The organism is Kastovskya adunca (assembly GCF_059505785.1).
The window spans coordinates 56,729-112,653 of the sequence record NZ_JCACLG010000002.1 but is presented as its reverse complement, the minus strand read 5'-3'; the positions used below and the strand labels follow the sequence as shown (position 1 = coordinate 112,653).

The window sequence follows — 55,925 nt, the reverse complement described above, 5'->3', positions numbered from 1 at the left end:
ATACTTCATACTTCATACTTGATACTTCATACTTCATACTTGATACTTCATACTTGATACTTCATACTTCATTACCCCCTTGCTCCTATCCTCTTGCAGCCATTGATAAAGTTTCTCGACGCCTTGGCGAATACCAACTTTGGGCGTCCAACCCGTTGCGGCTGCAAACTTACTGAAGTCGGAGACGTAGTAACGCTGGTCTTTTGGACGCCAGTTGTCGAAATGAACGGTTGGCGTTTTGCCCTGTATCTTGGCGATCGCTTCAATCAATTCCAGTAAGCTAGTGGTGTTTTCTTTGCCGCCGCCAATGTTAAATGCTTGACCGGAGATTGCCTCTATATTTTCCTGTGCTAGCTCAAAGGCATCAAGCAGGTCTTCAACATAGAGGATGTCTCGGATTTGCATTCCGTCGCCGTATAAAGTGATTGGCTGCTCTTTGAGGGCGCGAATCAGGAAATGGGCAACCCAACCTTGGTCTTCGGTGCCGAACTGATGGGAACCGTAGATGCAACTCATCCGGAAGACGACAGCCGATAAACCAAAGGTATGGGCGTAGTCGAGGACGTACTGATCGGCGGCTCCTTTGGAACAGCCGTAGGGACTTTGGAAGTTCAAGGGACGATCTTCGCTGATGCCGCAATGACGGATTAGGTCGTCTTCTGGCTCGTAGCGATCGCTTCTCAATCGCAGATGCAGGTTCTCTAAGCCACCGTAGACTTTGTTGGTGGAGGTGAAAACTAGAGGCGGGGGATTTTTTAGCGATCGCATTTCCTCCAACACGTTCAGCGTCCCTTTGGCATTGACCTCAAAGTCATGAATTGGGTTGCTCAAACTGGTGGTAACTGCCACTTGCGCGGCAAAATGAAACACCATACCAGCATTTTGAATTGCCCGACGCACCGCAAAGCGATCGCGCACATCTGCCACTTCAATTTGCACCAAGTCCCCGTGCATCTCCCGCAGCCAGTGCAGATTTTGTTCTACTCCCGGTCGCGAGAGGTTATCCAAAAGCCGCACAGGTTGCCCCTTACAAGCCAGTCGATGTGCCCGGTTAGTGCCGATAAATCCCGCCCCACCTGTGATCAAAGCGGGGGGAGGAAGGATGAAGGATGAAGGGTGAAGGATGAAGGATGAAGTATGAATTTGGTTATTGTTGCTCCCCTGCTCCCCTGCTCCTCTGCTCCCCTGCTCCTCTGCTCCCCCGCACCCCTGCTCTTCTCTCCTAACGCCTAATTCTCCGATGTCTCGAACTGCCTCTAGTCCTCCTGTATGCCACAAGCGGAACAGCAGTTTTTCTGTGCCATCTTGCCGCTTGAGTCCCATGTGGTAATGCCGCTCGTCTACATGAAATCCTTCTTGGGAGGGGAGAGCGGCATGGAGGTCGTAGAGGGAGTACCAGTACACTCGTTCTACAGGGGCAGCGATCGCTTTAACAAATGCCCGCAACTGTCCGTGTTCGTCGTGGCTCCAAGTGGAAAACCCGGTTTCGGTAATCCACAATTGTGCTTTTAACTCGTACTGCTTTAATACGGCTTGCACTGGCTCTATTTGGGTTGCCCAATGCTGCCAGTCAAATTCCCAGGTGCCGGGGAAGCCATGAATCCCTACGGCATCAATGTAGGCTAAGACGCCGCGATCGCATATTAAGCGCAGCCAGTTGGGATCGCTGGGAGCCATTCCTGCCAACGCTGTCTTTTTACCGCGATAATCAAGGGAGGATTGTTGTTCAGCAAGCGGGATGCAAAGATTGCCAATACACCTGTGTAGGGATTAGAAAGGGCTTGCCGCGTGCCGTAGGTGTTAAAAAACCTCAATCCTACCGTGGGAATATCATAGGATTGTCCAATCATCAGGCACATCCGCTCTTGGTCATACTTAGAGAGGGCATACACGGAAGCCAGAGAGGGCTGCTTGCTCTCCGGTGTCGGAACGGGGGTAAGTACCTCCCCTTTGGCATTGCGAATTTCCCAGTCGCCTGCTTTCAGTTGTGCTGGAGTGCGATCGAGTCCCGTACACAAGCTGCCATCCGGTGCCTGATAAAGACCTTCGCCATAAATGCTCATGCTAGAGGCAACAACCAATCGCTCTACAGGTTGTTCAAACTGAATCATTCCGAAAAAATGACAAAACTCGCATCATCCCTACGGCATACTGGGTTTTCTGCCAGATTAAACTCTGCTGTTCTCTTGCTTGAGCAGGTGTAGGCAAGCTTACAGAGGTGGGAGAGCGGCTTTTTTGCAGAAGTCCTGCTCTCCTCTTTGCGTCCTACGGTGTACACACATCTCCTACCAAGCTGTAAAAGGTTGTCTGATCCCCCTAAATCCCCCTTAAAAAGGGGGACTAAGATTTCTGTCCCCCCCTTTTGAAGGGGGGTTAGGGGGGATCTCCATGAGGTGAAGCCGTCTCGTCAGACTTATTGTGTACACCGTAGTCTCCGCGTCGGGGAAGGGTCAATCTGTACCTCAGAGTAAAATCGCTATATACAATACAAAGCAAAAATTACTTATTTTGAATAAACAACTCTAGTAAACGGCGATCTATCTTCTGATTGATGCTAATTTGATGAATTTACTTTAATTAAGAATAGTTTGTAGTGAAATAGAATACTTTTTGAAGCTGTAAGGTAGAAAATTACATGGATAAACCACCCTTTCATGACGAAGCCTCTCTCATCGAAGAAGCTGTAAAACTTGGTAAAAAAGCAATGGAATCAAAACAGATTCCCAGCTTTGTGGTGCGTTATTTTCCCGATAGCAGCCAGTTTTATATTCCTAATGAAGAGGAAGGGGAGCCTCTAACTCCTGAACAGGCATATATGCAGTTAAAAAAACTTACTCAGTAGCAATAAAAGAGAAAGCTTTTAAGGATTCAGGCGATCGCTAGTAGCTTAAAACGAGCGAACGGTATAGCTACATTGGTGTTGAGAGGTTCTGCCAAATACAAAGTAGTGCCATAGGAAGGGCAAACCAACCCGCTCGGAGTGCGCGATCGCTCCTACAACGGCTTCAACTCAGCAGCTATTTGCATCGGGTTTTACTTGGTTTCCTGCCAATCTTCAATCATTGCGATCACCACGTTGAAGCAGGCATTATCTAGAAACTCCTTCATCGCTTCCTTACCACCCGCTTGCAACGCACTGAAAACCCTTTGTCGCCGATCGAGAGGAATCGAAGCGGTGACATAGGCTTTTTGTTCAGCTTCGGTTGCGGTGGGGTTCTTTTCTTCTAGTTGTTTTAGCAGTCGCTGGATCTCTGCGGCTGCTTCAGCGAGAGTTTGTTTTTGTTCAGGAGCATAATTGTACTGGTGATTGATCGCTTGCTGGCGACTGCCACTCTGAGCAGTATCAACGAAGTTGCCTATTTGGGGTTTATCAAAGTAATACTTAGAGTTTTCTTTTTCAGCCATTGTTTCAATAAATTTCAATAACTTTGTATTTTCTTTGCGCTCACTTTTTAGCTTTCTGCGATAAAACTTTACTTTCTCATCACGGAATTTTAGAAGTTCATCTTTAGCTTGAAGTTCAAGTTTATACTCTCGTTTTAGGTACTTCTCCATTTCTACCTTATCAGCATCAGGAGGAACGTTTACTCGGATAACGAAAGCACCATCGTTTTTGTTTTCAATCGCTTGGATCGACAACTCCTCGCCGCCGCACTCGACTTGCAGCTTTTGATAGGAAGTGAGAAAGGCTCCCCAGTCAATGCCGTTGTGGAAAATTAGGTCAACGGTTTCTAAAGCTTTTTGGAATAGCTTGGTGAACTCTCCCGGTGCAAAGTTTCCACTATGGGGACGGCGTTCTTGGTCAAAAGGCTTCAGATAAACATAGTCGCAAATTACTCCATCAAGCCGTGTAGCGCTGTTAATGTTCCAATCTTTCAGACAGGAGCCAGTGAAAACTGCTTTTTCAAAATTAGCATCCAGTGCTTGAGCTAATGAAAGAGATGCCCCAATCAGGTTTGCACCAATCAGGTTTGCACCAATCAGGTTTGCATTAATCACGTCTGCCCGACTGAGGTCTGCCCGACTGAGGTCTGCCTCAATCAGGTTTGCCACAGATAGATCTGCACCACGGAGCTTTGCACCACGGAGCTTTATCTCGCAGAGGTATGCCCGCCTGAGGTCTGCCCGACTGAGGTCTGCCCGACTGAGGTCTGCCTCACCGAAGTCTGCCTTAAATAGGTTTGCCCTAGATAGATCTGCATTGACAAGGTCTGCCCCAGATAGATCTGCATTGACAAGGTCTGCCCCAGATAGATCTGCATTGACAAGGTTTGCCCCAGATAGATCTGCATTGACAAGGTCTGCCCCAGATAGGTCTGGTCTTACTTCAGGGTTGTTTTCCCTCCACTGATTCCAAACCTCTACCCCTTGCTTGAGTAAAGCGAGATGTTCCTTATTTGCCACTTAGCGCCAGCCTGTCAGCTTCACTGTTTGCCGCAGCATAGCCTAACGCCTTGTTTACCGACAACAAAGGTTACAGCGTTTTCAGATCCCCGACTTCTTAGAGGATGTCTGAAAAGTCATAATCGAGACGCTTAGAGGGTGGAGATCCCCCTAAATCCACCTTTTGAGGGGGACTAAGACTTGATTCTTTCCCTTTTTCAACCCTGGCTGGGGGGGATCAAACTAACTATCGGCTTATAGCCTGTGGCGTTATTGCAGCAAATTAGCGGGGGGATTTTCCGGGACAACCCAGTAGTAAATGGTATGCTGACGCGCGGGCCCTTGTACTTGCACCACCTGCTCAGGTTCCCACTCTCCCATATCGAAGTCGTGGGAGACGATGCGGGTGCCGGGTTTGAGTTCTTGCAGGAGTTTCGGTCGGAGCTTTAAGTTGATATTAGGTAATAGGTAGAGCGTCACTACGGTGGCATCGCTGAGGTCAGTTTCAAACAAGTCTTGTTGTAAAAACTCAGTGCGATCGCTAACGCCTGCTTGTTGAGCATTTTCTCGACTACGCTGCACGAGTTCGGGATTAATATCTACCCCAGTCCCACGGGTGCCGAATTGTTGGGCGGCGGTAATGACTATTCGCCCGTCCCCACTGCCGAGATCGTAGAGCCGATCATCACCGGACACATTGGCGATTTGAAGCATCCGCTCTACAACTTCATTCGGCGTTGGTACATAGGGTACATCAGGCGTCCGTGCTGGGGATGGTTGAGTGACCGTGGGCGCGGGTTGTTCAGTGACCGTAGGCGAGGGTTGTTGAGCTTGGGTTGTTGGTTCAACTTCATTAAACTGTCGTTGCTGGGTGCATCCCGCAACTAAGATGCTACTAACACTCACGCTGGTAATCAGCAATCCCATCAAGCGGTGCAACTGCATAGCTAGTTTCTCCAAATTTAAGTAAGTTAAGTAACTGACGTTGTGATTAAGACTGCCGACGACGAGTCAAAAACAACAGCGGTACGCCAGCAATTACCACTGCCACACCAACAAGTGCCCCCACCCCCGTGTAGGCAAGGCTGGAATAGAGGAGGTAAACACAGATGGCACAAAAGAGAATCGGGGTGAAGGGATAGAAGGGAACTCGGAACGATCGCGTTACTTCTGGCTCCTTGATCCGCAACACGAACAGCGACACTCCTGTCAGCAAGAAAAAGAACCAAAACACCGGGGCGGTATAGTCCACCATCGTCTCAAAGCCTTTGCGCGTCAGCGTTCCCATCAATACCAGGGCTAAGGCGATCGCTCCTTGAACTAGTAAGGCATTACTGGGTGTACTGACACGAGGGTGCCAGCGTCCGAGGAAGGAAAAGAGGGAAAAGTCTCTTCCCAAGGCGTAGTTAGTTCTCGCCCCAGTTAAAATCGTGGCGTTCATCGCCCCTAAGGTAGACACCGCAATCAACAGGCTAATGAACCAAGCACCCGGTTCCCCCAGCAGATTCCGCATCAAGTCAGCAGCAACGGCTTCTGAGTCTGCCATGTTCGCCAGCCCCAATCCCTGGATGTAAGCGAGGTTGATCAGCAAGTAAATCGCTGTGATTATGCCCAGTCCCCAAAGTAGCGATCGCGCCATATTACGCCTGACGTTGCGTAACTCGGCAGAGATATAAGCCGCTTCATTCCAGCCACCATAGGACAACAGCACGAAAACCAGGGCTAACCCCAAACTATTCCCTGGGGCTGTTGGTTCTGCAGGGGCGACAGGGACATCAGGAGTAGCAAAAGCTAAACCCGCGATAATCACCAACAGCAAGCCGAGGACTTTCGCCGCCGTTAGCCAATTTTGCGTCCACTTCCCCTGCTGAACACCCACTAAGTTTAGTGCCGTCAAAGCGATAACCGCGATCGCCGCATACAGCGAGGAGGAATAAATCCCCAAGCGAAACAACTGCGATAGATAGTCCCCGAATACAAATGCCAGCAACACAATCGAACCTGTTTGAATCACTGTCATTCGCGCCCAAGCAAACAGAAAAGCAACACCATCACCATAAGCACGGAGGAAATAAAAATAATTGCCCCCGGCGTGGGGATAGGCTGTCGCCAATTCTGCGTAGCAAAGAGCGCCGATAAATGACATTCCACCACCCAACAGCCAAGTCAACAGTGCAATTTCAGCACTCGCGGCATTGTTCGCAACTAACGCTGGTGTCTCGAAAATGCCTGCACCGATGACAATCCCCACAATGATGGCAACGGCATCTACAAATGCCAAAGTTTGTTTCGGGGCTACTTCTTTGGAAGCAACTAAATCACCGTTTGGTAAGCTGTAGTTTCCACGTTTGCTCACTATGACTCCATCACTGTTAAATTAATTTCCTCAAATTGTGAAGCAATAAAGTTAAGAAAACTACCTTAAAATCCTGCAAACGTGTAACCAATCCCGATTAACAACCCTACCTCTGTTTCATCAATAAAACCAACATTCACGCCAGCCGTTGCTGTTAATTGAGGCGATATAGGAACATCTACGCCACCAGAAATTAGTGCGCCAACGGTGTTATCTCTACCTGTTGAAATTGCCACGCCTCCGCCAATATAGGGCGCGATACCAAAGGGAACTTCTTCCACTCCTTGACTGGGAAAATCGACAGTCAGGGGAATTAAAAACAATGCATCATCACCAATTAAAGCCGCAGGTCGCACGGATAGATTATTAGTGAGTCCAATTTTACTAATGACAGTAAAGGCACCTTCGCTTAAGGTTGTATCGCCCCCCAAACCGATATTACCTGCAACTCCGATATAGCTAGGGCCAGAGCGGGTTGTCCTACCCGGCGTTACATCAACTTGAGCCACTACCGGATTGGTATCGGTATCCAAGGTAGTTTCTTGGACTTCATCCTCTGTTGGTTGAGGCATCAAAGGCGACGCAGATGTTAAAACTTCCGACTCTACAATTGGTGCCGTAACTGGGGTAAACTCAGCCGTTTCCGCTTGAGCTGACTGCCCGCTAAATACTATAGCCAAAGCAGCAACACTGAGTATAGAAGCAGCGCTCCTAAAAAAAATCGCATTCATAGTTGCTCCGGAAGAAATAGTGGTTTAAAAACTAACGCGATCGCCAAGTAGGATCAGTGAGTTCTCGATCGAATTATCTCTAGTGTTGGTCGTAAATGTGACGAGAAAGTGACAGCAAAGATTTGGTAACTTACACCACATATCAGCGGAGTGTAAGTAGGACTTGTAAATAATCAAAAGTTTGATTTATTCTCGCCTACTGACTTAATACAAGCTCATTGGCTATAAAACTAGAGGCGAACAGCCCTATGCGCTTCCCGCAGGCTCCGCCAACGCCCCTACCCATTGGGTCTAAAATAATACAGCGTAGGAGACTAGATTGATGAGCATCAAAAACATTTGGAGGCTTCTGAAAACCACATTTTCTGAGTGGAGCTTGGATCAAGCCTCGCTGATGGCAGCCGCATTAGCTTATTACACTGTGTTCTCCCTAGCGCCGCTGTTGATTATTGCGATCGCGATCGCTGGGGCGGTATTTGGAACAAAAGCAGCAGAAGGGGAACTGGTGAGGCAAATTCAAAGCATCGTCGGCTTTGATGCGGCTCAATTAATCCAGACAGCCGTTGCTAATGCCGGTCGGCTAGATTCCTCTCAAGATGCCTTTCCTGCGGTGATCAATATCGTTCTCCTGCTGTTCGGCGCAACTGTCGTTTTTGCTCAACTACAAAATGCCCTCAACAAAATCTGGGAAGTGAAGGCGCAGCCAGAGGGCGCTGTTAAACACTTCCTTCGCAAACGCCTTTTATCGTTCTCGATGGTGCTGGTAATCGCGTTTTTACTGCTCGTGTCCCTGGTTATCAGCACGGTGCTAGTAATACTTGGAAATTACTTGAGAGACTTAGTACCCGGTTTTACCTACTTGTGGCAAGCCGTTAACGCTCTCGTTTCCTTTGGTATTGTGACGCTGCTGTTTGCCAGCATTTACAAAATTCTGCCCGATGCCAAAGTTGCCTGGAGCGATGTTGGGGTGGGTGCAGTCATCACCGCCGTATTATTCGAGATTGGGAAGTTAGCGATCGGGTTTTATTTAGGACAGACGGGTTTTGGTTCTGCCTATGGAGCCGCTGGCTCTTTAGTGATCCTCCTTACCTGGGTTTTTTATTCCGCTCAGATTTTGTTTTTTGGTGCAGAATTTACCCAAGTTTACGCCCGAAGATTTGGTAAACAAATTATTCCGGCTGAACATGCCATACCTGCCCCTAAAACTTACCGTCAGGAATTAGAGCAATAAGCTTTTCCTAAGTACCAGAAAATAAACTAGGAGCTTTGAGAATATTAAATTGCATCAATGCCAAAATCACCAAGGTGTAGGCAGTCGAGGACGCTAAACCCACTAATAAATCTTTTTTAAGATTGCGTTCCTTTGGCTGTTCTACAAACATATCCATTGCCCCAAACTGCATCATGAGAATTCCGGCAACATTCGATATCCAGTAACCCACGATTGTAAAGGGGATAAGTAGATCTGGAGAGAACCAGCTAAAAATATAACCAAATAAGTAAGCAACTGGAAGATTAAAAAACAGGTCATTCCACCAAGACAGGGGTGAAAGCATGTACCCAATAAATAGAAGAAAGCCGCCTCTTAGCTTCTTCAACATGAATTTTTATCCTTAACAGCAAGATAATTATAATTTAAGTAGGCGGAAATAAATAAGAGGCTATTTATAAAGTAAATCTAAATCTCGTTGTCTAAATATTTACTTTATAAATGGTCTCTTACACAGTCACTTTTGAACAAACTTGGTCTTGAATTTATACAAAAACAAATTCTTTTACCAGAGTGTTTTTCTCAATATAAATTTTTTCAATTAGATGGAAAGACCCCAGCGTCTACAAATAAAATTTTGCCTCCAATATTAAGAAAACAAGAATAATGACAATTGTTAAGGGCTATTTCAATGAATTTCATTTTTCCGAGTGTAAAATAGAAATAATTGAGTTTATTGGAGAGGATTTGATAGTCAATATCAAATCTGAATTAGAAATTTATCCACCTCATCCATTGTCAGATAAGCATAGTTTTTTAACTCCTTGTAAGGTTGTGTTCAAAAACGTTAAATATTTACAGCAAACGTTTGATGAGTATGATGAAAAAACAGGAAAATACGAAAAAGAGCAAGAATTTATTAAAGAGTTCAGTCATGGGCTTAAACCCAATATTGAGTATGAAGAGTATTCTATTGAGGGGTTCTTGCTCAATCCCAAAGGATGGGTAACATTGGATATCATTGCTGAAGAATTTTATTTTGACAATTTGAAGGATTGATTAGAGACCATAGCAGTCACAAATAGTTTTCGGAGGTGAGATCCCCGACTTCTTCAAGAAGTCGGGGATCTGAGACGCTAGCATCTCAAAATCCTTTTTAATTGATTTGGGTGAGGGCTAAAACTCTTACTACAAACCTTTAATTATTATGCTGTATCCCTTAATTAAGTGGGTCGAAACGATTGACTAAGGCAGCGACTACAATCATTGGCAAACCCACAAGTACGCAGATCAACCATTGATTTAAGTTCAAGGGTGCTGTCTCAAAGAGTTCATTCATCAAGCTCCACTGACTGAAGATGATCTGCAAAATTATCGTAGCGACGATACCAACAACAATGGCGGGAGCACCTGCAATTTTATCAATTTTGCCTCGGAGCTTAGCGACTGTAGTAATCCCTAATTGACTAATGCTTAATAGATAAAAAATTCTCCCGGCTACTAACGCTTGGATTGCCATGGTGCGGGCTAAATCGATATTTCCTGTTTCTCTCCTAACCCATTCAAAAACGCCAAAAATTAGAATCCAATTAAAGACCGAAATTGCCAAGATGCGCTTTAATAGGTTGCCAGAAAGCAAGGGTTGATTGGGGTTACGGGGAGGGCGTTTCATCACCCGTTGTGACTTCGGCTCAAAGGCTAAGGGAACCGTCATGGCAATGGAGTTCACCATGTTGAGCCAGAGAACTTGTAAAGAGAGAATCGGTAAGGCTCTCGCTAGCAGCACGCTAATTACAATCGTCATCGATTCCCCGCCATTTACGGGCAGGATAAAGGCGATCGCTTTGAGCAAATTTCGATAAACTGTACGCCCTTCCTCCACCGCCGCTTCAATGGAGGCAAAGTTATCATCGGTCAAAATCATGTCAGCAGCTTCCTTCGCCACTTCCGTACCTGCGCCCCCCATGGCAATGCCAATATCGGCTTGCTTGAGGGCGGGGGCATCGTTCACCCCATCCCCTGTCATCGCCACGACTTCGCCTTTGGATTGCAGGGCTTCCACCAGACGTAGCTTTTGTTCCGGGGCGACGCGAGCAAATACAGAGCCATCTTCTACGGCATTCGCGAGTTCCTGCTGACTCATTTGGGAAAGGTCTTGTCCCGTAAAGGCGATCGCTTCCCCTTGCCGTTGCAACCCCATCTGAGTAGCGATCGCTCTTGCCGTTACTGCATGATCGCCCGTAATCATCTTGACCTGAATCCCTGCGTCTTGGCAGGCTTCTACCGCACTGATTGCTTCTTGGCGGGGGGGATCGATCATCCCTTGCAATCCCAGGAAAATCAGATCCGCTTCAATATCGGGATGATCGAGAGAATTTTTATCGGCGGCGACATCCTTCTTGGCAAATGCCAGCACCCGTAACCCCTGCTCTGCCATCGCCTCGGCTTCTTGATGTATTGTCCTTGGCTCAATAGCCGTAAGATTTCCTTCATCTAGCATCTGCCGAGAGCGGGAGAGAATTGCCTCGACTGAACCCTTAACGTAAATAGTTCGCTGCGAGGAAGATTGAGTGCCTTCATGTAAGGTTGCCATGTACTGGAACTCAGACTCGAAGGGAATCAGATCGATCCTCGGCATTTCCTCTTCTAAGGAAGGCTGGTTCAATCCCGCTTTGTTGGCAGCCGCAATCAGCGCTCCCTCCGTCGGATCGCCCAAAACCTTCCATTGAGCGTCTTTTACTTCTAAGTGGGAGTCATTGCATAACACTCCAGCCATTAGACATTCCTGAAGAACCGGAGCGCGCTCTAGTTGAACGGGCTTTTCATCTTGTAAAAGTTCACCCTCCGGGTTGTAGCCTGTCCCTGTAACGCTGTAGTGCTGACCCCCAGCATAAATTCCTTGCACCGTCATCTGGTTTTCTGTCAGCGTGCCAGTTTTGTCAGAACAAATAACGGTAGCACCGCCTAGAGTCTCGACGGCTGGTAAATTTCGGACAATCGCATGACGCCGCGCCATGCGGGAAACCCCAATGGCTAGCGTCACGGTGACAACCGCTGGTAAGCCTTCGGGGATTGCACTCACGGCTAAGGCGACAACCGCCTCGAACATGGATATCCAGGTGTTGCCGTATGCCAAACCCACGGCAAAGGTCAGCGTGGCTACTCCCAGAATGATATAGAGCAATTGGCGACTGAATTTATCAAACTTCCGGGTTAAGGGCGTTGTTAAGTTGGTTTGCTGTTCCATTAACTGGGAAATCCGCCCAGTTTCTGTCTCCCCACCAATAGCAACAACAATGCCCCTCCCTTGACCAAAAGTGACGAAGCTGCCAGCATAAGCCATGTTGCGGCGTTCTGCTAAAGGAGCGTCGGGATCGAGGGGTGAGGTGTCTTTTTCAACGGCAACGGATTCACCTGTCAGGGCGGATTCATTGACTTGCAAGCTGCGGATATCAACCAGTCGCAGATCCGCTGGCACCTTGTCTCCAGAAGTCAGCAGCACGAGGTCGCCGGGTACTAACTCTGTAGAAGGAACCTGGACTTTTTGACCATCGCGGCGGATTGTGGCATCAGTTTGGACGGAGGAGGCTAAAGCGGCGATCGCGCTTTCTGCTTTCGCTTCCTGCACAAACCCGATAATGGCGTTAATTAGAGTTACACCCCAAATCACCCAAGCATTAACCCACTCTCCCAGTAACGCTTTAATCGCCCCTGCAATTAGCAAGATGTACAGTAGCGGTTGATTAAATTGCAGGAGAAATCGCACAATGGGGCTTTTTCCAGGTTTCCCTTTGAGTTCGTTTGCCCCAAAACGCTCTCGTCGCTTTGTGACTTCAGCGCCTGTCAAACCCTGATCTAGATTGCTGTCCCAATGCTGAGCAACCTCTGCCGTTGATAGATGGTGCCATTGTGATGACTTGAGCTTTTCTTGTTCTGCCATATTGTTCGTTCCCAATCACCCGGTCAGGTAAATTTAAGGACTAGCGCTCTGAGATACTGCGGTGAGGCGATCGCTACAAAGCTGCCCTATTCCTCTACGGTGGAATAGGAATATGACTAAAAAGTGACACTTTGGTCTGACGCTCTCGAACTATTCCCTCGCTCCACTACCCACGAAAATACGTTGCAAACAAAGTGCGACAGGGGGAATACATGAAGTTATTAGACATTTACTTGCCTAAACAATCAATCTTTTTGTAACTTTGAATACAGAAATATTTTTAAACGTTCATTTATTGGGCTTCAGCCTAAGCAAAGGACGGATACGGATCAAGGAGATTGGTTAATGAAATTAGATTCCCAAAAACCCAAAGTCAGCGCTAAGTTGCGCTTGCACCCCCTCCAGTGGGGATTTGAGACTGACCTTAGCCCCTCAAAGCCAGAGTACAAGGCGGATACCTGGGTACAACTGCAAGAACTACCTAGCCCCTACTGTCAGGACGAAGCACTGCTCCTGTGTCAGGAATCTGAAGATGTGTGGGTGGTCTGGATTCCAGAGCATGGTGAAGCCGTGCTACATACTAGTCAGTTTCATCTAGCAACAGACTGGTAAGAGCTTAGTCTGGTTTTTGTTCCCAATCGGGAGATTGAGCTGAATCCTAGCAGGCGATCGCTATCTTTACAACGTCAGCCGCGCTAAAATCCCTTTGGCAATTCTATGCCTCAGTGACTGATGGGAGAGCAAACCCAACAGCATCTGGCGCACTGTCCATCTCCTCATAAATGGCAGCAACAACAGTAGCAGAGGCTTCAAGACAAGCCGCAAAAGCCAAGAGGCTAGCACAGGTATCAGTAGGGTGATGGGATTAAGAAGTAGGGGCTGAATGTAAGGAATTGCGGCTAGAACAACAGTTAGCACTGATAGCCCCCAAGATATTCCCTCTAACCAGAAGACGATTCTGAGCCGAAGCTGCTGGAGCAGTTGAGCGATCAGCCAGTAGTGAGCCGACACCATCTTCTGACAAAACTGGGGACGCTCTAAACAGTCACTCTTGATTTGGTGAATGATGTCGCCATCCAACGACAGCAAGCTCCGCATGACGGCTTCTTCTAAGACTCCTTGATGATAGTAGGTACAAAACGTCAGCCCAGAGCGGATGCCATTGTCCTGACTGAACAATGTGTGGTAGCGCAAATCCGCCAGCAGTTGACGCGGAATGTAAGTGGTTTGATTGGTTGCTTGGGCGGATTGAATTTCTGCCAAGCTATTGTTGTCTAAATTGAAGCGAATGCCGTAAAAGAGCGATCGCGTTTTGCCAATTTTTTCTTGCTCAAGTTGAATATACGGCTCTAGGTTGAAAGCTTGTCCCCGGTAAGCAGGCTGTGGGCGTAAGGCTTTCGGGAAAGGTCGTGTTCGAGCAGTTATGTGCCGTCCTTTAGTCCGGGCTTTGTTTGATTTTTTACCCATTTCATGCGACCTATTTGAGCCGTAGTTAGTTGTTAGTCTTTTGTGGCTAGAAGGGATTTTATCTAACAAATAACAACCAACAACTAATAACTTTTATTTGGGCGTTCGACCAGGAAAGATATTGATATTAGCACCCCGGTGCAGTGCGGATTGAACTAAACCAACGACAAACTCTAGCAATCCACGCCACTGCCTTTCCCCAGCGATCACACCTTCTTCGTGGACTTTGAGAATTAAGTCTTTGTGAGGATGGTCAAAGACTTGCTGGCTGTAGCGGTTGATGATGTCGCCATCAAGCTGAATGATAGTTTGAGCATAGATCATGTCAGTTTTGACCGACTTTTCAATAAATTCGGGTTTGACAGGGTTGGGTAACTCATATTCCCGTCGTAGAAGAGCTTTGTTGCGGTTATCTAGGGCGGCTTTAAGTTCGCCAATCTTACGCAAGCTGCGGAGAAAATTACTGTCACTTAGTACCCGATGCACCTGTAAAAGATCTTCTGAATTGGTGGGTGCTAGAGAATCTGGGAGATGCGTCTGCAACTGTTCCAGCTCGATGCTTGGGTTAATCAGGATGGGGCAATCGGTGGGGGAAATCGTAGGGTCGTAAAGACCGGAACTGGGGTCAGTCAGGAGTAGGGTGTACTCTAGTTCTAGATGGCGGCGGAGATCGATATAGCGCTCGCGCAAGGATTCATGTACCTCTTGCTGCTCTAGATAGTTGCGGTTAATTTGATAAACATCTCGGTAAGTTTCCCAAGGAATGAACTTTTCCCCGCTGATTTGCTCCACGATCATTGTGTTCACTTCCAATGCCGTGATGTCAATGAGTACTCCCCCCAAAGACTGCAAAAAATCATCCAACATTCGACTCAACCCCGGAGTCACCTGTCTGCTACTGCTATTAGATAGGGGGGCAAGTTCTTGGCGATTTTGTCTTCTTGTATTAGCCATCGTCAACCTCTAATGTTCCTAGTTGTTCTCATTGGGATAGCGATCGGGTGACGGTGAGGGAGGCATTCTTTGTTCTTCCTCAGACATTAAAGGGATGGATGGGTCATGGTTCGGGGGGGTTTGCTCTTCTAGCCCATTATCTTGCCAGCTAAACTCCTCACTCTCTTCCTCAGAAAGTTCCTCCTCCAATCCATCAAACAACATCTCGATGGGGTTATCATACCGAGGCTCGGAGCGATCGCCTGATTCTGTCATTGGCAAGAAGCGATCCAACTCATCTAAAGGGCTGTCCTTTGTCGGTTCACCCAAGTCATCAACACCTCTATCTTTTGCAGACTCCACTACCGGATAAGGTTCCAGTTCCTCCACAGAAAAGCTTTCCCAGTCCTCATCTTCATCCAACTCTGGTGTGGAATGATTGAGGGCAGATGACACCCCAAACGGATCGTCATCCGCGTCTATCCCAAACTCATCCCACTCTTCCTCCGCTTCCAAATCTAGAGAATCGAGGCTCGGAACTGCCTCACTAGGTTGAGCAGGTGCTGGTAATTCTTCCCAATCATCCCAGTCCTCATCAGCTTCCAAATCTAGAGAATCTAAATTGGGAATGGATGCTTCCGGTGTCATCGATTTAACCTCAGCATCAATCGGCTCTTCCCAGCCCTCATCGTCAGGGGCGTCTGACGCTTCCTCTTCAGGCAATAACTCCAAATCCTCTAGGGAGAAGATTTCCCAGTCCTGATTATCCTCCTGGTGTGCCGCCGCGACATCAGGGGATAGTTCCAGTTCCTCTTGCTCTTCCACCATATCTCCCCAATCTTCGTCATCATCCCACTGTGCGGCTGACTCACCCGGTGGGATAACAGGTAAAGACTCCAGCAAATCTAAAACTGAGTCATCCCAGTTATCTTCCTCCTCTTCCTCTTCCAAATACAATTCATCGGCTATCGGCGCTCCATTTAGGGTTGGTTCTGCGGGGAAAGCCGTTGGCTGCGTTTCCTCTTCCTCAGTCACCAGAGATTCGACTACAGCTTCTGGTAGCTCGGTTACCAACTCAGCCCTATGAGCGATCGCCCAATCGTCTTCCTCGCTCGGCGTCTCTTCCGGTGCAGTTATCTCTGTATCTGTAAAAACTGCCACCTCTGGAGCTGGAGAAGAAACATCTTCCTCCCTAAAGGTTTCTTCTGGGGAAGCCACCTCTGTATCTATAAAGGCTTCCACCTCTGGAGTGGTAGTAGAGAGGTCTTCCTCGCGCGGCGTTTCTTCCGGTGCGATCGTAATATCCAGTTCTGGATACTCCACCACCGGAGCGCTAGTGAAGACATCGACTTCCCTCCCTGTTTCTTCTGGGGAAACCGGGTTATCTGTGCGGGTAAAAGATTCAATAACTGGGGCAGTGTCGAAAAAATCTTCCTGACTGAATGACTCTTCCGGAGCTGGAGTTATACCCATCTCAGGGAATGGCTCAACCACCGGGACAGTACTAAAAGAGTCTTCCGGTGCGGAGGTCGTAGCATCGGTGTCGAGCAACAACTGATCTTGCAGGAATAGCTGATCCGGCTCAATAACAGATTCACCAAGACTCTGCTGCCGCATCATCGCTAGCACCCCAAACAGCTTTTCTAAGCTTTTGAGGTTGTTTTGAATCGTTTGACCACCTTTGGCAACTTGTTCTGTGTGAAACTGGCGCAGCTCTCTGTAGGGCCCGTTGCCAATGAATTGGTCGCCCACCTCGTTTTCAATATCGCCCTCCATCATATTGATGCGAGTGCGGAGGCGATGACCGGGTTTGGCGTGGTCTGGCTCTCCTGTTTGTGCAGCATCACCATCAATTGAGGCTACCCAGGTGGTAATTTTCAGCTCAATGGCTTCGCTCAGTGCTAGCGCCAACGCTTCAGTCAAGTTGCCTGCTTTAAGTTTTTGTTTGAAGTCGTCGCTCGACGCCATGATGCTATTTTTCCTAAAGGTGGGCGGTGGGCTAGCCAAACAGTAAAAAATTTGCGCTCTAATTCCTGCTAAGTTTACGGCAAGTTATCTCGACTAGAAGGCGGAAGGACAGGATTACCATCAGTTAGTCGGTGTGATGACCCAGGCATTTGAGCCAGAGTGTTATTTAAAACAATAAATAGCTGTTGCAAGTTTTGCAGGTTTTGCTGAATGATTTGCCGCCCTGCCAGAACTTGTTGGTTATGGAATTGTCGCAGTTCGGTGTAGGGCCCATTGCCGATAAACTGGCTGCCGACCTCGTTTTCAATATCACCATCTATGATGTTCATGCGGGTTCGCATCCGGTAGCCAGGAGCCGGAGAATTGACTGGTTCTGAGCTATCCGTATCTGAGTCTGCGGTGGAAACCCAGGTGGTAATTTCTAACTCTACGGCTTCACTTAGCGCCAGGGTTAGAGCCTCTGGAATCTTACCCGATGTGAGTTTCTCTTTAAAGTCGTCGCTGATTGTCATAAGGAGTCTCTCTTTCAGCCATTCAACTAGCATCAGGGTAGACCGAAGTGCCTTGAATGTGACATCCTCGTACACTGAATCAAAGATTACAGCGTAGGCTTCCCCACCTCACGATGGAGATTTCTTGGTTATTTCCCTTACGGGTATTTCACCACTTGCCTAGAGCCGCCTTATGGCTTACTCTCCGGCAGACCGATTGCCCAAGCAGTTTCCGTTCCGCACAGCCCATGCGTACTGATTACCAATCGAAACTTTTGTCGAAAGGAAATAGACCTACATACTGTGAAGTTTTTACCCAACCACAGCGTCAAGACTATCGCGCTCAACTTTTCTGGTTGGAACCCCCTAACTTCAGTTTTCCAGGTTCAAACTCGTTTATGCCGTTTGCGCTGTTCACCACGTTTCTAAGACGTGTTCGTTTGAGTCAAGGCAACCGTTAGTTATCCGGTATGTCAACGTTACCACTGATTGAACGTATCGACTTGTTAACTTTGGGGACATCGAGTCCCCTAAAATTAACAAGGGGCAGTCCATGTATCCACGCGCGAAATCAGAGATTATGGTGGGGGTATTATCGCTCCCCTTACCCCCTCATTTAGATAACAAAACTGCACGTAACCTTTACAAATGATTGGAGAGATGGGGAGAGAAGACTAATTAGCGCTAGCGATTAGCCATTGGCGATGAACTAATGATTTTCTTGCCAAAAGTCGGTAACTTTGTAGCCTAGCTCGCCGAGCATCTGGCGCAGTAGGGGTAGGCTGAGACCGATGACGTTACTGTGGCAACCTTCGAGTTTTTCCACAAAAAATCCACCTTTACCTTCTAGGGCGAAGTTGCCAGCGCATTTGAGGGGTTCGCCTGTAGCAACGTAAGCCGCGATCTCTTCGTCACTCACATCGGCAAAATGCACTTTGGTGATGCCGCAGCGTACTAGAGTTTTATCTTGAGAATGGTCGATGATTGCATGACCTGTGTAGAGACTGCCGATTGTACCGCGCATCTGCTGCCAACGCGCGATCGCTTCTGCTGTATCCGCAGGTTTACCATAAATCTCTCCCCCCACGCTCAACACGGAATCACAGCCCAAAATCAAGCCCTCGCTAAATTGCTCTGCCACCGTCTGGGCTTTGTTCAGTGCTAAGGTTTCCACTAACCTCTGAGGATCGCTCAACTGCACTGTTGACTCATCAAAGTCACTGACGCGAACGACAGGGTCAATTCCCCCCGTTTGTAACAACCGTTTACGAGCAGGAGATGCAGAAGCTAAGACAAAGATAGGAATGGTCATCTGTCTAAAGTTAGAACATTGGCAAGTTGAAGGAAGGGAGCCGGGGAGCGGGGGAGCCGGGGAGCAGGGGAACGGGGGAGCGGGGGAGCAGGGGAGCGAGGGAGAGAAAAATCGATGACGATTAGCCATTACTCCAATCGCCTATTTCACCCTTCATACCTCATACTTCATACTTCACCCTTCACCCTTCATACTTTCTTCCCTACTCACCGACTCAGCACTTTGTCTTCCTTGCTAGTAAACAGAGAAAGACTTTGCCATTATCTCGAAGGTGTCATGAACTTTGCGCCAGCGTTGGTTGGTGGTAGAGGCGTTAAGGGTAAAGAGTTTGCCTCGACTGACTGCAACACTGGCGATGTCGTGGCGATTTTGGTTGGGAAGTTTTACCTCGTATTCCAGGAGATAATATTCGTGGTTGCCGTTGATGTGGGATTGGGCGTTGACGAGTTCCGCTGTTCGGTTGGAATTCGGTGGAGCGATCGCGTTTTTTTGCAATTGGTAGCCGACTTCACTGGGAGTCCCCAAATCTGCTAAGGTTTGGTTCTCTGGTACAGGACTGATGACTACTGAAACGTTTTCTGTGCGCTCAATGATGTCATGTAAGACAACATCTGGCCCATCACCTACTTCAACTACTTGCCAGCCGTTCGGGTAGAGAAACTGGTAGCCCTTAGTGCTATCGACATAACTTTTTAAGCCACTGACTCCGGTAGCGCAACCATGCAGGCTCACGCTCAATACGACCAGCAGTGAGGCAATGATGGTTTTGAGCATTTCCTTATTCCTTCAATCGCAGCTATTTTAATTGTCCCATCTTTAGTATCTTCTCCGGACAAAGGAGTGGCATTGAGTAATTAGCAGATGCCGCTTGCTAGTTCGCTAAAAATAGTAACTAAAGGGGGGTCTGTCGTGGAATTCAGTAGGATTGAAAGTACAGTTGACAAAAACTGAGTTGCTCTTTCAACGGTCTTAGCTAAACCCTGCCCAGTTGAGAGTGTGGCATATTTACTGAAGACACTCTTACTTTTACGCTATAGCATCAAACAGATCAAATGGTTTTAAAGACGCTGTTTGTTTGCTGATGTTGGAGAAACACCATGAAAATTACTAATCGAGCGATCGCACTTTCTGGCTTTGCTGCTGTGTTGCTTGGACTTGCGCCCGGTGTTCGCGCCCAGTCTCCCCTCCGTCCCCAGAAGATTTTAATTGCTCAAGCGGCGGAGCAACTCACGGCAGTGGAATTGTACAACCAAGGTGTCGATCATATTGATGCTGGCAAGTACACCGAGGCGATCGCTAGCTTTGAGCAGGCACTAAAAATTAAGGCTAACGATGCGGATACTTTCTACAACCGGGGGTATGCCCATCACGCTTTAAAAGATTATGCCGCCGCTATTGAGGATTACACTCAGGCAATTCGACTCAATCCAAATTTTGAGCAAGCCTACAGTAACCGAGGTTATGCTCAGTACGTCTTGAAAAATTACCAAGAAGCGATCGCGGACTCCACTAAAGCCATTGCGCTCAATCCTGACAATGACACAGCCTACCTCAGCCGGGGGAATGCCTACGATGAACTCAACAATCATCAAGCCGCTTTTGATGATTACGATCAGGCAATCTTCCTCAACCCTAATAACGGGATGGCTTACTACAACCGAGGGTTAGCTCGTAATCGCCTTGAGCAGCATCAAGCCGCCCTTGACGACTACACCGAAACCATTCGCTTAGAGCCGGAATTTGCCGAAGCCTTCTACAATCGCGGCGTTACTTACCTTCAGGTCAATGACAATCAAAAGGCGATCGCTGATTTGCAAAAAGCGGCGGAGATTTTTAAAAAGCAAGACAGGACTGAAGAACACCAGAAGGCGATAGAGATTATTAAAACGCTGTAATCGCCACCAGATGCCTAAAACTGCAATACGCTTTTGCTGTATTACAGGATATCGCCACTGTTAGCTGATAGCAGACGCCGAAATAGCCACAAAAACTAAGCCACCCAGTAAAACTAAAGCCACCATACCGAGCACAATGTAGTTGCGCTGTTGATTCTTGGTTGGTGGCTCTGATGTATAAACTTTTGGCTCTCTGGCAAAGTTATTTAATAATCCGCCTTCTTCTTCGGTATAGGGCATGAATAATACCTACGTTATTTTCTTATTAAGCTAATTTAACAAAAAATAGTATAAGTACTCTACTTCTTTGGAAATAAATCTTTACGAAGTTGGAGAGGGTTAGAGGTTCGAGGCATAGTTACCCCTCACCCCTTAACCATTACCTCAATTGCCAACGGTGCCTGTGAGGGGAGAACTAGCAGTTGCGTAGATTTTGATAGGGATGCGACCCGACAGATAAGCCAGACGCCCAGCTTGGGTTGCCATACCCATAGATTGACCCATGGCGACAGGATTTTTTGCCATAGCGATCGCGCTATTGATCAATAAGGCATCGGCTCCTAGTTCCATCGAGTAAGCGGCTTCACTAGGCGTGCCAATTCCAGCATCAACCACCACCGGGACATTAGCTTCCTCAATAATGATTTCGATATTGGCAGCATTCTTAATGCCCTGTCCAGAACCAATCGGCGAACCCAAGGGCATCACCGTTACACAACCCAGCTCTTCTAGGCGCTTGGCTAAGAGGGGATCAGCATTGATGTAGGGCAACACCGCAAACCCTTCCTTAACCAATTGTTCCGCCGCTTCCAAGGTGCCAATCGGATCGGGTAGCAGGTATTTCGCGTCAGGAATGACTTCCAACTTGACAAAATTATTGTCTTCTTGCCCTAATAGCTTCGCCATCTCACGTCCTAACCGTGCCACCCGCACAGCTTCCTCTGCGGTTTTACAGCCAGCAGTATTCGGCAACATCCAAAGTTTTGTCCAATCTAGGGCTTCCGCTAGTCCTTCATGACCCGCCGCCTTAGTCTGCACGCGACGCACGGCGACGGTGACAATTTGACTGCCACTGGCGGCAATACTTTGCTGCATTTGCTCAAGAGTCTGATACTTACCCGTACCCGTCATCAAGCGCGAACGAAACTTCCGCCCAGCGATGATTAGCGGGTCAGTTAGTTCAGTTTCAACGGTAGGGGAGTCAAAAGTTGGAGTAGAAAAAGTTAGTGGCATTGGAGTTGGAGTTGCTTCAGGGGAAGAAAGATGGCGGCTGACAAAAGCCGGATTTTTACCGTTGGAGGCGACACTTCCTTGCTCAGTTTTATAGAACCGGGAATGGTGAAAATGCTCCAACAAGGGGTCAGGCTTTTGCTGTTCAATTAGGTCACAGATGAGAGTTGCCGTGATGGGAGCTAGTAAAATTCCGTTGCGGTAGTGACCTGTCGCAAAAATTAAGTTTTCGCAGGAACCTTGCCCCAAAATGGGCAATTCATCCGGTGTCGCCGGACGAAACCCCCACCACATTTCTTGAATCGACCAGTGGCGCAAGTCGGGGTAGAGGCGACTTGCGGATTCGAGCAAGCTTTGAATTCCTGCAGGAGTGTTATGGGGAGTCCAGCCGACATCCTCACTCGTGGCACCAATAATCAGTCGTCCATCGCGGCGCGGTACCAGATAGGTTTCCGGCGCAAATAGTATCCGCTGCAACGGCAAGCTTTCGTTGTCACCTTTGGGCATCTGCAACGATAGCATTTGTCCTTTTTTCGGACTCACGGGAATCGGTAACAGTTGCTGCGACCAGGCTCCGGTGGCAAGTATGTAATGGCGAGCGCGAAATTCACCCACCGCCGTTCTCACTGCCACAACTTGCCGATTTTGCTGCTCAATCGCTTCGACGCTGACGCCTTCAGTGAGGTCTACGCCCTGTTCTTGGGCAGCTAGTCTCAGTGCTTTTAAAAGAGCACGATTGTCTACTTGAGCGTCTTCGGGATACCACCATCCGCCAACAACATCCGCCCCCAAACCGGGTTGATACAGGTGAATTGCCGGAGAATCTAACCATTGCCGAACGCTGTTGTCGTTATCGGCACGATGGCTAGCGGTTAGGGCGGGGGTGTCGTAGACGGGGGCAAGAATACCACAGGGCCAGTAGCCCGTGGTCATGCCTGTGATTTGTTCGAGCTTGTAGACCCACTCTGGATACAACAAGCGCGACGCACGGCACAACTCCAGCATGGGACTAGAGGAAATCTCTTCGGCTTGGGGGGCAAGCATCCCAGCAGCAGCATGAGCAGTCGCCGCACTAAAGTCTCGACTGAGAACGGTGACTGTTGCACCACGTCGTTTTAATTCAACGGCGATCGCCAAACCGATAACGCCGCCGCCAATAATGAGAATGTCACTGACTGCGTTCATGTTTTCTTCTGGCAGGAGACTCCCGTTATAATCCTTGATTTAAGATTTAACGGGAGAGGAATGCCAGACCGACCTGTAGGTTTGCAATTGGACTTGGATCAAGGCGGGGTGGTCGCTGAGTCTAGCCGAAGCGTTGAATAAATTTTGGAGATAATCCAGTATTCAACTGTGTTTGTTGGTTTCCCAACTACCCCTCGCGCCTTCTTAACGCCGATTCCCAACAACTGATTGGGTCAAAGAGTTTGTCCGAGCTTGGGTGCTACCCGGAAGTCTGTAAGCGTCAAGAACTCGTGCGCTATTCAGCTTGCTTTCCGCTTGAGGTTCAGTGGTTCCTCGCAAGCTCCCGCCAAATCGAAGATTATGACGGGAGAAGCTGACGTTTTAGTAGAGACGTATTATTTCACGTCTTTACAGTTATTAGTTCCTTTCTTCAAACTAGAAAGCAATAACTAAAAATTCAAGGGGTACTATCTACCATAGTGCCTGAATCGGGGCATCGTTGCTTGTCGGTTGGGGTTGTTCAAAAGAATCGTTAGGCGGTTGTTGATAACCTGTCGCTGGCACAGGTGCCGCTGGTTCTAGTGTTGGTGAGGAGGTTGGTTCTATTGTAGGAGAAACCCCTGGCTCTTCTGTTGGGGGGCTTTGACTAACGCTGGAAAAGGGAGAACGCCAGCCAAAGACGGCTCCCACCACTAGACCAACGGCGATCGCAATCAGTGCTAAATTCAGAAGTTGTTTTGCCACCCTATTTTTCTCTCGGCGATAATGCGGCTGATGTTTACTCTCTGCGGGTGTCTTTTGTCCATCCCAGACTATACAATCTTTTGCCGGAGTGCCACCTCAACTCCAGAGCTGTAGCTATTGTCTCTAAAATTGCTATCGTTATTGCTCATTCTTGAGGAGTGATTTTGTCTGAATACTGATTCTTGAGAATGACGCCTTGAATCTTCCGAAATAAAGCACGGGTACAACAAAGGACAAGCGATCGCCCTACAAATCCCAATTTTGGACTATTTCCCAGCCCGACTCGCTATAGATGCGCCAAGGACGGCAGGTACTATAAAGTAATTTAAAAATCTTCACAAAACTGCCGTGACTACACAACAGCTAATCCCAATTTTGGACTATTTCCCAGCCCGACTCGCTATAGATGCGCCAAGGACGGCAGGTACTATAAAGTAATTTAAAAATCTTCACAAAACTGCCGTGACTACACAACAGCGAACGTTAGCAAACACCTATGACAAGCTTTTCTGGACTTGGAAAGGGTACAAAATCCAATACACCGTCGTCGGTACGGGTAAGCCGTTAGTGCTGATTCATGGCTTCGGTGCCTCTATCGGACACTGGCGCAACAATATCTTTCCCCTCGCCGCCGCAGGGTATCGCGTATTTGCCATCGACCTACTAGGCTTTGGTAATTCCGAAAAACCCCCCTTAGACTACAGCCTAGAGTTGTGGCAAGAGCAACTTAAGGATTTCTGGACAGAACACATCCAAGAACCCGCCGTGTTTGTCGGCAATTCTATCGGTGCTTTGTTGAGCCTGATTGTTGTGACGGAGCATCCTGAAATTGCCGCAGGTGCTGTCTTGATTAATGGTGCTGGGGGACTGAATCACCGTCCTGAAGAGTTGAACTTTCCCCTAAGCTTAGTGATGAAAGGCTTCACCACGCTTGTCAGTTCCCCAGTGGTCGGCCCTTTTTTGTTTAATCGCATCCGTCAAAAAAGCCGGATTCGGAATACCCTGCGCCAGGTTTACCGCAATCCAGACGCGATCGCGGATGAATTGGTGGAAATGATTTACGCGGCGGCTAATGATGTTGGCGCACAACAAGTATTTGCCTCCGTGCTAACAGCACCCCCAGGCCCGACTCCGGCACAGTTGTTACCGAAGGTGGAGTGTCCGCTATTGATACTGTGGGGAGAAGAAGACCCTTGGACACCGATCGCAGGAGCGAAAATTTACCAGCAACTTAGCGAACAGCGCCAGGATGTCGAATTTACTACAATTCCTGATGCGGGTCATTGCCCCCATGATGAACGACCAGAACTCGTCAATTCACTGATCGCCACCTGGTTGAAGCAGTGGGAGGCGACTGAGGCGAATCCTGGAGTTTCTAGTTAAGGGAACACTCAATAAATCAATCGGGTCTAGGCAAGAGTGCGATCGCGCTGCAATTTGCTCTCAGCGTGACGCCAGATCACAGGCGTTACTACACAATAAGCTTTTGACCCTGTTATCTGGTCGGTTAATTATGAAAAACAAATCATTGTCTTTTTCTTGAGGAAGTGTTCTATCCTGAGATAGCTGAAGCCGCAATGTATTTGTGCATCAAGGAAGATTGTCGCTAGGGACGGGAATTGTGACTATCCAAATGAAAAAACCCTTGCACCATGGGTTTCGGGCAGTTTTAGCAACATTTTGTATTCTGGGGCTGACTGGCGTATCTAGCCCAGAAGCAAAAAGCGAAGAACTAGACCTGAAAATTGGGGTGATGCAGCGATTTGGGGATGAGCCGACCGATCAGTTACTGCTAAAAGCAACACCAGGCGATCGCCTCACCGTCCGCTATATGGGCGGCGATATGCAACCCAAAAGCTTGCAAACCGACAGCATCACAGTAGAAACGGTAATGCAAGCGCTTCCTGCTCCCGTGCTAGAGGAGCGTTTAGTCCTCAGCAGTCACGGAACCTTTGAAACGGCGGAAGACGATGCCGACCAGTGGCGAAAACAAGGAATCGAAGTCGAGATTGCCCAGCCGGAACGCTGGGAGGTTTGGGCAAAACGGGATGTCTACAGTACTCCTTTACTACGACGATTGCTGCTGCAAAGTCTCCAATCTCAAGGCGTTGCAACCGCTCGTCTCGATACTGAAATTGTGCAACAAGTTCCACGGGTGTCCTTTGTTGTCGATGGCTATCGCTACACCCGCTCTCAGTTAGACATTTCCAGCGACAAAAATCTTGTTCAGGTCAGTACGGGTAAGCAAGACCGTAATCCTCATTTGTATCCTGGTAGCCTGCGCCTGCAACAGAACGCCTACGGCACTTATACCTTAGTCAATCAGGTGCCGATTGAAAGCTACCTGCGAGGGGTGATCCCGCACGAAATTGGCACTGGCGCACCCTATGCCGCTATTGAGGCGCAAACGATTCTTGCCCGTACCTATGCCCTACGAAATGTTCGCCGTTTTGCGGTCGATAATTACCAACTTTGTGCCGATACTCACTGCCAAGTTTACAGAGGACTAGGTGATACGCTACCCGCAGCAGATCGGGCGATCGCTGCCACGGCAGGCAAGGTGCTCACCTATAACAATGAGTTGGTGGATGCCCTCTATTCCTCCACCACAGGCGGCATCACTGCACCCTTTAGCGATGTCTGGAATGGGGCAGAGCGTCCTTATCTACAAGCAATTATAGATTCCCCCAATGCTGTCTGGAACTTGGCTCAAAAGCCCCTAGGCTCTGAGAAAAACTTCCGCGACTTTATCAACTTAAAGCAAGGATTTAACGAAACAGGTAGAGATGCTTTCCGCTGGCGCAGACAAGAAACCCTTGAAAAGACTGCCGAGCATTTAAAACTCTATCTCACCCGCACTCGTCATCCGCTTGCCAATTTCACAAAGATTACGCAAATGCAGGTGATGGAGCGATCGCCTGCCGGACGTGTCCTCAATCTCGCCGTCCAAACCGATAAAGGGGTTGTCGAACTCACTAAAAACGAAGTCCGTAGCGCTCTGGGCCCTCCCCGTAGCACCCTCTTCTACCTGGAACCCGTCTATGACGCTAATAAAGTCCTCACAGGTTATGCCTTTGTGGGTGGAGGCTTCGGACATGGCGTTGGTATGAGCCAATATGGTGCTCACAACTTAGCCAAGCTGGGTTGGACAGGAGCGCAGATTATTGACTTTTACTATCCCGGAACCACAATTCAACCGATTAGTGACGCGGTCGTCTTTTGGCGGCAAAATTCTCCTTTTTGAACCTTAACTGCATAAAAAGAGATAACTAGGGCTGTGTTAGGCATTATCTACCCAGCCTTTTAATGTCAGTTTAGTGAATGAACAACAAGGCTCTTTTTAATAGATTAGGTAGAAAGACAAGACAGCGATCGCTAATTAAATAAGTTTAATTACAGATAACTTTTTAGTGATTTACTATACATTTTCTTGAATCTAAATCGTAATCCGGAAAACTTGACAATAACGGTACACTTACTATCAAGGTAAAAAACACAGATTGTTTAATTCCGGAGAATAAGAAAGCGCTCTAATCCAGACTTCTAATCGCAGCAGTAGAGCAATTTACGGTAAAGAGACAACGTTTATTAGCAATTTATTAACGATTTAGCGTGCTCAAGCAGACGATCGCGAGCTAGCGCGCACTTTGCAACCTACAAAAAATTAGGAACTCATGGCTAAACCTGTACTCTTCACAGTGGACGACGACCCAGAAGTGTTGCGGGCAGTTGCCCGTGACTTGCAACGCGAGTACGGAAACCGCTTTCGGGTCATCCGTGCGGATTCTGGCACAACCGCCTTGGAAACGCTGGAACAGTTGAAATTACGCAACGACCCCGTAGCGTTGTTTTTAGTCGATCAGCGGATGCCGCAGATGAGCGGTGTGGAGTTCCTCGAACAGGCACTTCCCCTGTTCCCAAAGGCGAAACGGGCGTTGCTCACCGCCTATGCGGATACTGACGCCGCCATCCGCGCCATCAATACCACCCATATCGATTACTACTTGATGAAGCCGTGGGACCCGCCGGAAGAGCGTTTGTACCCGGTACTCAACGATTTACTTGATGACTGGCAAGCGAGTTTTCGTTCCCCCTTTGAAGGCATTCGCGTCATTGGCGATCGCTGGTCGCCTTATTCCCATCAAGTCAAAGACTTCCTCGCCCGCAATCAAATTCCCTACCAGTGGTTAGACATCGAGCAAGAGGTAGAGGCACAACGTTTAGTGAGCTACGCTGATTGCCCAAACCGTAAACTGCCCTTAGTACTCTTTCCTGATGGTTCCCAGCTCATCCAGCCCACAAATGTGCAAATTGCCGAAAAAATTGGGCTGCGAACCCAGGCAGAAAAACCCTTTTACGACCTTGTGATCGTCGGTGGCGGGCCTGCGGGTTTGGCGGCGGCGGTTTATGGGGCATCAGAGGGGTTGCGGACGGTGATGATCGAACGAGAAGCCCCCGGTGGGCAAGCTGGAACCAGCTCCCGGATTGAAAATTACTTGGGCTTTCCTTCGGGGCTAAGTGGTGGAGATTTGGCGCGTCGTGCTGTCACTCAGGCGAGACGCTTTGGCGTAGAGATTCTCAGCCCGCAGGAAGTAAAGAACCTCCGCACCGAGGATAATTATCGACTCGTAACGCTGAGTGATGGCAAGGAAATTAGCAGTCATACTGTGATGCTGGCGCTGGGTGTGTCATGGAAGCGGCTGAACGTGCCAGGGATGGAGCGGCTGACGGGGGCAGGGGTGTACTATGGCGCGGCGCAGACGGAAGCGATCGCCTGTAGTGGAGAAGATGTCTACGTTATTGGTGGGGCAAACTCGGCCGGACAGGCGGCGATGTATTTTTCCCAGTATGCCCGCCAGGTGACGATGTTGGTGCGGGGCGACTCTCTCACCAAGAGCATGTCGCAGTATCTAATTGACCAAATCGAGGCGACGGAAAATATCACCATTCAACTCCATTCCAGCGTGGTTGAAGCCAAAGGGGAGATGAGCTTAGAAGCGATCGCCATTCAAAATTCCCTCACAGGCGACACGCAAGTCGTCTCCGCCACCTCCCTATTCATCTTTATCGGTGCCGTTCCCCATACCGATTGGTTAGACGGTGTGGTATGGCGAGATCAGCGCGGCTTCATCTTAACGGGAGCTGACTTAGCGCCCAATGGCAGCCGTCCCAAGGGATGGACTTTAGACCGCGACCCTTACTTACTAGAAACTAATGTCCCTGGCGTCTTTGCCGTCGGAGACGTGCGTCACGGTTCAGTCAAGCGAGTGGCGTCGGGCGTTGGCGAGGGTTCAATTTGCGTTCAGTTTATCCATCAATATCTCAGCAAGGTGTTGTAATGCTCGACATCGAAACGTTGCGCCAAGTGCCACTCTTCGCGCAATTACCCGAAACGCAATTGCAGTGGCTAGTAGAACAGGGGAAAGAGGTATGGCGAGAGCCTGGTGAAATTCATCGCGCCCAAGGAGATCCGGCAGAGCATGTTTTTGTCCTCCTAGAAGGTCAGGTTCGGGTTTATCAGAAGGTGGGCGAACAAGAGGTCGTCCTGGCGACCTACGAACCGCCAGACTTGTTTGGCGAGTTGCCCCTTTTGACGGGTGAAGAATACTTCTGGGCAAGCGGACGCGCCGTGACGCGTTCCCGCGTTTTTGAGTTGCCCAACGATGCCTTTTGGCGCTTGCTCTCCACTTGTTCTTGCGTGACTACGGCGATTCTCCGCACGATGGCGCAGCGGATGCAAGACGTGCAGACCTTATTTCAGCAGCGGGAAAAGCTAGCCGCCCTCGGCACCTTAGCCGCAGGTTTGGCGCACGAGATGAATAATCCTGCCGCTGCTGTGACGCGGGGCGCAAGAAACTTGGAAGAGGTTTTTCAGGAGTTGCCCTGCCTTGCCCTGAAGCTGAATCAGCAGCCTTTGACCCCTGCCCAGTTTGGCTTTATTGCCGACTTACAGCAGGAGGTGACACAGGCTCTCAACCAGACTCAGCTCGATCCCCTGACGCAAAGCGATCGCGAAGATCAGGTAGCCCAGTGGCTGGAGGCACGCCATGTGAGCGATAGCTGGAAACTTGCCCCAACCTTAGTAGCCGCCGGACTGGATACTCAGTGGCTGGACGACGTTGTAGAACATATAGAACCCGATTCGCTCTCGCCTGTACTGGGCTTTTTAACAGCATCGCTAACCGGGGTGGGGTTGTTGAATGAAATTGAGCAAAGTTCTTCGCGCATCTCCCAACTCGTAAAAGCGATTAAAGACTACTCCTACATGGATCAAGCGCCACTGCAAGAGGTGGACGTGCATGAAGGGTTAGAAAGTACCTTAACGATCTTGAGTCATAAGCTCAAGCAGGGCGTAGTTGTGACGCGGGAATACAACGAGAGCTTGCCGCGTATCAGTGCCTACGGTAGCGAACTAAACCAAGTGTGGACCAACTTAATTGATAACGCGATCGCGGCGATGGAGGGCAAAGGTCAGCTTTGGGTTCGCACTTGGCGCGAGTATGACCATCTGCTAGTGGAAATTGCCGACAACGGGCCAGGTATTCCACCAGAAATCCAGCCCCGCATTTTTGAACCCTTTTTCACCACCAAAGGCGTAGGGGAAGGCACTGGGTTGGGGTTAGATATGACCTACCGCATTGTCGTTAGCAAGCACAAGGGCAACATCTGCTTCACCTCCAAACCTGGCGACACCCGCTTTCAAGTTCGATTGCCGATTAATTAATCTCCAAAATCGACAAAACCTTTGTCTAATCAACCCTATCGGAGGCTTAAAAAGTGACCTGGTTACAACCCCCCCGACTGCGAATTGGGGAAGAGAGCGAACAAGAACCGCGCCACGCAACTTGGCTGGAACTGTTTTATGACTTGGTGTTTGTTGTAGCGGTGTCTCAGCTTGCCCACAACCTCAGCCACGATGTGACGCTATCAGGATTTTTGGGCTTTGTCGCTCTTTTTCTGCCCATTTGGTGGGCATGGATTGGCACCACCTTATACGCCAATCGCTTTGATAGCGATGACATCGGACATCGGCTGCTGATGGGGATGCAGGTACTTGCCATTGCTGCCCTAGCCGTCAACGTCCACAACGGCTTAGGCGAAAGTTCTGCTGGCTTTGCTCTTTCCTATGCGGCTGGGAGAGTGTTGCTGGTGGTTGAATACCTGCGTGCAGCAAAGCATATTCCCGTAGCGCGTGGGTTGGCAACATTCTATGCCAAAGGTTTTGCGATCGCGGCAACTCTCTGGTTCATATCAGCCTTTGTCCCCCTACCGTGGCGATTCATTTTCTGGGCATTGGGGCTAATTGTAGATTTTGCCACACCACTTGCGGCTAGGCGATTGCAGATAGGACTCCTGCCCCACCTAGAACACTTACCGGAACGCTTTGGGCTGTTTACGATCATCGTCTTGGGCGAGGCGATTATCGCTGTGGTTGATGGTATTTCCGAAATGCAATGGCAACCCTTGTCAGCTCTTGCCGCCATCCTTGGCTTTAGCATCGCCTTTAGCTTGTGGTGGATTTACTTTGAAAATGTTGGTAGTTCCGCCCTGCGACAGGCAGGGGCAACGGGTCGCCTGTGGGTCTATCAAGTCTGGCTTTACGGGCATCTCCCCTTGGTGATTGGGCTTGCCGCTACGGGAGTGGGAGTAGAACACGTTATCGCTAGCGAGCCTGGTGTGGCGCTTCCCACAGCGGAGCGCTGGCTGCTGTGTGGCTCAGTGGCTCTATGTTTGGTGGCTCTATCCCTACTCCACCGCACCGGGGTGATTCTGCGCTGCAAAGTCCGTTCTAAGTATCGCCTGGGTTCTGCGGCTATTTTGTTGGCGATCGCGATCGCTGGCAAGGGGTTGTTGCCCATTACAGTCATCGCCATTGTCGCTGTCATTTCTGCAACTCAAGTCATTCAAGACTTGTATCAAGGTCGTCCTTCCTCGTCACTGGAGAAGCAAAGGATTTAAAAAAAACCAGATCCCTACAGGAGCTTTTTAAATGCCCATATCACTTGAGGTGTTGTAATGCTACACGATCCGAAGCAGGTGACACTGTTTCCCAAATTGCCCGACGAGGTGTTGCAGGAGATGAAGCACTATGGCACCGAGATCCAGCTAGAGGCAGGTGACGTGCTATTTTCCGAAGGGGATAAGGAGTACAACTTTCACGTTGTCCTAGAGGGCGAAATTCAGATTACCAAGTTTGTCGGTGGCGAGAAGAGACTGCTAACTATTCATCACCGAGGCGAGTTCATGGGCGAGCTTTCGCTGCTCACCGGAGCTGGTACAATTGCCAGCGCTCACGCGGCGATTGCGAGTCGCGTGCTGCGGATTGAGAGGGATGCTTTTAAGCGCATCATTGCTGAATGTTCCCCGCTAGCTGATGTCATCCTTTCAGCGATGGCAGGACGCACTAAAGACGTTGAGGCGCAGTTGCGACAACAGGAGAAGTTAGCGGCACTCGGTAAGCTGTCAGCGGGTTTGGCGCACGAGTTGAATAACCCCGCCGCCGCCGGACGACGAGCCGCAGGACAGTTGCGCGATCGCCTCCTCAACTCTCAAGCTCTAGCGTTGCGCCTCAACGCCGAGTGTCTCACAACCGAACAACTAGAAGTGCTGAACAAGATTCAGCATCAAGGGATCGTTTGCGCCACCACTTCCCCCCAACTCGATCCGCTGACGCGAAGCGATCGAGAAGACGCGATCGCAGATTGGTTGGAAATACACGACGTTAACGAAGGATGGAAATTTGCTCCCACCTTTGTCAATGCTGGACTAGATACCAAACAACTAGACACCCTTGCCGATTGCCTCGGTGCCGACTCCCTTTCGCCTGCACTGACGTGGCTAGAAGCAACACTGGCTTCCTCTGGACTGTTAGACGAAATTGAGCAAAGTACCGCCCGCATCTCCCAGTTGGTGAAAGCCGTTAAAGCTTACTCCTACATGGATCAAGCACCACTGCAAGACATCGATATCCATGAAGGAATCGAAAATACCCTCACCATCCTTGCTCATAAGCTCAAAAAAGGCGTCGTTGTCAATCGCCAGTATGATCAGAGCCTACCCCGCATTTGTGCTTATGGCAGCGAACTCAATCAAGTGTGGACGAATTTGATTGATAATGCGATTGATGCCACTGGTGGTAAGGGGAATATTTGGATACGCACCTGGCGGGAAAATAATTGCGTCTTGGTAGAAATTGCTGACAATGGGACGGGTATCCCAACCGAAATTCAGTCCCGCATCTTTGAGCCATTTTTCACCACTAAAGGGGTGGGTGAAGGTAGTGGATTAGGTTTAGATATTGCTTACCGCATTGTCGTCAAACGGCATCAGGGCGACATTCGTGTTGATTCCCAACCGGGTGATACTCGCTTTCGCGTTCATTTACCCATCAAGCAATCCTCGCCCCATAAGGAAGAGAAACCCTAAAAACTTCTCTCGGTATTACAAAAGACGCGATCGCCTCTTGCTCAAAAAAATCTATCTTTCTATCATCGATTGAACTATGGATATTCGCTCCGCAAATACAAGACTGTTTGTCTCTGATGTCGAAGCTTGCTTTCAGTTTTACCGAGATGTAATGGAACTCCCAGTCATGCTCGAAGCCCTCAAAAATGGCTACGCGGAGTTTCAATTCGGAGAGACGACACTCGAACTATATAACCGCGAAGAAATGGCACATATGATTGGAACCGCTCATCAGCCATCTTCCGCCGAATGCCAAGATAATGTAGGTTTGGTTGTTATCGTGTCTGACCTGGATAAGGCACATCAGGAACTCACCCACAAGGGGGTTAAGTTTACGATGGCTCCCTGGAATAATCCTTCCTACGGTCTCAAAACTGCTTATCTTCGCGACCCGGATGGAACGTTAATCGGGTTATTTCAGCTTATATAAAGCGATCGCACTCAGATATTTTTAGCTCACACATCCTAGGAGTAATATTTGGCTGTTCGCGCTAGCCAAAGAGCTTGTTGAAGATGATCATCCCATGATTTCCGCAGGTGTTTGGGCGATCGCCGTGCCGTAAATAGGCTTTTTAGCTAAGGCGATCGCCTTTTGAATAGAGACGTTAAATGCAACCTCTACAACGCATTACACATCTCTACAACTGCCCTATTTATCCTTCCTGGGCAAGTCATACTCATAATGAGTATGATTAAACTAAGAGATAATACGACCCTGAGGAAGGAAAGAGGGAAGATTGAAATTCAATCGCTTTGAACATCTCAATCTGTCTTGCCGGAATTTAGAGGCAACGAAAAGGTTTTACCAAAGTGTATTTCCCGATTGGTATGTTCGTGCTGAAGGTCACAACGGGGATAGTCGCTGGATGCATCTAGGCAGCAACCAGTTCTATCTGGCTCTTAATGATGCACCCGAATTGCAGCGCATCCATGAGATTTACGAAAACATCGGCATTAACCATGTAGGTTTTGCGATCGCTGACGGTGAGGAGATGAAAGCCTGGTTAGACAAGAACGGCATCGACTATTACACGATGACATCGCCGGAAACGAAGCACCGCATTTATGTCACTGACCCAGATGGTAACGAAGTTGAGTTGGTGGAATATCAAGAAGATTACCCCTTGAAGTAAGGCAAAACAACATAATATTTGGAGGTTAAAAATGGCTCATCTTAGTCAACGTCGCTCGGAAAATATTAGCGGTGATTTTTTCGTTGATAGTACTTGTATCGATTGCGATACCTGCCGTTGGATGACTCCGGAAGTGTTTTACCGAGAAAACGGACAGTCAGCGGTACATCATCAGCCTGCTAATGAAGAGGAACGTTTGCGATCGCTGCAAGCTCTTTTAGCTTGTCCTACGGCATCAATTGGGACGGTAGAAAAGCCGAAAGATATCAAAGATGCTCAACTGAGTTTTCCGATTCCGATTGCAGAGAATGTTTACCATTGCGGCTATCACGCGGAAAATTCCTTTGGCGCGGCTAGTTATTTGATTGTGCGACCGGAGGGGAATATTTTAGTGGATTCTCCCCGCTTTACACCGCCCTTGGTGAAGCGAATTGAGGAACTAGGAGGGGTGCGTTACCTTTATTTGACTCACAAAGATGATGTGGCAGATCATCAAAAGTATCACGACCACTTTGGGTGCGATCGCATTCTGCACGAAGATGAAATTACGGCAGGGACACGTAATGTTGAAATTCAACTCACTGGTACAGAACCTAATCAATTAGCTCCTGATTTGCTAATTATTCCTGTCCCCGGTCACACAAAAGGTCATACCGTTCTTCTGTACAACAACAAATTCCTCTTTACAGGCGACCATCTCGCTTGGTCAGATGAACTTAACCAACTCATTGCTTTTCGCCGTGTCTGTTGGTACTCTTGGCCAGAGTTGATTGAGTCTATGGGTCGGTTGGCGAACTACTCTTTTGAGTGGGTACTTCCTGGACACGGACGCCGCCACCACGCCGATACAGAGACAATGCAACAACAAATGCAGCAGTGCCTACAGTGGATGCGATCGCGTTAATCATTTAAACGTTAATCTACCACCCCAAATGACTCCCAGAACGCCTGAAATTCCTGCTCCGCCTTCTGGGAGTTAGCTGCTTTTGCGTCTAATACAGCTTGCGTAATCTCCCCATCTTCAAACTGCTTCTTCGCCAGTTCCCACTCCAGCTTTTTGAGTTGATAATCTTGCTTCCTCAGGGTTCCTTCCACCGAACCAACCCAGTTAGGAAAACCTAAATTTTGACTCTCCCAATCTGTATTTTCAATGCTGGCGATCGCTTGCTCTCCCAAAGCCGTTTTGCTCTTTTCCGTCAGGCTTTGAAAATTGCTCAAGGCTCCCTCAACCTGCTTGAGGTTGTTCAGGGAATTGTCTAAGGCAAACCTTTGGTCAAAGGTATACTCAGCCGGCTCATCAGGATGAACAGATTGCAACGTCAGGGTAGAGGGATTCCCCTCAGCTACAGGTGAATCTGGCGATCGCTGATTGGAATTCGCCCGCAGTATACCCGCCCCCATAAAGGGAATCAGCATCAACGCCCCAGTTGCTAAAAGTATTGATACCTTACGTTTCATGATTAGTCTCCAAGATAAAACTGACAGTTTGGGCTGTCTGCTACCTTCTTCAACTTTAGCTAAGAGTTTTCCGTGAATTTTTAACGACGCCAACGGGGATTAATAAACTCACTCAATCCCTCTCCTAACAGCGATAGCCCCACCACCATCGAAGTCATTGCCAAACCCGGAAATAATGCCGTCCACCAAATACCAGTTGGTAGGGCGTCAAGTGCCTGACGTAAGTCTTGTCCCCACTCCGGCGTTTGTTCCGGCAGTCCCAAACCTAAGAATCCCAAGCCGCCTAAGATTAAGATGGCATCCGCTGCATTGAGAGTAAACAGCACGGGTACGCTTTGAATCACGTTCAGGAACAAGTAGCGAGATAGCACGCGGCTGGTGGGAGCGCCCATCGCTTGTGCGGCTTCGATGAATAGCTCTGTTTTCACGCTAGTGGTGTGGTTGCGAACGACGCGGTAATACTGCGGGATATAGGAGATACTAAGAGCGATCGCCGCATTAAATATCCCTCGCCCCACCACAAACGCCAGCGTCACCGACAGCAACAACCCCGGTAAGGTGTAGATGGTATCCATCAAAAACAACAACACCCGATCCAATTTGCCGCCGATGTAGCCACTCACCAAACCTAACGGTACACCGATAATCAAACTCAGCGTCGTTGCCAGCACAACCACTTGCAGCGCCGCCTGAGAGGCAAACAGTGTACGAGAAAAGACATCGTACCCCTGGCGATTCGTACCAAACCAATGCCGCGCTCCTGGCGGCTCATGAATTGGGTTACTCAGAGACTCCAGCGGATTTTGCAGCCATCCCCACGCCTGAAAGGCAGGAGCAAAAACGGCAATCAAGACAAAAACAACAGTAATCGCCAGTCCCACCATCATCAACTGCATTGAGAGACTAGGACGCGCCGACAAGCGAAAAAAGCGGAGCGGAGTAAATTTGGTTGTGGTCATGGAGAAAGTGTTACCTAAAGGCTATGTCTATGTGGCTAAATAGTATGTCTATTTCATAAAATATTGTAAATTTACCATCAAATGGAAGTGCTAGTTTGAACGGAATTAATGCCTCCTGCCTAATTTCCCTATCAAGATACACGTCATCTAAGTTATAAACTGGATAGGTTGTCATATAACTTAGCTCAAAAAGATTTTCTTTCTAATGAATGTCTTTATCAGAGATATACCCAAGAGAATTTTTATAAGTCATGTATAAATCTGTTCAACTCTTTAAGGCTCCTTTTTTTCTAGCCGCAATAATTATATTTTTTTGTTGGCTTATACTATTAGCTAGTAGTGGGGCTTTTTTTGATGGTTATCACTTTGCTGATGACCACGAAATTGCTGCTATGTATCATGATTTAAATGCTAATGGATCAAGTCTAATTAATACAATTGTTCAATGGGTTAAGTATGATGACTTAGGTGGCAGATTCCGACCCATTTACTATATCCACAGAATTTTGCAAACAAAGCTGTTTGGCTTTAATTTGTTTATCTGGTCTTTATATAACTTTGCTTTGGCAGTTTTTTCTACGTTTTTATTTTTTATATTTGCTCAACTTCTACATTTTTCTTTTCATATCTCGCTTCTATTTGCCTTCCTAATTACCTTAGGTTCACAATCTGAAGTTTGGTGGCAATTGGGACCCGCCGAAACTCTAGGCACATTTTTGCTTTCAGTTAGCCTTGTCTTTTTAGTCCTCAGTGTAAAATCAAGCAATTCCAAATTCAACTGGGAAATTTTGTTCCTTGTTTTTACAGTTTTATTATCACTAACTAAAGAAAGCTTTATTCTCATTCTACCAGCACTCGCTTTTCTCAAGGTTTGGATTTTTCGGAAAGAGAATAATCTGCCTTGGAAGCAAGCTATTCAAAAAAATATTTTAATCACTACTTTTCTTTCAATTATTTTTACTTTAGAAATTATCTATATTAAATACTATGTTGGAACTGACTTTGGATACGCTGGCTATGAAGGATTTAATTATCTTAATTTCTCTCGAACTTTAGATAGTATAAATCAACAACTTTTTATATGGCTTATTCTGGTCGGCTTTATTTTAGTTTTTCTGGAAGCAAGGATAATTAAAAACCATACATATTTTTATATTATTCAAAACCTTTACGAAGTCATAATCTTATTTTCATTAATTTTATTTCCTCAAGTACTACTTTACTCTAAATCAGGAATATCTTATAGCTACAGATATCTAATTCCCGCTGTTTTTGGCTATGCTATGTTAATTTTATTTTTAGTTAACTTTATCAAACAGAATAAAATTATCCACCTATTATTTTCATTAATTATTACTATTAATCTTTGTAGCCAGTTTCACTTAGCTTGGCATAATTCTTATATATTCTCAAAGGCAGGAGAGACTACAACTGCCTTGCTAAATACAATAGAGGTAAACACTAAGCCTCTAAGTAAAATATTAATAGTTGCCGATCCCATTAATCATCAACAATGGGCGATTTCTATGAAAAGATATCTTGCTTTTATTGCCGACAGAAGCAATCTCTATTTAAGCCTTTACAAAAATGGAAGTACAACTTACGATTTTCTTGATCCTGAGACTGTAAAAAGCTTTTATAATTATCAAACTTTGAGCAAGATTAAAGATAAGAAAGAAATTGATTGTGTTGTTATTCCTATCGATCTAAATGAGAAATTTTTACAGGACTCAACAGATTGGTTGGTGATTGATAATTTTAATAGTTATACGTTTCGTGCTTTAACGACTCCCAATAGTTATTTTAAGTTTTCTATTTACTGCAAAAAATAACTTAAAATATTGAGAGGCTCTAAAAAATAAACTGGATGCAACTGAAGAGTTTTCCTTAGTTGCATCCATATAAAGTTAGTCAAGTATTTCTACTAAACCATTATTAGTTAGTGGCTGAAACCCCTGCTGGCAGATAGCTTTCAATTAGCTTTCGATACTCACTCTTTTGTTTGATCCCTTGAACATGCTGTACTAATTCTTTGTCTTTGAAGAACTGTACGGTAGGCGTCCCCGTCACCTGGGCGTTCTCGGCAATCTCTCGCTCTTTGTCAATGTCAATTTCAACAAAGTGAATTTTGCCATCAAACTCATCCACCACTTTGTTGAGAATTGGCTTGAGGGTGTGGCAAGGGCCGCAGTTGGGAGAAACATACTTCACCATTATCAGGCGATCGCTTTCATGAAATAGCTTCCGCAACGCGTAGCCGCCTTCATGACGCGTATGAGCAATATTGAATACTTCTTCTGGTGATGCAGTCGTCTTCTCTTCCGTTAGTTCCGCTTCCGGTGGCGTTTCTGAAGATGGTTGCTGCTGGTGATACTCAGTAATCAACTGATGAGTAGAAAGCCAACGTTCGGCTAACATTGCTGCCATACAACCTGTACCCGCCGCAGTAATGGCTTGACGGAACTCATGATCCTGCACATCCCCAGCCGCATAGACGCCTTCGGTGTTCGTTTCTACCGAACCTGGCTTCGTCACAATGTAACCGACATCATCTAGTTCTAGCTGTCCCTTAAACAAAGACGTATTCGGTTTGTGACCGATCGCGTAAAACAGCCCCTTAACATGCAGGTCGCTCTCCTCACCTGTCTGAGTATTGCGAACTCTCACACCAGTCATCCGACCATTCTCACCGAAAACATCGACTGGCTCAGTGTTCCAGTGCACTGTAATTTTCGGGTTATTCAGAACGCGGTCTTGCATGGCTTTACTTGCCCGCAGCTCATCCCGTCGGACTAAGAGGTTGATATGGTCGCCATACTTCGTCAGGTAAACCGCTTCCTCCGCTGCTGAGTCACCACCACCGACTACCGCCAATGGCGCACCGTGGAAAATCGGTGTCGCACCATCACAAATCGCACAAGCCGAAATACCGTGACTCCAAAACTCACCTTCGCAAGGCAGCCCCAAGCGTTTCGCCGTCGCCCCCGTAGCAATCACAAGGCTATGAGCTTTAACTTCCCGTTCGTCAGAGCGGACAGTAAAAGGACGCTGGCTCAAATCAACGTAGGTAACATCTTCTGTATAGCACTCCGTCCCCCAGCGCTCTGCCTGGGCTTTCATCCGATCCATCAACTGCGGGCCGGTTATCCCTTCCGGAAAACCAGGAAAGTTTTCCACCTCGGTAGTGGTCATCAACTGCCCTCCCGGTAGTCCCCCAGCCTGAAAGCCTTCAAACATTACAGGCTTCAAATTCGCCCGTGCTGCGTAGATAGCAGCAGTATATCCAGCCGGGCCAGAGCCGATAATGACTACATTTTCTACTTGTGGATTAGACATACTATAAATGAACTCATAACGACTACGCTTAAATTAGTATAGCGGTTTTTGAGCAGATAAGGTAGCCCGTGGGAAGTGTTAGTGTAATCTGGCAGAAAACCCGTCCCTTTACTCAGAGGTCAGCAGGTAATTTTCCTGGCGAGTTTAACTTCTGACAGCAAACGGGGAATCCTCAAGGTACAGTTTGCTGTCTGTCAGACCCTTCCCACCTTAAGCAACTTTAAGCACTTAACAGCAGTAGGTAATCGTTATGGACAAGAAAGACCCAGACTTACTAGAGAAAGTTCGTCAGCAATTTGATTCTGGCCCTTATCCTAGACAGGCGCTGGAAAAATCTCCTAAAGATAATGTTGACTTTCTCTATATTCATAGTCTGATAACACCCTACTACCTGAGAAACCAAAGATTTATAGAAACTGAAGGCAAAGTAATTTTAGATGCTGGATGTGGTAGCGGTTATAAAGCTTTAGCTTTGGCAGAAGCCAATCCAGGAGCCAAAATCGTTGGTATTGATTTCTCAGCAGAATCTGTCAAATTAGCCCAAAAACGTCTGCAATATCACAATATCCCCAATGCAGAATTCTACACGCTAGCGATCGAGGAACTTCCTAGCTTGGGAATGGAATTTGATTACATCAATTGTGATGATGTTCTCTATCTTTTGTCAGATGCGGCTGTGGGCTTGAAGGCAATGAAGTCAGTTTTGAAACCAGATGGAATTATTCGTGCCAATCTCCACAGTTACTTGCAACGGTTTCATTACTATCGAGCGCAGAAAGTTTTTAAGATGATGGGTTTAACCGATGAAAACCCTCAAGAAATGGAAATAGAACTGGTTCGGGACACGATGAAAGCCTTAAAGGACAATGTTTGGCTCAAGGCGCAAACCTGGAATGCTCGTTTTGAAGAAGAGGACGAGGCAGTTCTAGCCAATCATCTACTTCAGGGCGACAAAGGCTCAACTATCCCCGAAATGTTTTCTGCTCTTGAGGCGGCAGGGTTAGAATTCATCAGCATGGTCAACTGGCGGCAATGGCAACTAATGGATTTGTTCAAAGATCCAGAGGATTTACCTTTGTTCCTTGCAGTAAGTTTGCCAGAAACTTCTATAGAAGAGCGGCTGCATCTATGTGAATTGTTATATCCTACCCACCGACTGCTGGACTTTTGGTGCGGGCATCCTAATCAAGCTAAACCTTGGGAGCCTGTTGCTGAATGGACAAGTTCTGATTGGCAAAAAGCCAAGGTGCACCTGCATCCTCTACTGAAAACCGCAGCAGTGAAAGAAGAACTCGACCTCCGCATCACACAACTACACCCGTTTGAAATCAGCAAGCAATTGCCGATCGCTAAACAACAGCTCTCAATAGACAGCACCATTACAGCTTGTCTATTTCCTCCACTATTAGAGTCGGCGCAGTCGGTGCAGTCATTAGTGCAGCGCTGGCAAAAGTTGCGACCTGTAGATCCTCTAACTCTCGAACGAACAACTGAGGATGAAGCTTTGGCAATCCTCCTACAGACACTGACTGGACTGGAAAGTTTCGGTTATGTGCTTTTGGAGTGTCAATCCTGAGTTACTCAAGATGCCGCAAAAAAAACTTTGGGGTGGGTGATAGGAAAAAGAGGATTAGTGGGTAAGTTACATCTAGGCGTTATACACCAAGCATCCCAGACCACCAGGAGAGAATTTTTATGAAACTGGACTTTCAAGCCAAATTTCTACAACACCTGAACCAGAAGAGAAAATCAGACGAAGGTTTCACCCTGATTGAGTTGCTGGTTGTAATCATCATCATCGGTATTCTAGCTGCTATTGCCTTACCTTCATTGCTCGGTCAAGTCAACAAAGCCAAGCAGTCTGAAGCCAAAAATAATATCGGTGCTTTGAACCGCGCTCAACAGGCTTACCAGCTAGAGTACAGTCAGTTTGAGACTGCTCTCACCGCCTTAGGTGTTGGCATAAGAAGCCAAACCGAGAATTACAATTACGACATTTCAGGCGACAAAGCCATTTCAGTCGTCAACAGAGGAACGGCGCGTAAGGCAGCGCTTAAATCCTATGCAGGGTTAGTGGGTACTGTCACTGGAGATTCTGTAACTGGTGAGGTGTTGACGGTCGCAGCAGCTTGTGAGTCGCCAACTCCTACTCAAACCGCATACGGCCCTACTCCTAATGGAGCCACAATCGCTTCAGCCACTCCTTGCGATACCTGGAAAAATTTGGGCAAGTAAGGCAGTAGAGGTTAGTTAAATCTAGTTCAAGCCTTTGCAGGCTGAACTTTTATTAAGAGTGGGTAGTGTAGATATAGCACTACTCACTTTGCTTTATTTTGAGGCTTTTTATGAACTCTCAATCCTCAACTACGGTTTTAGAGCAACAGCAGCAAGCTAGAGAGTATCTGCTCCAAGGAGACTACAGCCAAGCAGCGGTACTCTACGAACAGGTACTCACGGCTGAACCGGATATCAAGTGCCACTACTGGCACTTGGGGTTAGTGTTGTTGTTGCAGGAGCAAGTGGAAGAAGCGCAGACAACTTGGTTGATGGGAATGCTAGAAGGCGAACCAGAGCAAGTCGAGTTGTGGAACTCGGAACTCGCCCAGGTTCTGGAAGAAGAGGCGCGTCGGCGAGAAGGGCTTTCTGAAGATTCCGTAGCTTGGGCAATCCGGCAGCAGATTCAGGAAATTTGCCCAAAGGATATCAATAATTCTCTACATTTAATTTCGCTGGCAATCAAGCTAGATAGTTGCACAGAAGAGCAGTTGAGCGAGGTAGCCCAAATCCTTCAGGGGGAAAGCTCGCAGGAGGTAGAAGTTGAGCTACTTATACAAGTATCACAAAGTGTTTTAAATTATGCAGCTCTATATCCATCAGCACTAGAGTTTTTGGAAGCTTGTTTAGCCTATATCCACGATGAGCCTCAGGTTGTAGCCTTGCTGAATATCTTGATGCCTGCTGCGATTGAGGTCGGTTATTTCAAAAGGCAGCCGCAAATAGCAGCTCAGTTTCTGGAATTAGGATTGCGCTTGCGTGAAAATAGCCCAGATTTTTTGAACCATTTAGCTTGTTTTTATCAAAATTCCGATCAATATGACAAAGGTATAGAAACAGCTAAATTATTCTATTCCACTGTAGAAGAGTTGCCAGACAAAATTTACGCTAGCAAAACGCTACTCCGGGGCTATATGACTGCGGGTGGATTTTGGGAAGAAGCTTGTTCAGCTTTTCAGCAACAGCAATCAATGTTGGAATTGCTGCTTGCAGAACAACCGCTGAACCTCTCTCTCTACAGGGTGACACGTTTATTAAATTCCTTCTTTTTTGCGCCCTATTTTCGGGATCAGCCCCGGAGTAATCGACAAATACAAAATCAAGTTGCTCAACTTTGCCAAACGAATACTGAGCTCCAGGTGCAGGCTCTAGTAGAACGATATCGTCAGGGACATAAAGCTCGTAAATCCCTTCAAAACAGGAAAAAAGTATTAAAAATTGGTTACTTGTCTCATTGTCTAAAATCTCATTCTGTAGGCTGGCTGGCGCGATGGCTATTCCAATATCACGATCACGATAAGTTTCAAATTTATGCCTATATGTTTACCAGCTCAAATAGCTATGACTCTTTGCAGGAGTGGTACATGGAGCAGGTTCATACCGCCTACCTGTCAACAGATGTCAATACTTTAGCTGAACAAATCTATCAGGATGAAATCGATATTCTGATTGATTTGGACAGCATCACTCTCGACGGTACCTGTGAGGTACTGAAGCTAAAACCTGCACCAATCCAGGCAACTTGGCTGGGCTGGGATGCTTCAGGACTACCGACTATCGATTACTTTATTGCAGATCCTTTTGTTTTACCGGAGTATGCTCAGGAGTATTACAGTGAAAAGATTTGGCGATTGCCTCAAACCTTCATCGCTGTAGATGGTTTTGAGGTAGGTATACCTACTTTGCGGCGCGATCAGTTGAACATTGAGAGTGACGCCGTGGTATATCTCAGTGCCCAGAAAGGCTACAAGCGCCATATAGATACAGTGCGACTGCAAATGAGAATTATTAAGGAAGTACCGAACAGCTACTTCTTGATCAAAGGTTCATCAGATACAAAAGCGATTGAAGACTCTTTTACTAGGATTGCAGAAGAAGAGGGTGTAGATAGCAGCCGCCTCAGATTTTTGCCATCGACTCCCTCTGAGGCAATTCATCGGGCAAATTTAGGTATTGCTGATGTGGTGTTAGATACCTACCCCTACAACGGCGCAACTACAACTCTCGAAACTCTCTGGATGGGGGTTCCTTTGGTAACGCGAGTGGGTGAGCAATTTTCTGCTCGAAACAGCTACACCATGATGCTTAATGCAGGCATCCAAGAAGGCATTGCTTGGAGTGATGAAGAATATGTGGAGTGGGGCGTTCGCTTGGGCAAGGAGGCTGCGTTGCGGCAACAAATTTCCTGGAAACTGCGACAATCGCGGCAAACCGCCCCTTTGTGGAATGGCAAGCAGTTTACCCGCGAGATGGAAAATGCTTATGAGCAGATGTGGCAGCGATATATTGATGCTAGTTAGTCGGTGTTAGCCTTTCCCGAACAACCTGTTTGTAGAAGGCTTCAAGACCTGCGATACAGGCTTTGTCGTCAAAGAGATGATCTTGGCTGGCATTAATGCGTTCTGTAATATTACCTCGCCAAGCTGGGTCTAATCCCAACTTGACTGCAATCTCAATATAGTCCGCTTCATCTTGAGCAATTGTATCCGTCACGCCTAGCAGTTTCAGGAAGCTGTCAGAGTGGCGACCCCGCATGAACTCCCCTGGGCAAGTGACAATGGGAAGGTTGCACGCGATCGCTTCTAAGCTAGTATTCCCACCCGACCAACTCAGGGTGTCGAGGTATACATCAGAAAGCAAGTTAATCATTAGATAGTCAAGCCGCTCTGGAATGGTGAGAAACGCGCAGTAGTCCTCGCTCTTGAGACCAACTTGAGCAAAAGCACGGCTTAGGCGAGGCTGCAGTAAAGTGCCACGCAAAAATATAAACTGTGCTTGGGGAACACGGCGAGCGATCTCAGCAAAGATGTAATCGTATTGCGGCAGGTACTTGAATGGCGCTTGGCAACATAAATACAGGACTGCATCATCACTGAGCTGGAAATCTGAGCGAGTTTTTAGGCGTGGGGGGATATAGGGTTTAGGATAGGAAACGCCAATGTTGGGTAAGCGAATTAGCTCCTCTGAGTAGTGCTCTTGGGCATTTTCCGGTTCCATTAACTCGCTGGACAAAAAGTAATCGATTGTCGGCAAACCCGATGTAACTGGATGTCCCCAAGCTGTACACTGCACGGGTGCAAGCCGCAGGCTAGCAAGTTGTAGAGTTTGTGCATCCATGCCAATCTCTGGAAAGACAAGAATATGCAGTTGATCGGCAAGGATTTGTTGGCAAACAGCTTCTAAGTTATGAGGAATGTGGTGAAATACATCACTGTATTCCTGAAATTGTTGCGTGATGGGGTCGGGAGTATTTCCGGTATAGTAACAGTAAATTTCAAAATTTTGGCGATCGCAGTATTGGAGCCAACCCGTTAACCAAAGTGTTCCACTATAAGAGTGCAGATAGGCTGAAACATAGCCAATACGGATCTTATTATTCTCCTTAAGTGAAGGCATTGATAACGGGGTAACCCATTGAGGGTAATTAGCCGCCATAATCTTATGCTCTAAGTTTGCATACTGACGTTGCAACTCTACGTCGTTGTGGGCTTGGTAGGGCAGGTAAAAATTTGTGAGGCGACTGATACCTGCTAGTTTATGCTTTTTCTCTTCAGGCGTTTCCAGGGATGTTTGCTGAATTAAATCTTTTAAACCTTTGATAAATTGCTGACGGTAAAAGCTAATTTCAGCTTGAGTATCGTAGACAATCGGTAAGAGTAAGTGTTTGAAAAGCGTAAAGGTGTAATTGTCAGGTTGTAAACTTGATGCTACCTCTGCACAGGCGATCGCTTCTTGAGTCTGCCCACTCCTTTGCAAAGCGACAATTAATGAGAAATGAAAACTACTCTCGGTGGGATGAACTCTAGCCGCTTCTCGCAGGGTATGCAAAACTTGATCGGGCAGACCCAGTTGTTGAAAACACTCGATCAAGCGTCCATACAGCTCAACATCTCCAGTTTGAGTTTCGAGGATATGTTGATATTGCGCGATCGCCTCTTGCCATCTCCCCTCTTGGAAGAACTTATCACTTAGGTAAAAAAAAACTGCTCAGGTTGCTGGCTAAATTTATCTAGCTCGTAGGTAGGAAGATTGTCTACATGCGCTTGGGCGATCGCTTCTTGATTTTCCTGCTCTAAACTAATTCGTCCGTGAAGGTGAGGCAAAAGTGCATCCCACTGAATCTCACCGAGTGTTCCCACCAAGGAAATTTCTACTCCCTCGCTAACATCTAAATCTTCCTGCATCAAAAGATTCATTGCTGCGCCAGACAAAAGCAGGTTTGCATCTTCGTCGGAGATGCCACTGGTATCTACTAGCAGAGTGATGTTATTTTTATTGGGATGAGTGGCGATCGCTCTAATTATTTGCTCTAACTCTGTACCTAAAAGCTCTTCTGACTGAGACCAATCGGGGAAAATAACTAAATTAATGTCCTTTAGATTTAAAGACAGAAGCGTTGCATCAACTAATACTGAACTAACTGTATTCGCCATTTTTGACCAAGAAAACTTCTTCGCTTGTTCTAAACCAGCAGCAATTAATGAGTGGCGAACAGCAGGCTTTTGCACTTCACAAAGGGCATTAACCATTCCATCAATATCATCGTCATTTACGTATAAAGCGGCTTCTCCTGCCACTTCAGGAATCGAGGCATTGGGACAAGTTATGACAGGGCTACCACAAGCCATTGCCTCAAGCACAGGTAGTCCAAAACCTTCATACTTCGACGGATAAACCAATGCCACAGCACCGGAATAAGCTGCTCTCAACTCTTCATCGCTGAGTTGTAGCATATAGACAACACTACCTGATGTATAGGCTCTCCACTCATCGGCTACTAAACCACTACTACCTGTACAAACGAGATCAAAACCATGACTACTATGAAGTTGGGCAAAAGCCTGTAAAAACAAAATAGTATTTTTATAGCCACCCATACCAACAACCATAAAGTATGGTTTTGAAATACCGTACTTGTTTTTAAAGGTATTAACCTCTGCAACATTTGTTGGAGAGAAAGTACTTTTAACTCCACAAGGGGCTACTGTTATGGACTCTGGGGATATGTCCGGAAAACACTTTATCAGGTCACGCGCTGTATTTTCTGAAATTGCCATGTAGGCAGAAGCTTGTGCAATAGCATGATGCTTCTCTCGCCACATAGGATTATTTAAATCCCATCCCAGGAGTTCTGGGATCATGTCATACGCCATGAAAACAGAAGGCGTTGTAATGGGAGTTGTGTAGTAAGTGGAGATAAATATGTCTGCGCCTTCTTCATCACAGACTTGCTGCAACATTTCACTGTCAGCATCCGTACTGTTGTAGTCATAGGATGCTACAGTCCGATAGCGGATACCAGGGATTTTTGGCACAGTTCCAGCTCGATCAAGTACAACAGTATGTTGTGCAAAACCATTTGCAGCCCACTCTTCTAACAATGTTCGCCATAGGCGAGCAATACCAGTTTGATATAGTTGAAAAAATACTCCGTCTATAACAACTAAGGTCTTTTTTGTTTTAAACGTTGAATATGTGTTTACAGTAGTTTTTTGGTCAATCTTTGGATCTTGATAAACCAAAGAACTAGAGTTATTACCTAAAACTAAAGAAAATTTGTCAGTAACTTTAGTAAGCTCTATGATAGCAATTGCGTTAGCATGTGGCCAGGGCCAATTATATTCAATATCAACTAGTTGATCGGATTCTGTTTCTTCTAACCAAACTTGATATGGACGGCACTCGCCGGCGCTCTCCAAAACTAACTTTTTCATATACTGTATAGATACTGCTTCCGGCGGAACTCTATACTTAGTTTCTAATAGTTTTAGATATTCCTGATCAAACTGAATGTACCATTCCCCATCAATAAGCTTTCCAAAAGGAACTGTGATAAAAGCTTTTCCATTCTTAAACAACAATTGATAAATTTTAGTAATTGCTTTTAAAGGTGCTTCCAAATCACGAACTATAACCTGCTCCCCATAAGCATCTGAAGGAGCAACTCCTTGTCCTATATGTTCTACAGTAGAGATTGAAACGATAGCATCATACTTCTCATCTGAGGGAAGAGCCATTAAATCTACATTATCTACACCTAAATCAACTTCAAATTTATCTACTATGCGCCTTGGTCTAATCCCTAGATACTCACTTAGAGAATTTTCATAGTAACTAAGCACATTACCTACTTCAAGTATTCTATCCTTCTTAGTCAGATTCGCGAGAAAATCAAAAGCTATTGGAATCTCTACATCTCTCTCACTCCAATTGTTAAACTTAATTTTATTGTAGTAGAGAAATTTATTTTTAAAAGAAAACCTTTCTTTTTCTTTCATACCTTTTTTAGTCAACTATATCTAACATGACTATTTGGACAAAACAGTTTTATAAGCAGCAATTGTCTCACGAGTACACTTTTCCCAGCTAAAGTTCTGGGCTTGTTCTAGCGATTTCATTGACATAGTCTCTCGTAAAGATGGACTGTTGTAAATTTTTAACATACTTTGACACAATTCATCACTATCTGTAGGATCAACCATAATTCCTGCATCCCCAACTACTTCAGGAAGAGAGGATGTATTTGAGGTAATCACTGGGACACCACACTGCATTGCTTCTAAAGGTGGAAGACCAAATCCTTCATAAAAAGACGGATATACGAATGCCAGGGCATTACTATAAATTGCAGCTAAGTCCTCATCCGCTACACGTCCTGTAAGGATTATTCGGTTCTTCAGGAAGTTTTGTTTAGAAATTTCTTCCAAAATTTTGTCGTAGTCCCAACCTTTGCTGCCGACTAATACAAGGTATAGATCTTGTATATTTTGTTCTTGAACTAACCTAGCAAAGCATTGAATGACACGATCGATGTTCTTTCTAGGTTCTAATGTACTTAAACTCAAAATGTATGGCTCATTAGGAATACCATATTTATTGCGAACAAAGTCAAGCTTTTCAGAAAGTCTACATTGATAGAAAGTTTTTGATGCCGCTGCCAAGGGAGTAACAAAAACTCTCTCAGGATCAATCGCTAAATAGTTACATAGATCATTTTTAGTCGCATAAGATATACAAATTATCCAATCTTTGCTGATGTCTAAACTTTTTAAGGAACGATAAATGATATGATTTTCTATATCCGTTGTTTCTTTTAAACCAAAAAATTGAGGATAAAGAATTGGAATAATATCACAGATAGTTGAAATTTTGCTGATCTTATTTACTTGCTCCATCTGCTGAGGAATTGGATAGTAGTTGAAGTGAATTATGTCAGCTTCATCTAAAAGACTTCCATACATTAACTGAGAATATTTGCTGATTGTAGTTTTAGTCTTGTCTAAAGATTGTTTTAACTCTGCAAGTAAAGACTTGTAATCTGATTGCTTATTAAGTGAGTCGCTAATTTTTGCGTAAATTTCAAGCATTGCATTTAGCTCACTTAATTTGCCAGAAAAATTTGTCATAAAGTTGGAGTGAGCTAAAGGAACTCCTCTAAACTGTGGATTTGAGTCTAAGTATTCTAAACAAGCCTTGATAATTTGGAAAGATGGACTACCACAAAAAGTTAAACTACACTCTTCGGAGGTTGCTAAACCGTAAGCAACATTTTCGACAACTCTAGCAACGCCCGTTCGAGCAAGAGGATTATGCTGACCTATCCCAAGAACTGATATATCATAAAGAACTTTCATAAACTCTTCCTAGAACAACAAACCGTTAAATTAATGAATAGGCAATGCTTGTATTGGTTGTTCTTACGTCAATCCAAGCTAATGGCGCGACAAGCTTAAAGTACTGGGTAGAAGTAATATCAAATAATCTTTAATTCTAAGATTTGAAGGTTCAGTCAACCTAACAAATTAAACGGGATGCACCACTACATCTATTTCATCATTTTAGGCGTGGCACGTCACTATTTTGAGCTAAGTGACAAAATCAGGTAAGTGTAGGTAGGTTGGTTACTCTTTCCCTCACTCCTTCTCGCTTACGCCTTCACTTCCCTCACCCACTTGCTGCTTCACTGCCGCTAACAGCGCTTTGTAACTTTCTTGCTCAGGATTCGTCTCAACGAGCTTCTCTAACGGTGCAACGGCACCTTGTAAGTCCCCAATCTCCAATCGCGCCTGTACTAGTCCCTGGAGCGCTGTTTGGTTCTCTGGCTCCCGCTGCAAGACTAGCTCGTATCCTTTTGCCTGATTTTCTAATTGCGCGATCTGTGGGTTTGCTGCTGTCTCAGTGGCGGTAGAGGTTGGCTGGGCGTTCCCGAAGAGTCCGACAAGCCCAAAGACTGTAGAGCCAAGGAAGGCAAAGGCTGAAAATAAGATCAGGATTTGCTGGAGCGGTTTTTTTTCAGACATCGGTTGGTGGGTGGCTGTGTAAGAAAGTAAACACGTTAGTTGACTCGCTACTCTTAACTTACCCAATCCTTGATCAGATGCGATCGCCCCTCAAAATTTTCTTAACGTTAACGAAGCGCGATCGCATTCTAAAAAAGGCTAGTCAATTAGAAAATAAACACAAGTCGCAACTGCCACTCTTTTCCCTGGCGAGTTAATTCGATTTGCTGGATGAACTCTCGAAAATAAAATCGACGCTCTGGTTCTGAGAGATCGAGCCAAAACTGAGGCAGAGAAATCGCTTGGGCAAGTTCTCGCAAATTCACAGGAGGGAGGGCGGCGAGTTGAGTTTGCAGTTGGGAAATTTCCGTGCGGAGTTTGTAGGTACGTAAGTCTGACGTTTCCGCATCCAGCACGCCAGTGGCTGTCAGCTCGGGTAGCTGGTTAATAATGTCTTGCTTGCTACTAATTTGGACGGTGAGCGATCGCTTAATTCCATCAATTCCTGGTAGATTCATCTCTGCCACCGCACGGGGTAAATCGATCGTAATGCGCTCAATTGTCTGTTCCAGGATGGACTCGTAAGGTAGGGCGCGGCATTTAGGACGTTTCGGGCAGTTGAGGGGGCGCAGGTAGAGATATTCGGTATCTGTGCGAGGTCTGGTGACGCGGGTAACGCCCATCGGAGACTGGCACTCGCCACAAATGACCAAACCCGCTAGAGAACGCGGGGCGCTGGCGGTACGAGGTGGCATACTGCGGTTTCGCCGCAGCAGTCGGTCAATTTGTGCCGCTTCTTCCTTGGACATCAGCGGGACATGGGTATCGGAGATGACTTGATTGTTTTGATAGGCAAGATTACCCCGATACACGGGATTCGTCAGCCAGCGGCGTCCGGTTGAGACGGAAATTTTTTTGCTGTATTTTTTCTCCAAATACCGCACCGCGCCCCGTAAAGAGCCATAGAGGATGAATTGTTCAAAGAAATCTTTAACGACAGGGGCGGTACTACGATCGAGAAGGTAACGGTCTTTCCCTCGTCGGTAGCCGTAGGGGGCTTTTCCTGGCGGTGGCAGGGCTTTGAGGCGATTGCGAGCATGTCCCTGGCGGATGCGGCGGCTGCTAGCTTCTTGCTGCATCTCTTTGAGCAGCTTGAGCAAACCCACCTGAGTATTGGTATGGGTGAGGGCTGCCGTTAGGGGTGACGAACTGTAGGATTGTTCGGTGGCAACGATTTGGACACCCAGGGCTTCAATTTGTACGAGGCGATCGCTTACGTCCTCCACAGAGTCACCCAGTTCTTCCAAACGTCGAATTAACAGATACTCCGCCGCTACAGTTTGGCAATCCTCAATCAACTGCTGTAGCTGCTGACGCCCGCCCATATCTTGATACACCTGCTCTACTTCCCAACCCCAAATTGACGGCTCGGATGGCGGCTCTAAGAGGGGATCGCTGTAGAGGTAGGCAATGATTTTCATCGCAGAACCCAGCTACTCAGACGATTCAAAATATATAAGCCATGCTCACGATTGAGAAACCAAAACACATCAGACAGCCCATATTTCAGCCTGTCTGGGAGAGTTTGAACCATCGCCTGATTGTGCAGTTGAAACGCAGAGGAACGCTCATGTTGGCGCAAAGTTACATAGAGGAGTTCAGTTGGTTTTCGTTGTATGCGGTTGCTGGGTGTCGCCTTTGAGTAAGGGATGGAAGATCAACTCGCAGATACCTGAGTCAACTCAACGATATTGCTGTCAGGGTCTTGGGTAAACAGGGCTGCACGACCAGAAGCACTCATCTGTACGGGACAGTTGTTTGCTAGCAGTTTCTCTTTGGCGGCATCCAGATTCGTTACGCCTAGAGCAAAATGGGGATTACGTCCCCACTTTTCATTATGTCGCTCAACTGCAAGACCGGGATGAAGGATTAAGTGTAATTGGAACTGACTGATCTGATACCAGGTACCGGGGTACTTCAGAGATCGGTCTATTTTTTCTAACCCCAACACATTGCCATAAAAATTCTCTGATCGTTCTAAGTCAGAAACAAGAATTGCCGTATGAAGACACTGAGTAATTTCCATAGCAATTGATAAAGAGTACTGTTCAAAATCTGAGTGTGAAAGACAACAGGACTACCCTCCACAGGATCTCAGTAACCAGCCAATGACGATCCCCAGCCCTCCAAAGCGGACGGCTTGCCAAAATGGTTCTTTCAAGCTTCCCCAAGAAAACAAGCGGCTTTCTAAATTGAGTTCTATCGTCTCTAATTCGGTTTTAATTCGCTTTAATTCAGCCTTTAATGGCTGTCGCTGACTGATGGGGAGCCGTTGTTCTTTCTTAATTTGTTTTTGACGCTGTTGTAGTTCATTCTGCCGTTGCTGATCGCGCTGAATCTGAGCAAAACGTTCTTTCAGGTCAATGAGCGATCGCTCGGCGGCGGCGATCGCCTGTTCAATGTCGGCTTCATTGAGGTGGGGATCAGAGCTGGTGGCGGATGGCTCTGACGGTTCTTGAGGCGTTTTCATGCAGGCAGAGTACAGTAAAAATAAACCTACGTGTGCCTTCAGTATGCCTGAATCAACCCAAGTTACCAAAGCTGATGCCTTGAATGCCTTGAGTACTCTGGAACTGGCTCAAGCTCTAGCAGAGCGTCTGGCGATCGCCCCGAATGATTGGCACCGCTTGAAGTCTAACCGCAAAGCCCGCGCCAGCGAACAAGCTGCCGCCGCCTTGGTATTTCTCTTAAAAGATCACTCGGAAGACGCTCTTGCCCGCTTTCAGCAGGCGTCTGGATGGCTAGACCGCTCGATTTCTGCCCCACCTTGTCCAACTCACGGTTCCCGGAGCAACTAGTGCAGTAAAGGAAGCCGGGAGCGGCTGTTGACGTCTTTACAGAGCCTCAATTCTGTTCCTTGGCAATTCCAGTGAACCTGATCAAAGATATGGCGGAGGAGACATAATCCTCTGCCATTTTCTGCTTCTTCGTTAGGTAAATCTTCACTTTGACTCTCACAGGGAACGGCAAAACCCGACCCTTCGTCGGAAATAACCCACCAGTACTGTTCATCTTTTACCAAAAAATGAACGACTACCGTCTTACATGGGTCTAATTTATTACCGTGTTTTGCTGCATTTACCAACGCTTCTTGCAGCCCCAATCGCAGTTCAGGATGCCAACGGGGAGGAATTTGTTCTAGCAACAAATCTAGAATTGGACAAAGGTAGAGGGTAGAAGCGAAGCTAATCGTGCCCCAGTCGCGTCTCACTGGACGCAGTGATATAGCAATCACTCAAAAACACCTCTAGGTCTTGTTTAGTGGACTTTAAAAACGCGCTCAGCCTCATGGCATACCTCGCGATCGCGGCGACTGCACTCTAACATTTGCTACTGAAGCTATACCTGCACCTGAGTTGTTTGCTCAGGAATAGATAAAGCTGATAGCGCTTAGGACTAACTCCTATAAAGTGCAATTAATACCGCCTATTTAAACGAGAACTTCATTCGGATTTTGGAGCCTACCTGCACCCTTATTTTATATGTCTGGCCCAAAGAATGATTGCAAACGTTAATAGATAATAACGAAATGCACTAACTTCTTTAATTTCGAGGCAGCAATGTTCTTCTATTACTAATAAAAGAACCTGTCTCCTCCATAATACCGAAGTTTCTCCTTAAATACCAGACTACTGTCTCAAACCTCAGCGTTGTAAGAAGGCAGCGCATTCAACGTGAGCGGTTTGAGGAAAGAAATCAGCGGGTTGGACAAAGGTTAATTGGTAGCCGCCTGATTGACATAACAGCTTGAGATCCCGCGCTAAAGTTGCAGGCTTACAACTTACGTAAACAATCTGCTTGGGTTGCAGTTGCAGGAGGGTTTCGATCACCGTGCGATCGCATCCCTTACGGGGTGGATCTAGTAAGACCACATCCGGTACGATCCCCAGTTGTGGCAGCAAGGTTTCCACCGATCCCGTCTTAAAGCTAACATTGGCGATCGCATTACGTTCGGCATTGAGTTGTGCTTGCTCCACAGATGCCGCTTGCACCTCCAAACCAATCGCCTCTCGTACCCGCTGTGCCAAAGGCAGCGTAAACGTTCCAATGCCACAGTAGGCATCGAATAACACCTCATTACCTTGAAGGGAAAGCTTCTCTTCAATTACCTTTAACAGCGCCTCTGCTGCTTCCGTATTGACTTGAAAAAACGTCTCTGGCAAAAGCTGGAACTCTAAGCCAGCAAATTCCTCTAGCAAATAAGGCTCGCCCGCCACACAACGCGTTTCGGAGCCAAAGATGGCATTAGTACGCTCCGAGTTGCAATTGAGGAAGACACCCACCAGTTTTGGGTAGCGGGACAGCCAAGTTTGCGCTTGGGCTTCAATATCGCCTAAGTTCCAACTTGTGGTCACCAATGTCAGCAGCATCTCACCTGTCCGGCGTCCAATCCGCAGCGATAGGTGACGCAGCCGTCCCTGGTGACGACGTTCGTCATAGATTGACCATCCCCGTTGCTCAATGTCCTGTTTAATCTCAGCCAACAGCGGGTTCAATCGGACATCTTGCACGGGACATTGATTGAGGTTAACGAGCTGGTGGCTGCCTTTTTGGTAATATCCGGCTTGTACCTGACCGCTAGCGGAACGTTTTAGAGGATAAGTGGCTTTGTTGCGATAGGCAAGAAAATCGTCACCACTTAGGATGGGGGCGACGGGGACGGCGGTAAAGCCACCAATGCGTTCCAACGCTTGCACCACTAAATTTTGCTTCGCCACACGTTGATACTCATAATCAACATGTTGCCACTGACAGCCACCGCACTTATCAGCAACGATGCAGTGGGCTCGGATGCGATGAGGAGATGGCTCCAGAAGTTGGTGCAGCTTACCTGTAGCATAGTTGGATTTGACATTCAGCAGGCGAACTAAAACGCGATCGCCACTCACCGTATCGGGTACAAACACCACCCGCTTCCCTAAACGTCCCACCCCATCACCGGAATCACTGAGATCGGTGATGGTCACCTCTACCAACTGACCTTGTTGGCAAGGCTCAGAAGCGGGATCAAAATCAAGTTTATTTGTCTTATCTGGTGGTTGAGTTACAGACACCGTACTTTCCTCTCTTTCTTTGTGTCGCCGTGAATCGTTAAACTACAGAAGTTACCTGAGTT

Annotated in this window: 47 protein-coding genes and 1 pseudogene; 19 read left to right on the top strand and 29 right to left on the bottom strand. The window is 47.0% G+C overall.

Going from position 1 to position 55,925, the window contains the following annotated elements:
- Window positions 1–33 precede the first annotated feature (33 nt).
- Together AC5JR3_RS01045 and AC5JR3_RS01040 are read right to left on the bottom strand one after the other, a co-directional pair.
- The gene (locus AC5JR3_RS01045; protein ID WP_495842161.1) at window positions 34–1,677 is read right to left on the bottom strand and encodes an NAD-dependent epimerase/dehydratase family protein; all 1,644 of its coding nucleotides are present in this window, start codon (window positions 1,675–1,677) and stop codon (window positions 34–36) included.
- 29 nt (window positions 1,678–1,706) lie between these two features.
- A pseudogene (locus AC5JR3_RS01040) lies at window positions 1,707–2,099 on the bottom strand (NAD-dependent epimerase/dehydratase family protein); the annotation flags it as partial.
- Between the two features lie 536 nt (window positions 2,100–2,635).
- Here AC5JR3_RS01040 and AC5JR3_RS01035 point away from each other — a divergent pair.
- Window positions 2,636–2,842: a hypothetical protein gene (locus AC5JR3_RS01035; protein WP_495842153.1), complete on the top strand. Its 207-nt coding sequence runs from the start codon at window positions 2,636–2,638 to the stop codon at window positions 2,840–2,842.
- A 191-nt stretch (window positions 2,843–3,033) separates the two neighbouring features.
- Here the strand turns inward: AC5JR3_RS01035 and AC5JR3_RS01030 are convergent, their stop codons facing one another.
- The 4 genes from AC5JR3_RS01030 to AC5JR3_RS01015 form a co-directional block, all read right to left on the bottom strand.
- Entirely contained in the window at window positions 3,034–4,404 is a 1,371-nt protein-coding gene (locus AC5JR3_RS01030) for a pentapeptide repeat-containing protein (RefSeq protein WP_495842151.1), read from the bottom strand.
- A 249-nt stretch (window positions 4,405–4,653) separates the two neighbouring features.
- Window positions 4,654–5,328: an SAM-dependent methyltransferase gene (locus tag AC5JR3_RS01025; RefSeq protein ID WP_495842149.1), complete on the bottom strand. Its 675-nt coding sequence runs from the start codon at window positions 5,326–5,328 to the stop codon at window positions 4,654–4,656.
- 46 nt (window positions 5,329–5,374) lie between these two features.
- A complete protein-coding gene (locus tag AC5JR3_RS01020; RefSeq protein WP_495842147.1) occupies window positions 5,375–6,739 on the bottom strand; it encodes an APC family permease in 1,365 nt (454 codons plus the stop codon).
- Between the two features lie 65 nt (window positions 6,740–6,804).
- A complete protein-coding gene (locus tag AC5JR3_RS01015) occupies window positions 6,805–7,470 on the bottom strand; it encodes a hypothetical protein (RefSeq protein WP_495842145.1) in 666 nt (221 codons plus the stop codon).
- Window positions 7,471–7,792: 322 nt separating this feature from the next.
- On the opposite strand from AC5JR3_RS01015, the gene AC5JR3_RS01010 reads away from it, so the two are divergent.
- On the top strand, window positions 7,793–8,701 hold the full coding sequence (locus tag AC5JR3_RS01010; RefSeq protein ID WP_495842143.1) for a YihY/virulence factor BrkB family protein: 909 nt from the start codon (window positions 7,793–7,795) through the stop codon (window positions 8,699–8,701).
- A gap of 7 nt (window positions 8,702–8,708) precedes the next feature.
- Here AC5JR3_RS01010 and AC5JR3_RS01005 read toward each other — a convergent pair whose 3' ends face one another.
- On the bottom strand, window positions 8,709–9,071 hold the full coding sequence (locus AC5JR3_RS01005; protein WP_495842141.1) for a DUF7980 family protein: 363 nt from the start codon (window positions 9,069–9,071) through the stop codon (window positions 8,709–8,711).
- A gap of 275 nt (window positions 9,072–9,346) precedes the next feature.
- Between AC5JR3_RS01005 and AC5JR3_RS01000 the strand changes: the two genes are divergently transcribed.
- A complete protein-coding gene (locus AC5JR3_RS01000) occupies window positions 9,347–9,739 on the top strand; it encodes a hypothetical protein (RefSeq protein WP_495842138.1) in 393 nt (130 codons plus the stop codon).
- Between the two features lie 160 nt (window positions 9,740–9,899).
- Here AC5JR3_RS01000 and AC5JR3_RS00995 read toward each other — a convergent pair whose 3' ends face one another.
- Window positions 9,900–12,620, bottom strand: coding sequence for a cation-translocating P-type ATPase (locus tag AC5JR3_RS00995; protein ID WP_495842136.1), 2,721 nt, complete (start codon window positions 12,618–12,620; stop codon window positions 9,900–9,902).
- Window positions 12,621–12,965: 345 nt separating this feature from the next.
- Here AC5JR3_RS00995 and AC5JR3_RS00990 point away from each other — a divergent pair, with 345 nt between their 5' ends.
- On the top strand, window positions 12,966–13,232 hold the full coding sequence (locus AC5JR3_RS00990) for a hypothetical protein (RefSeq protein WP_495842134.1): 267 nt from the start codon (window positions 12,966–12,968) through the stop codon (window positions 13,230–13,232).
- A 66-nt stretch (window positions 13,233–13,298) separates the two neighbouring features.
- Here AC5JR3_RS00990 and AC5JR3_RS00985 read toward each other — a convergent pair whose 3' ends face one another.
- The 6 genes from AC5JR3_RS00985 to psbP all read right to left on the bottom strand — a co-directional run bounded on the left by AC5JR3_RS00985 (window position 13,299) and on the right by psbP (window position 19,565).
- Window positions 13,299–14,087 carry a hypothetical protein gene (locus tag AC5JR3_RS00985; protein ID WP_495842132.1) on the bottom strand — a complete coding sequence of 263 codons (789 nt, stop codon included), beginning with the start codon at window positions 14,085–14,087 and terminating at the stop codon, window positions 13,299–13,301.
- 93 nt (window positions 14,088–14,180) lie between these two features.
- Window positions 14,181–15,041 (bottom strand): DUF8581 family protein, encoded by an 861-nt coding sequence (locus AC5JR3_RS00980; RefSeq protein WP_495842130.1) that lies wholly within the window; start codon window positions 15,039–15,041, stop codon window positions 14,181–14,183.
- An 18-nt stretch (window positions 15,042–15,059) separates the two neighbouring features.
- Window positions 15,060–16,988 (bottom strand): hypothetical protein, encoded by a 1,929-nt coding sequence (locus AC5JR3_RS00975; protein ID WP_495842129.1) that lies wholly within the window; start codon window positions 16,986–16,988, stop codon window positions 15,060–15,062.
- Window positions 16,989–17,062: 74 nt separating this feature from the next.
- On the bottom strand, window positions 17,063–17,500 hold the full coding sequence (locus tag AC5JR3_RS00970) for a hypothetical protein (RefSeq protein ID WP_495842127.1): 438 nt from the start codon (window positions 17,498–17,500) through the stop codon (window positions 17,063–17,065).
- A 688-nt stretch (window positions 17,501–18,188) separates the two neighbouring features.
- Window positions 18,189–18,791 (bottom strand): Maf family protein, encoded by a 603-nt coding sequence (locus tag AC5JR3_RS00965; RefSeq protein WP_495842125.1) that lies wholly within the window; start codon window positions 18,789–18,791, stop codon window positions 18,189–18,191.
- Between the two features lie 234 nt (window positions 18,792–19,025).
- Window positions 19,026–19,565: a photosystem II reaction center PsbP gene (psbP, locus tag AC5JR3_RS00960; RefSeq protein ID WP_495842124.1), complete on the bottom strand. Its 540-nt coding sequence runs from the start codon at window positions 19,563–19,565 to the stop codon at window positions 19,026–19,028.
- A gap of 323 nt (window positions 19,566–19,888) precedes the next feature.
- Here psbP and AC5JR3_RS00955 point away from each other — a divergent pair, with 323 nt between their 5' ends.
- Window positions 19,889–20,686, top strand: a complete 798-nt coding sequence (locus AC5JR3_RS00955) for a tetratricopeptide repeat protein (RefSeq protein WP_495842122.1) — start codon at window positions 19,889–19,891, stop codon at window positions 20,684–20,686.
- A gap of 60 nt (window positions 20,687–20,746) precedes the next feature.
- On the opposite strand, the gene psb34 is transcribed toward AC5JR3_RS00955, so the two are convergent.
- From psb34 to AC5JR3_RS00940, 3 genes are all read right to left on the bottom strand, one after another.
- Window positions 20,747–20,926, bottom strand: a complete 180-nt coding sequence (gene psb34, locus AC5JR3_RS00950) for a photosystem II assembly protein Psb34 (RefSeq protein WP_495842120.1) — start codon at window positions 20,924–20,926, stop codon at window positions 20,747–20,749.
- 144 nt (window positions 20,927–21,070) lie between these two features.
- A complete protein-coding gene (gene thiO / locus AC5JR3_RS00945; RefSeq protein WP_495842119.1) occupies window positions 21,071–23,101 on the bottom strand; it encodes a glycine oxidase ThiO in 2,031 nt (676 codons plus the stop codon).
- Window positions 23,102–23,572: 471 nt separating this feature from the next.
- Complete coding sequence (locus AC5JR3_RS00940; protein ID WP_495842117.1) at window positions 23,573–23,845, bottom strand: hypothetical protein; 273 nt, start codon at window positions 23,843–23,845, stop codon at window positions 23,573–23,575.
- 462 nt (window positions 23,846–24,307) lie between these two features.
- Between AC5JR3_RS00940 and AC5JR3_RS00935 the strand changes: the two genes are divergently transcribed.
- The 9 genes from AC5JR3_RS00935 to AC5JR3_RS00895 all read left to right on the top strand — a co-directional run bounded on the left by AC5JR3_RS00935 (window position 24,308) and on the right by AC5JR3_RS00895 (window position 35,347).
- Window positions 24,308–25,228 (top strand): alpha/beta fold hydrolase, encoded by a 921-nt coding sequence (locus AC5JR3_RS00935; RefSeq protein ID WP_495842115.1) that lies wholly within the window; start codon window positions 24,308–24,310, stop codon window positions 25,226–25,228.
- 250 nt (window positions 25,229–25,478) lie between these two features.
- Window positions 25,479–27,089, top strand: coding sequence for a SpoIID/LytB domain-containing protein (locus AC5JR3_RS00930; RefSeq protein ID WP_495842114.1), 1,611 nt, complete (start codon window positions 25,479–25,481; stop codon window positions 27,087–27,089).
- Between the two features lie 430 nt (window positions 27,090–27,519).
- Window positions 27,520–29,184, top strand: a complete 1,665-nt coding sequence (locus tag AC5JR3_RS00925) for an FAD-dependent oxidoreductase (protein WP_495842113.1) — start codon at window positions 27,520–27,522, stop codon at window positions 29,182–29,184.
- Window positions 29,184–30,569 (top strand): ATP-binding protein, encoded by a 1,386-nt coding sequence (locus AC5JR3_RS00920; RefSeq protein WP_495842111.1) that lies wholly within the window; start codon window positions 29,184–29,186, stop codon window positions 30,567–30,569. Before AC5JR3_RS00925 ends, AC5JR3_RS00920 begins: the two co-directional genes overlap by 1 nt.
- A gap of 53 nt (window positions 30,570–30,622) precedes the next feature.
- Window positions 30,623–31,804: a low temperature requirement protein A gene (locus tag AC5JR3_RS00915; protein WP_495842109.1), complete on the top strand. Its 1,182-nt coding sequence runs from the start codon at window positions 30,623–30,625 to the stop codon at window positions 31,802–31,804.
- A 57-nt stretch (window positions 31,805–31,861) separates the two neighbouring features.
- Window positions 31,862–33,271 carry a sensor histidine kinase gene (locus AC5JR3_RS00910; protein WP_495842107.1) on the top strand — a complete coding sequence of 470 codons (1,410 nt, stop codon included), beginning with the start codon at window positions 31,862–31,864 and terminating at the stop codon, window positions 33,269–33,271.
- A gap of 76 nt (window positions 33,272–33,347) precedes the next feature.
- The gene (locus AC5JR3_RS00905) at window positions 33,348–33,740 is read left to right on the top strand and encodes a VOC family protein (RefSeq protein ID WP_495842105.1); all 393 of its coding nucleotides are present in this window, start codon (window positions 33,348–33,350) and stop codon (window positions 33,738–33,740) included.
- 307 nt (window positions 33,741–34,047) lie between these two features.
- Complete coding sequence (locus AC5JR3_RS00900; protein WP_495842103.1) at window positions 34,048–34,443, top strand: VOC family protein; 396 nt, start codon at window positions 34,048–34,050, stop codon at window positions 34,441–34,443.
- A 31-nt stretch (window positions 34,444–34,474) separates the two neighbouring features.
- The gene (locus AC5JR3_RS00895) at window positions 34,475–35,347 is read left to right on the top strand and encodes an MBL fold metallo-hydrolase (protein WP_495842101.1); all 873 of its coding nucleotides are present in this window, start codon (window positions 34,475–34,477) and stop codon (window positions 35,345–35,347) included.
- Window positions 35,348–35,358: 11 nt separating this feature from the next.
- On the opposite strand, the gene AC5JR3_RS00890 is transcribed toward AC5JR3_RS00895, so the two are convergent.
- Together AC5JR3_RS00890 and AC5JR3_RS00885 are read right to left on the bottom strand one after the other, a co-directional pair.
- Window positions 35,359–35,901 (bottom strand): hypothetical protein, encoded by a 543-nt coding sequence (locus AC5JR3_RS00890; protein WP_495842099.1) that lies wholly within the window; start codon window positions 35,899–35,901, stop codon window positions 35,359–35,361.
- An 80-nt stretch (window positions 35,902–35,981) separates the two neighbouring features.
- Complete coding sequence (locus AC5JR3_RS00885) at window positions 35,982–36,860, bottom strand: ABC transporter permease (protein WP_495842097.1); 879 nt, start codon at window positions 36,858–36,860, stop codon at window positions 35,982–35,984.
- Window positions 36,861–37,111: 251 nt separating this feature from the next.
- On the opposite strand from AC5JR3_RS00885, the gene AC5JR3_RS00880 reads away from it, so the two are divergent.
- Complete coding sequence (locus AC5JR3_RS00880; protein WP_495842095.1) at window positions 37,112–38,692, top strand: hypothetical protein; 1,581 nt, start codon at window positions 37,112–37,114, stop codon at window positions 38,690–38,692.
- A gap of 103 nt (window positions 38,693–38,795) precedes the next feature.
- Here AC5JR3_RS00880 and trxB read toward each other — a convergent pair whose 3' ends face one another.
- Window positions 38,796–40,196 (bottom strand): thioredoxin-disulfide reductase, encoded by a 1,401-nt coding sequence (gene trxB, locus AC5JR3_RS00875; RefSeq protein ID WP_495842093.1) that lies wholly within the window; start codon window positions 40,194–40,196, stop codon window positions 38,796–38,798.
- 250 nt (window positions 40,197–40,446) lie between these two features.
- On the opposite strand from trxB, the gene AC5JR3_RS00870 reads away from it, so the two are divergent.
- The 3 genes from AC5JR3_RS00870 to AC5JR3_RS00860 all read left to right on the top strand — a co-directional run bounded on the left by AC5JR3_RS00870 (window position 40,447) and on the right by AC5JR3_RS00860 (window position 44,770).
- Entirely contained in the window at window positions 40,447–41,772 is a 1,326-nt protein-coding gene (locus AC5JR3_RS00870; protein ID WP_495842091.1) for a class I SAM-dependent methyltransferase, read from the top strand.
- A 119-nt stretch (window positions 41,773–41,891) separates the two neighbouring features.
- Window positions 41,892–42,431: a type IV pilin-like G/H family protein gene (locus tag AC5JR3_RS00865; RefSeq protein WP_495842089.1), complete on the top strand. Its 540-nt coding sequence runs from the start codon at window positions 41,892–41,894 to the stop codon at window positions 42,429–42,431.
- Window positions 42,432–42,541: 110 nt separating this feature from the next.
- The gene (locus tag AC5JR3_RS00860) at window positions 42,542–44,770 is read left to right on the top strand and encodes an O-linked N-acetylglucosamine transferase, SPINDLY family protein (RefSeq protein WP_495842087.1); all 2,229 of its coding nucleotides are present in this window, start codon (window positions 42,542–42,544) and stop codon (window positions 44,768–44,770) included.
- Here the strand turns inward: AC5JR3_RS00860 and AC5JR3_RS00855 are convergent.
- The 7 genes from AC5JR3_RS00855 to AC5JR3_RS00825 form a co-directional block, all read right to left on the bottom strand.
- Window positions 44,763–46,382 (bottom strand): O-linked N-acetylglucosamine transferase, SPINDLY family protein, encoded by a 1,620-nt coding sequence (locus AC5JR3_RS00855; RefSeq protein WP_495842159.1) that lies wholly within the window; start codon window positions 46,380–46,382, stop codon window positions 44,763–44,765. The two genes, AC5JR3_RS00860 and AC5JR3_RS00855, sit on opposite strands and share 8 nt — an antisense overlap.
- A 56-nt stretch (window positions 46,383–46,438) precedes the next feature.
- Complete coding sequence (locus tag AC5JR3_RS00850; protein ID WP_495842086.1) at window positions 46,439–48,748, bottom strand: glycosyltransferase; 2,310 nt, start codon at window positions 48,746–48,748, stop codon at window positions 46,439–46,441.
- 30 nt (window positions 48,749–48,778) lie between these two features.
- Window positions 48,779–50,104, bottom strand: coding sequence for a glycosyltransferase family 4 protein (locus AC5JR3_RS00845; protein ID WP_495842084.1), 1,326 nt, complete (start codon window positions 50,102–50,104; stop codon window positions 48,779–48,781).
- A gap of 279 nt (window positions 50,105–50,383) precedes the next feature.
- A complete protein-coding gene (locus AC5JR3_RS00840) occupies window positions 50,384–50,770 on the bottom strand; it encodes a tetratricopeptide repeat protein (RefSeq protein WP_495842082.1) in 387 nt (128 codons plus the stop codon).
- A 146-nt stretch (window positions 50,771–50,916) separates the two neighbouring features.
- Entirely contained in the window at window positions 50,917–52,230 is a 1,314-nt protein-coding gene (locus AC5JR3_RS00835) for a recombinase family protein (RefSeq protein ID WP_495842080.1), read from the bottom strand.
- Window positions 52,231–52,466: 236 nt separating this feature from the next.
- Window positions 52,467–52,835 (bottom strand): VOC family protein, encoded by a 369-nt coding sequence (locus AC5JR3_RS00830; protein WP_495842078.1) that lies wholly within the window; start codon window positions 52,833–52,835, stop codon window positions 52,467–52,469.
- A 51-nt stretch (window positions 52,836–52,886) separates the two neighbouring features.
- On the bottom strand, window positions 52,887–53,279 hold the full coding sequence (locus AC5JR3_RS00825; RefSeq protein ID WP_495842076.1) for a sll0565 family protein: 393 nt from the start codon (window positions 53,277–53,279) through the stop codon (window positions 52,887–52,889).
- 43 nt (window positions 53,280–53,322) lie between these two features.
- Between AC5JR3_RS00825 and AC5JR3_RS00820 the strand changes: the two genes are divergently transcribed.
- A complete protein-coding gene (locus tag AC5JR3_RS00820; protein WP_495842074.1) occupies window positions 53,323–53,607 on the top strand; it encodes a DUF6439 family protein in 285 nt (94 codons plus the stop codon).
- On the opposite strand, the gene AC5JR3_RS00815 is transcribed toward AC5JR3_RS00820, so the two are convergent.
- Both AC5JR3_RS00815 and rlmD read right to left on the bottom strand, forming a co-directional pair.
- Window positions 53,604–54,044 carry an ATP-binding protein gene (locus tag AC5JR3_RS00815; protein ID WP_495842072.1) on the bottom strand — a complete coding sequence of 147 codons (441 nt, stop codon included), beginning with the start codon at window positions 54,042–54,044 and terminating at the stop codon, window positions 53,604–53,606. The genes AC5JR3_RS00820 and AC5JR3_RS00815 overlap by 4 nt on opposite strands.
- A 409-nt stretch (window positions 54,045–54,453) precedes the next feature.
- Window positions 54,454–55,785 (bottom strand): 23S rRNA (uracil(1939)-C(5))-methyltransferase RlmD, encoded by a 1,332-nt coding sequence (gene rlmD / locus AC5JR3_RS00810; RefSeq protein ID WP_495842157.1) that lies wholly within the window; start codon window positions 55,783–55,785, stop codon window positions 54,454–54,456.
- Window positions 55,786–55,925 lie beyond the last annotated feature (140 nt).

What these genes read in the sequence shown, in the direction of transcription:
- AC5JR3_RS01045 (WP_495842161.1), bottom strand. Translation starts at nt 1,677, where the DNA reads ATGGCTCCCAGCGATCCCAACTGGCTGCGCTTAATATGCGATCGCGGC.
- AC5JR3_RS01035 (WP_495842153.1), top strand. Translation starts at nt 2,636, where the DNA reads ATGGATAAACCACCCTTTCATGACGAAGCCTCTCTCATCGAAGAAGCT.
- AC5JR3_RS01025 (WP_495842149.1), bottom strand. Translation starts at nt 5,328, where the DNA reads ATGCAGTTGCACCGCTTGATGGGATTGCTGATTACCAGCGTGAGTGTT.
- AC5JR3_RS01015 (WP_495842145.1), bottom strand. Translation starts at nt 7,470, where the DNA reads ATGAATGCGATTTTTTTTAGGAGCGCTGCTTCTATACTCAGTGTTGCT.
- AC5JR3_RS01010 (WP_495842143.1), top strand. Translation starts at nt 7,793, where the DNA reads ATGAGCATCAAAAACATTTGGAGGCTTCTGAAAACCACATTTTCTGAG.
- AC5JR3_RS01005 (WP_495842141.1), bottom strand. Translation starts at nt 9,071, where the DNA reads ATGTTGAAGAAGCTAAGAGGCGGCTTTCTTCTATTTATTGGGTACATG.
- AC5JR3_RS01000 (WP_495842138.1), top strand. Translation starts at nt 9,347, where the DNA reads ATGACAATTGTTAAGGGCTATTTCAATGAATTTCATTTTTCCGAGTGT.
- AC5JR3_RS00995 (WP_495842136.1), bottom strand. Translation starts at nt 12,620, where the DNA reads ATGGCAGAACAAGAAAAGCTCAAGTCATCACAATGGCACCATCTATCA.
- AC5JR3_RS00990 (WP_495842134.1), top strand. Translation starts at nt 12,966, where the DNA reads ATGAAATTAGATTCCCAAAAACCCAAAGTCAGCGCTAAGTTGCGCTTG.
- AC5JR3_RS00985 (WP_495842132.1), bottom strand. Translation starts at nt 14,087, where the DNA reads ATGGGTAAAAAATCAAACAAAGCCCGGACTAAAGGACGGCACATAACT.
- AC5JR3_RS00980 (WP_495842130.1), bottom strand. Translation starts at nt 15,041, where the DNA reads ATGGCTAATACAAGAAGACAAAATCGCCAAGAACTTGCCCCCCTATCT.
- AC5JR3_RS00975 (WP_495842129.1), bottom strand. Translation starts at nt 16,988, where the DNA reads ATGGCGTCGAGCGACGACTTCAAACAAAAACTTAAAGCAGGCAACTTG.
- AC5JR3_RS00970 (WP_495842127.1), bottom strand. Translation starts at nt 17,500, where the DNA reads ATGACAATCAGCGACGACTTTAAAGAGAAACTCACATCGGGTAAGATT.
- AC5JR3_RS00965 (WP_495842125.1), bottom strand. Translation starts at nt 18,791, where the DNA reads ATGACCATTCCTATCTTTGTCTTAGCTTCTGCATCTCCTGCTCGTAAA.
- psbP (WP_495842124.1), bottom strand. Translation starts at nt 19,565, where the DNA reads ATGCTCAAAACCATCATTGCCTCACTGCTGGTCGTATTGAGCGTGAGC.
- AC5JR3_RS00955 (WP_495842122.1), top strand. Translation starts at nt 19,889, where the DNA reads ATGAAAATTACTAATCGAGCGATCGCACTTTCTGGCTTTGCTGCTGTG.
- psb34 (WP_495842120.1), bottom strand. Translation starts at nt 20,926, where the DNA reads ATGCCCTATACCGAAGAAGAAGGCGGATTATTAAATAACTTTGCCAGA.
- thiO (WP_495842119.1), bottom strand. Translation starts at nt 23,101, where the DNA reads ATGAACGCAGTCAGTGACATTCTCATTATTGGCGGCGGCGTTATCGGT.
- AC5JR3_RS00930 (WP_495842114.1), top strand. Translation starts at nt 25,479, where the DNA reads ATGAAAAAACCCTTGCACCATGGGTTTCGGGCAGTTTTAGCAACATTT.
- AC5JR3_RS00925 (WP_495842113.1), top strand. Translation starts at nt 27,520, where the DNA reads ATGGCTAAACCTGTACTCTTCACAGTGGACGACGACCCAGAAGTGTTG.
- AC5JR3_RS00920 (WP_495842111.1), top strand. Translation starts at nt 29,184, where the DNA reads ATGCTCGACATCGAAACGTTGCGCCAAGTGCCACTCTTCGCGCAATTA.
- AC5JR3_RS00910 (WP_495842107.1), top strand. Translation starts at nt 31,862, where the DNA reads ATGCTACACGATCCGAAGCAGGTGACACTGTTTCCCAAATTGCCCGAC.
- AC5JR3_RS00905 (WP_495842105.1), top strand. Translation starts at nt 33,348, where the DNA reads ATGGATATTCGCTCCGCAAATACAAGACTGTTTGTCTCTGATGTCGAA.
- AC5JR3_RS00895 (WP_495842101.1), top strand. Translation starts at nt 34,475, where the DNA reads ATGGCTCATCTTAGTCAACGTCGCTCGGAAAATATTAGCGGTGATTTT.
- AC5JR3_RS00890 (WP_495842099.1), bottom strand. Translation starts at nt 35,901, where the DNA reads ATGAAACGTAAGGTATCAATACTTTTAGCAACTGGGGCGTTGATGCTG.
- AC5JR3_RS00885 (WP_495842097.1), bottom strand. Translation starts at nt 36,860, where the DNA reads ATGACCACAACCAAATTTACTCCGCTCCGCTTTTTTCGCTTGTCGGCG.
- AC5JR3_RS00880 (WP_495842095.1), top strand. Translation starts at nt 37,112, where the DNA reads ATGTATAAATCTGTTCAACTCTTTAAGGCTCCTTTTTTTCTAGCCGCA.
- trxB (WP_495842093.1), bottom strand. Translation starts at nt 40,196, where the DNA reads ATGTCTAATCCACAAGTAGAAAATGTAGTCATTATCGGCTCTGGCCCG.
- AC5JR3_RS00870 (WP_495842091.1), top strand. Translation starts at nt 40,447, where the DNA reads ATGGACAAGAAAGACCCAGACTTACTAGAGAAAGTTCGTCAGCAATTT.
- AC5JR3_RS00865 (WP_495842089.1), top strand. Translation starts at nt 41,892, where the DNA reads ATGAAACTGGACTTTCAAGCCAAATTTCTACAACACCTGAACCAGAAG.
- AC5JR3_RS00860 (WP_495842087.1), top strand. Translation starts at nt 42,542, where the DNA reads ATGAACTCTCAATCCTCAACTACGGTTTTAGAGCAACAGCAGCAAGCT.
- AC5JR3_RS00850 (WP_495842086.1), bottom strand. Translation starts at nt 48,748, where the DNA reads ATGAAAGAAAAAGAAAGGTTTTCTTTTAAAAATAAATTTCTCTACTAC.
- AC5JR3_RS00845 (WP_495842084.1), bottom strand. Translation starts at nt 50,104, where the DNA reads ATGAAAGTTCTTTATGATATATCAGTTCTTGGGATAGGTCAGCATAAT.
- AC5JR3_RS00840 (WP_495842082.1), bottom strand. Translation starts at nt 50,770, where the DNA reads ATGTCTGAAAAAAAACCGCTCCAGCAAATCCTGATCTTATTTTCAGCC.
- AC5JR3_RS00835 (WP_495842080.1), bottom strand. Translation starts at nt 52,230, where the DNA reads ATGAAAATCATTGCCTACCTCTACAGCGATCCCCTCTTAGAGCCGCCA.
- AC5JR3_RS00830 (WP_495842078.1), bottom strand. Translation starts at nt 52,835, where the DNA reads ATGGAAATTACTCAGTGTCTTCATACGGCAATTCTTGTTTCTGACTTA.
- AC5JR3_RS00825 (WP_495842076.1), bottom strand. Translation starts at nt 53,279, where the DNA reads ATGAAAACGCCTCAAGAACCGTCAGAGCCATCCGCCACCAGCTCTGAT.
- AC5JR3_RS00820 (WP_495842074.1), top strand. Translation starts at nt 53,323, where the DNA reads ATGCCTGAATCAACCCAAGTTACCAAAGCTGATGCCTTGAATGCCTTG.